The organism is Microbacterium timonense, from assembly GCF_900292075.1.
Classification (GTDB): domain Bacteria; phylum Actinomycetota; class Actinomycetes; order Actinomycetales; family Microbacteriaceae; genus Microbacterium; species Microbacterium timonense.
The window spans coordinates 287,796-344,468 of the sequence record NZ_OLMV01000004.1 but is presented as its reverse complement, the minus strand read 5'-3'; the positions used below and the strand labels follow the sequence as shown (position 1 = coordinate 344,468).

Here is a 56,673-nt window from a genome sequence, read left to right as displayed (position 1 = left end):
CCAGGAGGCAACCCGTCACAGCCTATCAGCGCACGCCCGATCCCCCGCACTCTGGCGAGCGCCGGATGCCGCGCCTAGGGTGGGGGCATGAGCACCGACGAGAAGCCGGCCTCCGCGGCATCCGATGAGATGAAGCGCAAGTTCAAGGAAGCGCTCGACAAGAAGAACGCGAACCACCGCCACGGCGAGTCGCATCTGGACGCCGATTCGGCGATCCACGGCACGCACGGCGCGATGACCAAGCGCGAGTTCCGGCGCAAGAGCGGCTAGGAGGCGACATGACGTTCGAGCCGACGTTCGACGATCTCGAGAAGAAGAGCTCGGAGCTTCCCGACGTCTCCGGAGACGTCGGAGACGTCGCGCCCGACGACATCGACCGCGACCTCGCGGGCGATGCCGACACGGCCGGCGACGAGGAGGCGATCGCCGAGGGCGCGTCGATCGCCGCTTCGTCGGAGGACGTCGACGAAGACGATCTGCCGCCCTACGGCGAGGAGTGACGACGTGGCGGACCTGAGCGATTTCCGAGAGCCGATCCCCGACGACGACCGCGAAGTGCCCCTGGACGACGACGCCGAGCTCGAGCTTCCGCCACCGACGCTCGATCCGCTCGAAGCGATCGAGGATGACGTCGACGAACTGGAGGACGAGGAGCGCGAGGCCGCCATCGAGGCGGGCGAGCTGGACCCGAACGAGTGAGAGCTCACTGCCGTGAGAATCCTCCCGGCGCAGTCGACTAGGACCACTCGGCAGACGCGGGCACGCCCTCGCCGCCGCCGATGAGCACGTAGTCCGCGTGCTTGGCCGCCAGGCCGTCGCCCGCCGTGCGACCGCGCAGGCGTCGCCATAGCCACGGAAGGGCGTCGCGGCGCAGCCAGGTGCCCTGCAGGACGGGATCGTCGTCGGCGTGCAGGGCTGCATCCAGGCCGCCCAGAGCATCCGCGTCCGGGACGCCGAGCACCTGGGCGGCGCGATACGCCAGGAAGCGGTGCCCGCGGGACCGCAGGTGGACCTTGTCGTCTGCCCACAGCTCCAGGTCCCCGATCTCCGGCAGCGCCTCGAGATCCAGCAGGATCGCGCCGGTGTCGTCCGCGATGCGTCGCAGTTCCGAGGCGTACACCGCGAAACGCCGCGCGAACAGCCGGGCGGCGCGACGGCGTGGCAGGAACGGCGTGACCAGCAGCACGTCGATGTCCGCGGCGCGCAGTGTGCGGATCGCGCCGGCGAGCGTCCCGGCCAGCGCGACCGGATCGGCCCGACGCCCGACGAGATCGTTGGCACCCATCAGAATGGACACGATGTCGGGCTTCAGCGCCAGCGCCGCCGGAAGCTGGTCGGTCACCAGGTGGCGGACGCGTCTACTTCGGACCGCGAGGTTCGCGTAGCGGAACGGTGCGGCATCGCCGCCCGCGTGCGCCAGCAGCTGCGCGAGCCGATCGGCCCACCCGCGGTATTCCCCCGACGGCATGCGCGAGGCGTCGCACAGCCCTTCCGTGAGCGAGTCGCCCAGCGCCACATACCGCGCCCACGTCCGCGGCGCCTTCGTCGGTGTGAGGGGACCCGGCCGGATCGCGGCGCGCTGCAGCTGTGCGTTGTCGATCCGGCGCAGGGTGCGCGCCTCCTCGTAATAGTCCACGAGCCGCCGGCAGACGGCGTCCCAGGATCGGTCCTTCACCGACTCGAGCGCTGCCGCGGAGAACGCGCGCCGCTTGCCGTCGTCGCCTACCAGGTCGGCCACGCGGGCGCGCAGATCGCGGAGGTCACCCGGGCGGTACAGCCAGCCGTCGACGCTCGAGCGGACCAGGTCGACCGGACCGCCGACGCCCGTGGCGACGACGGGCACACCGCTGGCGAGCGCTTCCTGGATCGTCTGGCCGAACGTCTCGCTCTCCCCCGGGTGGACGAACACGTCGAAACCGGCGAGCGCCTCGGCCAGGAGCGGACCGGAGAGGTGACCGGTGAACACCGCGCCGGGGAGCACGCGCTCCAGCGCCGGACGCGCGGGACCGTCCCCGACCACCACAAGCCGGGTGCCGGGAAGATCCGCGACGACCGCGAGATCCTCCACCTGCTTCTCGGGGGCCAGCCGTCCGACGTACCCGACGATGGTCTCACCGGGCGCGACCCGCGCTCGCCACGCGTCGCTGCGCCGGTGGGGGGCGAACCTGTCCGTGTCCACTCCCCGCCCCCAGCGGTGGAGGCGGTCCACGCCCAGGCCCTCCAACTGTCGCAGTGACGCCGTCGAGGGCGCCAGAGTGAGCGTGGCGCGTCGGTGCAGGCGCGCGATGTGTCGCCCGACGAGCTCCGCGGCGTGCGGCATCCCGTACTTGCGGGCGTAGGCGGCGACATCGGTCTGGTAGACGGCGACCGACGGGATGCGCAGCGCATCGGCAGCGACGACTCCCTGCCAGCCCAGCACGAACGGCGAGGCGAGGTGCACGACGTCGGGCTGGAACTCCCGCAGGATCGACGCCAGTCGCGCCGCGCGTGCGAACACGACCCGCACCTGCGGGTAGGACGGCAGGGGCACCGAGCGCAGCAGCTCGGCGCGTGCGCCGTGCAGATCGGTGGTGACCTCACCGGCCCTCGGGGCGATGACGAGCGTCTGATGACCCTCCGCGGCCAGGTGTCGGAGCACATGGAGCACCGATCCGGTGACGCCGTTCATGTGGGGCAGGAACGATTCGGCGAGCAGTGCGACTCTCACGTCTCCAGCGTGACCGGCGCGCACACGACGGGATGCCGCGAACCGGCCGGGCGTCGAAGAGTTCACCGGATGCACCGCGCGCGGTCACCGGACGTGCGCCGTTCCGTCGCCGTTCACCGCCGCCGGGTACCAAGGAGGCGTGGTCGAGGAGATTCTCGTCGAGGTCACGCGGAGTCCGTGGGCGTTGACGGTGATGTTCATGCTCGTCCTCGGCGACGCGTTCCTCGTCGTGCTCCCGGGCGAGGCTGCGGTCACCGCCTTCGGTGCACTGTCGGCGTCGGGCGGCGAGCCGCCGCTGGCGGCGATCATCGCGGTCGCCACCGCAGCGGCCGTCACGGGAGATGCCGCCTGCTACGTCGTAGGTCGCACGATCGGCCTCGACCGATGGCGGTGGATGCGCGCGCCTCGCGTGAGGACTGCCCTGATGTGGGCGCGGGCGCGGCTCGAACGCCGGGCGGCGCTCGTGCTGTTCACCGCCCGATTCGTCCCCTTCGCCCGTCTGGCGGTGAACCTGACAGCGGGCGCCACCCGTGTCGGAGCCGTGCGCTTCCTGGCGATCGCCGGGCTCGCCGCACTCGCCTGGGCCGCGTATCAGGCGCTGATCGGGGCGGCGGTGGCGGCCCTGCTGCCCGGCGCCCCGGTGGTCGCGGTGGTCGTGTCGGTCGTCCTCGCGGTCGGCATCGGGCTCGCGGTGGACGCGCTGCTGGCGCGCCGGCTCGGGAAGCCCCGTGCCGAGTGAGCCGCGGGAGACCGGCGGGCGCCGGTCCCCCGCCCGCCGTCACTCCTTTGTCATGGCGTCCTGAATCCCACCGGCCGCTTTCTCCACGAGGTTGGGGACATCGGTGGTGCCGTAGAAGCGGGCGTCCGGGTGGGTGGGAGGCGGCATCGGCACGCCAGGCTGCGGCTCGGGCACGTACGAGAACTCGCCGCGACCGTCGGGCGCCGGGCCGCTCGCCCAGCGGCCTTCCGACGCCGCGGCGCCGTCGGAGAAGTTGATGTACTGGTACGACACGTCGCGATCCTCCTTGGCCAGCGGGAAGTTGCTCGGCACCGGCAGCGCTTCGACGCCCTCTTCCATGAGCTCGGCGCTGGCGGCGAGCCACTGGTTCTGATGCATCGTGTCCCGCGCCAGGAGGAACGCCAGGAGGTCTCGGACGCCGTGGTCCTGGGTCATGTGGTAGAGCCGCGCCACTTGCAGCCGGCCCTGCATCTCGGCGTTCGCATTCGCCTGGAAGTCCGCCAGCAGATTGCCGCTGGAGGTCAGATAGGACCCCATCCACGGATTGCCGTTGCTGTCGACGGCCCTCGCACCGGCTCCCGCGACGATGGCGTGCTGCACGTCGGTCCCACCGACGATGGCGGCGACGGTGGGGTCGTCCTGAACGGCGTCGTCGGTGACGCCGAGCGGAGACTTCTCCAGCAGCTGCGCGATCATCACCGCCAGCATCTCGACGTGCCCCATCTCCTCTGCGCCGATCCCGAAGACGAGATCGCGGTATTTGCCGGGGATATGCATGTTCCATGCCTGGAACTGGTACTGCAGCGCAACGGTGATCTCACCGTACTGACCGCCCAGCACCTCCTGCAGTTTGCGGGCGTACACCGCGTCGGGGGCATCGGGCGTCGACTTGTGCTGCAGCTCTTGACGGTGGAAATACATGGCTTCTCCTCGATCGGTTCTCCCCCGGTGTCCGGCAACCCAAACCCGCGTGCCGCGCGGCAGGCACGGGGGTTGCCAACTCCCGGTGGGGGCGCCACAATGGCCCGCCGGACCAGGGCATGTCCGGCGGATCGCCATCGCGTCGACCCGGAGCGGGAGGATGAGACAGTGACCGACGATGACGCCACCGGGTACGAGTCCGACTTCCTGCCGTCGCGGGTGGAGCTGCCCCGGCCGCTGGGCGACACCGAGATCCACGAGCTGCGCTACCCCCGCTTCACGGTGCTGCTCGATCCGGCTCGGCGCCTGGCCGCTGTCACGGCCGTCAACATCGACGGCGGCGCTCTGCGCGACCTGCCCCGCACCGGGCAATGGCGGCTCGATCCGCGCGTCGCGGAGTCGGCGCAGGCGGGACCCGAACTGTACGCCGCCAACAGCCTGGACCGGGGACACCTGGTGCGGCGCCGCGATCCCGGGTGGGGCACGGTGGAGCAGGCCCGTCGGGCGATGGCCGCCACCTTCTTCTACACCAATGCCGCCCCGCAGGCGGGCGCGTTCAACCAGTCGAAGGACCTCTGGCTCGGGCTGGAGGATCATGTGCTGGCCTACGCCGGAGCCACCGCCCAGCGGATCAGCGTCTTCACCGCTCCGGTGCTGGCGGCCGAGGATCCGCCGTATCGCGGCATCCTCATCCCCCGCCGGTTCTTCAAGGTCGCCGCCTGGACCTCGCCGGACTCGTCGCTGCGCGCGGCGGGATTCGTGCTGGACCAGTCCGAGCTGCTCGAGCTTCGCGACGGCGAACCGGTGGTGCCCTCACTGGGTGCGTTCCGCACGTTCCAGACCCCCATCGCCGACATCGAGCACCTCGCCGGCATCGACCTCGGCGATCTGGTGGCGGCCGACGCGCTCACAGCGGAAGCGGCACGCGGAGAGGACGCGTGGCGTCTTCTCCGCGTGCCGGAGGACGTGTTCCTGGGCTGAGACGTTCGAGAACCCCTCTGCCCCGTCGGGTCACTCGCCTGCGAGCCCCCCGAGCAGGTGGCCGAAGGAACGACCCTCACCGAGGTAGTTCGCCGGGTCGTACGGATCGGCGTCGGTCGCCGGCTCTCGCCGGGCGATGGCGTCCGCGAGCTCACGTGCGCCACGGTCGATGCGCTCGCCCAGCGGCGCGACGTTGTCGGCGGACGCGCCCCAGTCGCTGGAGGCGGCGAACACCCCGGTGGAGACCGGCTCGGCGTGCAGGTACGTGAACAGCGGCCGGATCGCGTAGTCGATCGCGAGCGAGTGCCGCGCCGTACCGGCGTTGGCGCCGATGAGCACCGGCTTCCCGGTGAGGGCATCCGGGTCCAGGACGTCGATGAACGACTTGAACAGTCCCGAGTAGCTCGTCGAGAAGATCGGCGTGACGGCGATGATCGCGTCGGCCGAGACCACGGCGTTGATGGCCGACTCCAGCGCCGGCGGGGCGAACCCGGTGAGGAGGTTGTTCGTGATGTCGTGCGCGTAGTCGCGCAGCTCGAAGACGTCGGCCTCCGCCTCGATGCCTCTCTCAGACAGCTGCGCAACCGTGGCCGCGACGAGCCGGTCGGCGAGCATGCGGGTCGAGGACGGGTTGGACAGTCCTGCCGAGATCACCGCGATGCGGCGAGCGGTGCCGGCCATCTCACGCCTCCTTCCGGCCCAGACCGAACGCCGCGCCCGCGGGGGCGGCGGCGGGCGACTTCGGCGCTGCATCCTGGTACGGGCTCGCGCCGACGAGGTTGTCGCCCCGGTTCGCGCCCGGAACGGCCTGCCGCGGAGCCTCGTCCCCGTACTTCGCCTTCACCAGACCGGCGTGGGTGGGGGCGTCCGGAACCTCGGCGGGCCGGTTCTTCTGCAGCTCCTTGCGCAGCACCGGGACGACTTCGCCGCCGAGGATGTCGAGCTGCTCGAGCACCGTCTTCAGCGGAAGACCCGCGTGATCCATGAGGAACAGCTGACGCTGGTAGTCACCGTAGGTGTCGCGCATCGCCGCGTACCGGTCGATGACCTGCTGCGGCGATCCGACGGTCAACGGCGTCATCTCGCTGAAGTCCTCGAGCGAGGGCCCGTGCCCATAGACCGGCGCGTTGTCGAAGTACGGCCGGAACTGCTTCACCGCATCCTGCGAGTTCTTCGCCATGAACGCCTGTCCGCCCAGACCGACGATCGCCTGCTCGGGGGTGCCGTGACCGTAGTGGGCGAACCGCTGACGGTACAGCGCGATGAGGCGCTGGTAGTGCTCCTTGGGCCAGAAGATGTTGTTGGCGAAGAAGCCGTCACCGTAGTACGCGGCCTGCTCGGCGATCTCCGGGGTGCGGATGGAGCCGTGCCACACGAAGGGCGGCACGCCGTCCAGCGGACGGGGGGTCGACGTGAACCCCTGCAGCGGCGTGCGGAACTTGCCCTCCCAGTCGACCACGTCTTCGCGCCACAGCCGGTGGAGCAGGTTGTAGTTCTCGATCGCGAGCGGCAGTCCCTGGCGGATGTCCTTTCCGAACCAGGGATAGACCGGCCCGGTGTTGCCTCGTCCGATCATGAGGTCGGCGCGCCCGCCCGAGACGTGCTGCAGCATCGCGTAGTCCTCGGCGATCTTCACCGGGTCGTTCGTCGTGATGAGGGTCGTCGCGGTGGAGAGGACGAGGCGCTCGGTCTGCGCGGCGATGTACGCCAGCGTGGTCGTCGGAGACGACGACCAGAACGGCGGGTTGTGGTGCTCACCCAGGGCGAAGACGTCCAGGCCCACTTCCTCCGCGTGCTTGGCGATGCGCAGCGTCGCCTGGATCCTCTCCGCCTCACTGGGCGTGGTCCCATCCGTCGGGTCCTGGGTGATGTCGCTCACCGTGAAGATGCCGAACTGCATTCCCGACCACGTGGTGCTGTCGCTCACGATCGCTTCTCCGCTTCCCCTGAGTCAGGGCTCCGTTCGCCGTGCGGGGTCTCCGTCGCGGACGAATCTATGCAAATGAATGTATCTCGTGCAACGCCGGCACGCCGTGATTATTCCCGACCGGATGCCGCGGCATCCGTCCTTCCATGATCGCCCGTCCGGGCGGCGCGGGCATCCCGCAGCACGACGGCCTCCCACGGTCGCAGCGCCAGCACGCCGCCCGTGATGCTCGGCCGACCGGGGTGGTTCGCGATGACGAGCTCCGCATCGGCATCCACCCCGGCGAGCTCGACGGTCTGCGGCTGAGACGAGAAGTTGCCCGCCACGAACAACGTCGGACCGCCGCCCGAGCGCGTGAACGCGTACACATGGGGGTGATCGGCGGCCACGAGGGTGAAGTCACCGCGCTGCACCACCGGGTCGTCGTGGCGCAGCGCGATCAGGCGGCGATGATGGTGGAAGACGGATGCCTCATCCGCGCGCTCAGCCTCCGCGTTGACTGTCACGTGGTTGGGGTTGACCGCGATCCAGGGCTCGCCGGAGGTGAAGCCCGCCGAGGCCGAGGCATCCCACTGCACGGGTGTCCGCGCGTTGTCGCGACTGCCGCCTGCCAGCGCGTCGACGAGCTGCGCATCGGTCATCGTGCCGTGGGCCCGCGCCTCGGCGGCGAAGCGGAGCGACTCGATGTCCCGGTAGTCGGACAGGCGGCGGAAATGCGCGTTCGTCATGCCCAGCTCCTCCCCCTGATACACATAAGGAGTGCCGCGGTGCAGGTGCAGGACGGTGGCCAGCATCGTCGCGGATTCCCGCCGGTACGCGCCGTCGGCGCCGAAGCGCGAGACGCTGCGCGGCTGATCATGGTTCTCCCAGTAGAGGGAGTTCCATCCCACATCGGCCAGGCCCGTCTGCCAGCGCGCCATGGTGGCCTTGAGCTCGCGCAGGTCGAGGGGGCGCAGGTCGAACCGGCCGCCGGGACCGTGATCGAGGTGCACGTGCTCGAAGGTGAAGATCATGTCGAGCTCACGGCGAGACGGGTCGGTGAACAGGCGTCCGTCCTCGACGGTCGCCCCCGGCGTCTCTCCCACCAGGAGGAGCGTGTCACGCCGCCCCTCGAACACCTCGCGATGCATCTCCTGGAGGAATTCGTGCAGGCGCGGGCCGTTGACCGTGTGTTCGCGGTTGTCTCCGTAGCGCCCGTCGATGACGACGGCGTCGGACAGCCGTCCATCGGGTCCCACGGACTTGGAGATCAGATTGATGACGTCCATGCGGAAGCCGTCGATCCCGCGGTCCAGCCACCAGCGCATCATGTCGTAGACCGCCGCACGCACCTGCGGGTTCTCCCAGTTCAGATCCGGCTGCTTGCGGCTGAACAGGTGCAGGTAGTACTCGCCGGTCGCCTCGTCGAACTCCCACGCCGGTCCCGAGAAGTACGAACCCCAGTTCGTCGGCTCGGCGCCGCGCGTCCCCGGCTCCATCCCCTCGCGTGCGGGGCGCCACCAGTACCAGTCCCGCTTGTCCGAATCCTTCGACGAGCGCGATTCGAGGAACCACGGATGCTCGTCGCTGGTGTGGTTCACCACCAGATCCATCACCACCCGGATGCCCCGGGCGTGAAGCGCCGCGACCACCTCGTCCAGGTCTTCCAGAGTGCCGAACAGCGGATCGATCTCGCGGTAGTCGCTGATGTCGTAGCCGTTGTCATCCTGCGGGCTGCGGTAGATCGGCGAGAACCAGACGACGTCGACGCCGAGCTCGGCCAGATGGTCGATGCGCTGCAGCACTCCGCGCAGGTCCCCGATGCCGTCGCCGTCGGAGTCCTGGAAGGAACGCGGGTAGATCTGGTAGACGACGGCGGAGGTCCACCACGCGGGCGGATCGTCGCGGCTCTGGGCGGAAGGCATCCCGTCACCCTACGCCGCGTCGGCGAACAGCAGCAGCATGTCGCGCACGAGCTGGTGCGGCGTCGTCTCGCACGGCGCGTGCCCCGTGGGATATGTCGCCACCCGCGCCCCGATGCGCGCGGCATAGGCGTCGTGCTGCGCCTGCGGCCACAGGTCCTGCTCGCCGACCGCGATGAGCTTCGGGATGCCGGTGGCGGCGACATCCCGCGAGATATCCGGCATCGCCATCATGAGCCCCACGACGTCGTCGATGCAGGCGCGGCTGGTGACGCCCAGACGCTCGCGCACGAACGCGATGCGGCCGGGCGGCGTGCGGTTGAGGTTGTAGCGGATGCCCCACAGGATGAGCCCTGCGGCGCGGTGCGGCGACATGTCGGAGATGGGTCCGATGTGCTTCACGCCGCGGAACACCTGTCCGGTCGCGGGCGGCGCCGACATCAAGGTGAGGCTGCGGAACAGCTCGGGACGCGACACCAGCGCCAGCTCGGTGACCAGGCCGGCGAAGCTGTACCCCAGCACGTGCGCCGGCCCGCCGTCCTCCAGAACCGCGACGAGGTCGTCGACGAACAGCGGCCAGTCGTACGAAGCGCGCGGCGGTCGCAGGTTGTGCGGCCCGGCCTCGACCGACTCGTAGTGGCCGGCGAGGTCGTAGGACTCCACGCGGTAGCCCGCTGCGGCCAGCAGCGGGAACAGCAGGACGAAGTCCTCCTTCGAGCCCACCACGCCCGGCACGAGCACGACTCGCGGGGCGTCGGGATCGCCCAGACGCACGCGCGCGAGATCGCCGCTGGGAGCACGGAACACATCGCGCTCGGTGCCATCCGGGAAGACGTGCCAGTCGAGATCCGGGATGGCCAGGTCGCGCTCGAGCGCGTCGTCGATCGTCGTCATCGCGTCTGTGAGACTACCGCCCACTTCCCCCGGCGAGCACGCTACGGCTCGGCGCGTAGCGAACCGCCGCCGTCGCAGGCGGGACCCGGCCGCTAGTGTGGACTGCGCCCGGAGGTGACGATGACCGGCAGCACGGTTCCGCCCACGACGACCGCCCCGACCGGGACGATCGCCCGTTCGCGACGGCGTACGCCCTTCTGGGACAACGCCCGGTTCGCCTGCATCGTGCTGGTCGTCCTCGGTCATGCCGTTCAGCGGCTGACCTACGACTCCGACATCGCCCTCAGCCTGTACCTGCTCGTCTACGCGTTCCACATGCCGGCGTTCGCGGTGATCTCGGGCTACTTCTCGAAATCCGACGCGCCGACCAAGACGCAGATGGCGCGCGTGATCACCGACATCCTCGTGCCGTACGTGGTGTTCGAGGGTCTGTGGACGCTGACGAAGTGGCTGGTCGAAGGCCAGGCGAACCCCAATCTGACCCAGCCGTCCTGGACGCTGTGGTTCCTGCTGGCGCTGGGCATCTTCCGCGTCGTCCTGCCCTACCTCGCTCTGCTGCGATGGCCGCTGCTGTGGACGGTGGTGATCTCGATCGGCGCGGGATACCTGCCCAACATCGACTCGACCTTCTCCCTCTCCCGCACGCTCGGCCTGCTGCCCTTCTTCACCCTCGGCTGGTGGCTGCGCGAGCACCGCGTCGTCACGCGACTGCGGCTGCTGGACCGTCGACCGTGGTGGGTCTTCGCCGCCGCGGTCGGACTTCTCGCCGTCGCCGCCTGGACGGCCTGGTTCTTCGTCGACCAGTGGCGCGACATGAACCTGCGGGAGTGGCTGTTCTACGACGAGAACTATGCGGCGATCGGCGGCACGCAGTGGTGGGCGGGCGGCGTGCGGCTGGCGCTCATGGCGGTCGCCGTGGTGCTCTCCGTCGCGTTCTTCGCGCTTGTCCCCCGCGACACCCATTGGTGGACGCATTTCGGGCAGTACACGATGTACGTCTACCTGCTGCACTCCTTCGTGCTGTATCCGTTCCGCGAGAACGGGCTGCTGCGCAACGCGGAGCCGACCTGGCTGTGGCTGCCGCTGGTCATCGTGTTCTCGGTGCTCATCGCACTGGCATTGGCGACCCGCCCGGTGCGGCGTGTCTTCCGTCCGCTCGTCGAGCCGCGCCCGTCGTGGCTGTTCGCCGATCGCACCCTCGCACGCCGTGAGGGCCGGCGCAGTGACCCGACCGGTTCCCGCCGACCGCGCGAACAGCCGCGCACTCCTCGCCCCGATCCGCGCCAGAACGGCTGAAGAGGACGCAGGATCCAGGCCCTGCCCCGCTGCGCCGCGGCTCAGGCGAACAGCGCGGCCCCGACGAAGGATCCCGGCTGGGCACCCGCCGGGACAGCCCAGAGCCCCGACCCGACGTGGCGGATGTACTCGTTCATGGCGTCCGTCGACAGCGCACGCTGCAGGCGCACGAAGCGCTCGGGCGTGCGCTGGTAGGACAGGAAGAACAGGCCAGCGTCCAAGCGCCCCAGCTCGTTGTTGCCGTCGACGAAGTTGTATCCCCGACGGAGGATGCGGACGCCGTCGTTGCGGTCGGGGTGAGCCAGCCGCACGTGACTGTTCTCTGCGATCGCCGGTGCGCCCGCCGCACCGCGGGCCGCGAAATCGGGCTCGGTGAACTCCTCGCCGCCCGACAGCGGAGCGCCAGAGCCCTTGGCCCGGCCGACGATCGTCTCCTGCTCGGAAAGCCGCACCCGATCCCACGTTTCGATGAGCATCGCGATCTTGCGGGCGACGAGGTACGAGCCGCCCGCCATCCACGCCGGCTCGTCGGATGCCGCGACCCACACGTTCTCGGCGAGCGCGTCGTCGTCGGTGGCGAGGATGTTCGCGGTGCCGTCCTTGAAGCCGAAGAGGTTGCGGGGCGTGGCCTGCCCGGCCGTCGTCCGCGAGGTGCGCCCGAAGCCGAGCTGGGACCAGCGCAGGCGCGCACGACCGAACGCGATGCGACTGAGATTGCGGATGGCGTGGACGGCGACCTGCGGATCGTCGGCGCACGCCTGCACGCAGAGGTCGCCGCCCGATCGGGCAGGGTCGAGGTCGTCGCCGAGGAAGGCGGGCAGCTTCTCGAGCTGAGCGGGACGCTGCCCCGCCAGACCGTAGCGGTCGCCGTCGGCGTTCTCGAACAGCGTCGGGCCGAACCCGATCGTGATGGTGAGCCCGCTCGCGGGAAGGCCCAGCGCCTCTCCGGTGTCGTCCGGGGGCGCCTCGGGTGAACCGCCGACGGCGCCGGTCGCGCTGACGTCGAGCCCCTGCGTCATGCGCGCGGCCGCATACGTCCAGTCCTGCAGCAGCGACACCAGATCATCCCGGTCGGTGCGGGCCATCATGTCGAACGCGGCGAAGTGCAGGTGGTCCTGCACCGGGGTCGTGATACCGGCCTGATGGGCGCCGTAGAAGTCGTAGACCGACGCCGCGGCATCCCGCTCGCGCGCACGACCGACCGCGACGCCCGCCGACGCTCCCCCGCCCGCGCCCAGCGCGAGCCCGGCGGCACCGGCCCCGAGCGCGAGCCCCAGCACGCCGCGGCGCGACAGCCCGGTGGGCGCCGGCGATCCCGGCTGCGGCGGGACCGCGGTGCCTCCCCGTTCCTGCGTCGAGGGCTCTGTCACGTCAGTCCAGGACGGTGTCGGTCAGCTGAGCCAGCGGCTCGGCCAGCGCGTTGATGAGATCGGTGAGCTCGCGCTTGTCATCGTCGGTCAGCGTGCCGTAGGCGGCGAAGCCGGCGGTCAGCGAGCCGTACTGGCCGAGTGCGGCTTCGAGGTCGGCGTAGCCGGCGTCGATCCGGTCCGCCAGTGCCGCACCGTCGTCGCCCTGCGAGACCGCGAAGTCCCGCACGAGCGAGAAAGCCATCTTGGACCCCTCGACGTTCGCGGCGAAGTCCGAGAGGTCGGTACCCGACCACCAGTCCTCCTCGCCCTGGATCTTGCCGGTGGCGACCTCGTCGAGCAGGGCGATGGCGCCGTTGGAGATGCCTGCGATCCCCTGCGCGTCCAGCGTCTGCTGGAAATCGTCCGAGTGCACGTAGTCGTAGAGCTCCTGCACGTCGGCGATGAGCTGGTCGCCGAAGGCGGCTCGCTCCTCCGGCGTCGACGGCGCCCAGTCCTGCCACGCGGGCGTCTCGCCGTCGGCGTTGAGAGCCGTCTGGGCGGGGACCCACAGGTCCTTCTCGATGCGGTGGAAGCCGGTCCAGTCCAGACCCTCGGCCACGGCGTCGACCTCGCGGTAGTCGATGCGGGGGTCCAGATCGCCCAGCGCCTCGGCGACGGGCTCGATCCGCTCGTAGTACGCGCGCACCTGCGGGAACTGGGTCCGCGCCGCGTCGTCGTCACCCGACTCGTACGCCGTGACGAACTCCGATACGGCCGGGGCGAGCTGCCCGACCTGGTCCTTCACGAAGGCGGCGTAGAGGTCGACGGCCTGCTGCTTCTGCGCGGCATCCTCCCCCGACACCTCCACCGCGTCGCCGGTGACCGAGAACGCGGCCCGACCGACGCCGTCGCCGATCATGCCGGGCTTGCACACCGTGTAGTAGTCGCCGGGCTGCGCCACGACGGTGAGCCTGCGCGAGGCGCCGGGCGCGATGTTCTCGACCTCGCCGACGATACGCAGGCCGTCTTCGGCGAGCAGGTAGAACTCGGTCACGTCATCGCCGTCGTTGCTGACGTCGAAGGTCAGCGTCCCGCTCGCCGCCGCGTCCGCGGAGACGTCGCAGGCGGACGCCGTCGACGACACCGTCAGGGCGTCGCCTGCCGCGACCTCGCTCTTCGCGACGCAACCGGACAGCGCGACGGCTCCGGCCGCCATGACAGCGACGGTCAGAATGAGACGGCGGGTGGTCATGCTTCTCCTCGGGGGTGTGAGACGGAAGGCCGGGCGCCGGTCACCTCGACCGTCGCGCGCGATGGCAGCGTGGCGGCATCCGCTTCGGTGGTGGTGGACGACGGGAGCGCGGAGACTCCGGATGCCTCGGACCGGGACGAGTCGGACGGCACGGGTCGGCGGGGCGGAAACTGACCACGCGCCCACACGGCTCCGACGATGGCGACGTACAGGACCCAGGCGACCACCTGCAGCCACGACATCTGCGGCATGAAGCCGATGGTCGCCTGCAGCACCGTGGCGGGTACCGAGCCGGGCGCGATCGCCGCGGTGACATCGAACGCCCAGCCGAACGGGAAGGCCGCCCATCCCACCACGACTGCACCCGTGCCGGCGTCGGTCGGCGCGGCGTCGGTGAACGGGCCGGGGAAGACGCCCGCCTCCTGCAGGTCGTGGATGGCATAGGCGAGGACGCCGGCCGCGACGATGATGAGGAACGCGCCCGTCCAGGTGAAGAAACGACGCAGGTCCAGGCGGAGCATGCCCCGCGCGAGCAGCCATCCCAGGACGACGGCGGCCGCCAGTCCCAGGAGCGCGCCGGCAAGGGCAGCCGGCGCATCGCCGAAGGACTGCACCATCGACCACAGCAGGAGCGTCGTCTCGACGCCCTCGCGCGCGACCGACACGAAGCCGATGGCCACCAGTGCCCACAGTCCCCCTGCGGCCAGAGCGCGATCCACCCCGCCCTCGAGCGACCGCTTGAGCGTGCGCGCGGTGCGCTGCATCCAGAAGATCATCCACGTCACCATGGCGACGGTGATCAGCGACAGCGTGCCGCCGAGGATCTCCTGACCTTCGAAGGTCAGGGTGTACGAGCCGAAGGTGAGCACCGCGCCGATTCCCAGGGCCAGCAGCACTGCCAGGCCGATGCCTGCCCACAGTCGCGGTACGACGTCGCGGCGGTCCAGTCGCGTCACATAGGCGATGAGGATGCCGACGACGAGCGCGGCTTCGAGGCCTTCACGCAGGCCGATGAGGAAGGTGGCGAGCAACGGGATTCCCAGCTGAGACGGATGATGCGGCGCCCCGTTGCACCCCGGCACTCCTCGGGTCGATGCGAGAGTGTCAACGTAAGGTGAGCCTTACCTACGACGCTACCGGACACGCTGGCGCGTTGTCCATTTCGATGACGGATTCCCTGTGCTCATCTGGTCGCGCGCAGGTAGCGCTCCGCGACGCGGCGCAGATGCGGCACGAGCTCTGGCGGCGAGTCGACCGTGAAATCCATGCCCAGCATGCCGATGTACGCCGCGATCGTCTCGAGGCTGTCGGCGCCGGTGACGAGCACCGACGTCCCCGGGTCGACGGCCTCCACGACGCCCACGGTCGGGTTGATCCGGGCGATGACCGCGGCAGCGGGCGCCGCGATCCGCAGACGGGCGTGCACGTTCCACCCCGCCGCGGCGATCGAGCGCAGCGCGAACGCGGTGAAGTCGCCACCCGGAACGGGCACCGGATCGAAGCGACGGCGTGTCGGCATGCGCGGCTGGATCCAGTCGAGCCGGAAGGTCTCCCATTCGCCGGTGTCGGGGTCGCGTGCGACGAGATACCACCGACGCTGCCAGCTGAGCAGGCGGTACGGCTCCACCCGGCGCGCGACCCCGCGGTCGGCGAACCGGAGCCATTCCCGGCCGTGCACCGCCTGCGCGACGGCGCTCAGCACAGCGGCGTCCACCTCCGGGTCCGGGGCGTCGGTTCCGACGTCCTCGGGGCCGCGGTCGATCGTCGCCGCGACCGCATCCACCGTCGGTCGCAGTCGCTCCGGCAGCACCTGGAGGAGCTTCGCCAACGCCCGCGCCCCTGCCTCGTCCACCCCTGCCACGCCCCGTGTGACGCGCAGTCCGATGGCGACGGCGACGGCTTCGTCGTCATCCAGCAGCAGCGGCGGCAGCTTGCCACCGGCGGCCAGCCGGTAGAAGCCGGCTCGACCGCGCTCGGCCTGGACGGGGTAGCCGAGTGATCGCAGTCGTTCGATGTCGTTGCGGATCGTTCGGACCGACACCTCCAGGCGTCCGGCCAGCTCGGGCCCCGACCATCGCGGGCGGCTCTGCAGCAGTGCGAGGAGGGCGAGCATGCGCGCGGACGTGTCAGCCATCATCGTCTCGAATCTTGGTGATAACAGGAAGATAACCTGCCTGTTTCGACCGTATCGTCGGAGACATGAACACCGCAACCGCCTCAGCCGAGATCCGTCCCTTCCGCGTCGACGTCGCACAGTCCGCCCTCGACGACCTCGCCGATCGCCTGGCGCGCACCCGCCTTCCGCAGCCGGCGCCGGGTGACCAGTGGGAGTCCGGCACCCCGAACGGCTACCTGACCGAAGCACTTGCACAGTGGCGCGACGGGTTCGACTGGCGCCGCGCGGAGGCCCGGATGAACGAGGTGCCGCACTTCACGACCGAGATCGACGGGCAGACCTTCCACTTCATCCACGTCCGGTCGCCGCACCCGGACGCCACCCCGCTCCTGCTGGCGCACACCTATCCGGGATCGTTCGTCGACTACCTCGACATGATCGGACCGCTCGTCGACCCCGTCGCCCACGGCGGGCGGGCCGAGGACGCCTTCGACGTCATCGTGCCGGATGCCCCCGGTTTCGGGTTCAGCCAGCCGGTCACCGAGGCGGGCTGGACGACGGCCCGGGTGGCCGGGGCGTACGACACGCTCATGCGCCGCCTCGGGTACACGTCGTACGGCATCCACGGCAGCGACAACGGCGCCATGATCGCCCGCGAGCTGGGCCTCCTCGGCCCGGACGGCTTCCTCGGCCTGCACGTGCTGCAGCTGTTCTCCTTCCCCTCCGGCGACCCGGCCGAGTTCGAGAAGCTGGAGCCTCAGGACTACGCGGGCCTGGAGCACATGCAATGGTTCCAATCGGTCGGGGCGTACAACACGATGAACGCCGCGCGGCCGCAGACGATCGCCGCCGCCCTGTCGGACTCGCCGATCGGGCACCTCGCGTATGCGGAGCTGTTCAACTCGTTCGGGAACGGGACGTCGCTCGTACCCCTCGAGACGATCCTCACCGAGGTGAGCGTCGCGTGGTTCGCCAACGCGTCCGCGGGCATGAGCCGGGCGTACCGCGACAACGCGCTGGCGCAGGGCGAACCTCGTGTCAGCGACGCGCGCACCGGCGTGGCCGTGTTCAAGGACGACTTCCAGACGATCAAGGTGTTCGCCGAGCGCGACAACTCGAACATCGTCCACTGGAGCCGCTTCGAGCGCGGCGGTCACTACGCGGCGCTCGAGGTCCCGAAGCTCGTCGTCGGCGACATCCGCGCGTTCTTCGGCCGCCCCTGATCGCGCCCCCTCCCCTCCCCTCCCCGTCACTGTTGACTTGGCCTGTATGTACGCGGCACTCGGCGTGTCGCGTACATTCAGGCCAAGTCACGGGGGTGGGGCTGGCCCACGAGTCGGCAGCGGGGCATCCGGGGGAAGCGAAACCGTAGGCAACAAACGGGACGGATGCCGCGGCCGCCGCCTACTCTCACAGCATGACCGACCTCAATCTGCCGATCCTCGACCTCTCCCGGCTCGACGCCGGCCCGGAGGCGGCCGCTCAGTTCCGCGACGACCTGCGCGCTGCGACGCACGACGTCGGCTTCTTCTACCTCACCGGAACGGGGGTGTCGCCCGAGCTGGAGCAGCGGCTGCACCGCGTCGCCCGCGAGTTCTTCGCGCTGCCCGAGGCGGACAAACTCGCGATCGAGAACGTGAACAGCCCGCATTTCCGCGGCTACACCCGCATCGGCGGCGAGCGCACGCAGGGCAAGGTGGACTGGCGGGAGCAGATCGACATCGGCCCCGAACGCGAAGCGGTCACCGACCCCGACGCTCCCGACTTCGCCCGCCTCATCGGACCGAACCTCTGGCCGCAGGCGCAGCCGGAGCTGCGCGAGGTCGTCACGGAGTGGCACGACCACCTGTCGGGAGTCGCCCGCAAGCTGCTGCGGGCGTGGGCGCTCTCGCTCGGTGCGCCGGAGAACTACTTCGACGAGCACTTCGGTGAGCCCTCGACGCTCATCAAGATCGTCCGGTACCCCGGCAAGGAGGACCCGACACCCCAGCAGGGCGTCGGCGCCCACAAGGACTCCGGCGTGCTGACGCTGCTGTGGGTCGAGCCCGGCAAGGGGGGCCTGCAGGTCGAGCGCGATGGGCACTGGGTCGACGCTCCCCCGGTGCCCGGCGCGTTCGTCGTCAACATCGGCGAGCTGCTCGAGTACGCGACCCAGGGTTACCTGATCGCCACGAAGCACCGCGTCATCTCGCCCCGGTACCCCGAGGACCGCATCTCCGTGCCGTTCTTCTTCAACCCCGCCCTCGACAAGCGCCTGCCGCTCATCGAGCTGCCGGAGGAGCTCGCGGCCCACGCCCGCGGTGTGACGCAGGACCCGACGAACCCGATCCACGCGCTCTACGGTGAGAACGCGCTCAAGTCCCGACTGCGCGCCCACCCCGACGTGGCCGAGATCCACCACGCCGATCTCGTCGCGGCCCGGGCGGCCGCTTCGCGCTAGCCACGGCATCCATCCGAACACTCACGTCCGCGAGACTCCATCGGAGCGCCGAGACTCCCAGCGCGGCGTGCAGTCTCGGCGCCCCACTGCAGTCTCGCGGTGCGGCCGGGCGATCGGATGCCGCCGCCGCAGACGCGCAGCGCGCATGAAGAAGGCCTCCCCACACCGTGGGGAGGCCTTCACAAGAATGTTTTGCGCGATTGAACGCTGGTCGCGATTAGCGGCGCAGTCCGAGACGCTCGATCAGCGACCGGTAACGGTTGATGTCGATGTCCTGGAGGTAGCCGAGCAGACGGCGGCGCTGACCGACGAGCAGGAACAGCCCACGACGCGAGTGGTGGTCGTGCTTGTGCTCCTTGAGGTGCTCGGTGAGGTCCTTGATGCGCTGCGTCAGCATCGCGACCTGCACCTCGGGGGATCCGGTGTCACCGGGGTGCGTCGCGTACTCTTCGATGATCGCCTTCTTGACGTCTGCATCCAGTGCCATAGGTGATCCCCTTCCTCCTTGTTGCGCGGTGCCCGTCACCCGATGTGCGAGCTCTCTTTCTCCGCGGCCGATCCAACGGCAACCTGAAGAGTCTACCAGCAGCGGGATGCCTCGGGCGACCGCGTCCGCCCTTGCGCGCCGGTACGCTCGAACCCGTGCAGCACTCCCCCCGCCTCCGCCCGAGCAGCCGAGTAGGACCGCTGGGGGCGGCATCGGGAGGCGCGATCGTGCACGGCGGAGCCGGCGCGTGAGCGCGCCCGGGGACCATCGCAGCCACTTCATCGATCTGCGCCCCTTCCGCACGAGCCCCGCCTTCGCGCGCATGTGGGTCGGCTCCACGCTGGCCGGGCTCGGCGGACAGCTCACGATCGTCGCGATCATGCTGCAGATGTACGACCTCACCGGCTCCACGTTCGCCGTGTCGATGATCGCCGTGGCGGGTCTGGTTCCCATGGTCATCGCGGGTATCTACGGCGGGATGCTGGCGGATGCCTTCGACCGCCGTGCGGTGGCGCTCATCGCGGCGACCGTGACCTTCGCCTCCACGGCGCTGCTCGCCGCCCTCGCGTGGACGGGCCTGGAGACGGTGTGGTGGCTGTACGGCCTCAGCATCGTGAACTCCGCGGCGAACTCCATCGTGCTCGCGACGCGGCAGGCCATCGTGCCACGCCTGCTCCCTCGCGAGCTGCTGCCGGCGGCATCCGCCCTCGGCGGCATCACCGTCGGGATCATGGTGATGGCGGGGCCGGCGCTGGCCGGCGTACTGGTCGCCCTGACCGGCTACGCGTGGACCTACACGCTCGATGTCCTCCTGATGACCTCGCTGTTCCTGGGCCTGTGGACGCTCCCCTCTCTCCGGCCCGAGGGCGACATCGTACGGCCGGGGCTGGAGTCGCTTCGGGACGGCTGGCGGTTCCTGCGGCGAGCCTCCAACATCCGGCTGCAGTTCATCCTCGACATCATCGCGATGACGTTCGGTCAGCCGCTGTCGCTGTTCCCCGCGATCGGCGCCGTGCTGCTGGGCGGCGGACCCATCACCACGGGACTGCTGACGGCCTCCGTCGCCGCCGGGGCGTTCGCCTCGAGCCTCTTCTCGGGCCGGGTCGGCGCGATCCACCGTCAGGGTCTGGGCATCGAGCGCGCGATCCTCGTCTACGGAGGGTCGATCGCCGCGCTGGGGCTGGTGCTCGGTGCCGCTGCGCTCGGCTGGGCAGCGCCGGCGCGCGTGGACGCGGACACACCGAACGTGATCCTCATCGCCCTGGCCTGCCTCACGCTGGCCGTCTCGGGCGCAGCCGACAACATCAGCTCGATCTTCCGCAACACCATGGTGCAGGCGGCGGTGCCCGACGCCATCCGCGGGCGCCTGCAGGGCATCTTCATCGTCGTGGTCGCCGGCGGCCCACGCCTGGGCGCCCTCTATGCGGGCACGCTGGCCACGCTCGCGGCTCTGTGGTTCCCACCGCTGCTGGGAGGCCTTGTGATCCTCGGACTCGTGGCGACGCTGGTGCGGGCGAGCCCGCGGTTCCGCGCGTACGACGCGGAGCATCCGGTGCCGTAGTCGAAGCGTCGCACATCGGCGGATTTCGGCCGTCGCACTCTCTCGCGGCGACGCATGTCGGCGTGCGGTCGTACCGTGGCTGCATGGTCGCCACCGACGCTGCTCGCGCAGCAGACACTCAGCGCTCTCCGTCGCCGCACTGGGTCGCCGTGCAGTTCGTGCTGGCGGGAATCGTGTGGGGTGCGAGCTTCCTGTTCATGAAGGTGTCGCTCACGGGCATCTCGCCGGCGCAGGTCGCCTGGACGAGGATCGTGCTGGGAGCGCTGACGCTCGGGGCGCTCGTCCTGCTTCGCCGGGAGCACCTGTCGCGCAGCGTGCGGGTGTGGGCGCACCTGACGGTGCTCGGCCTGACCTTCTGCGTCATCCCGTTCCTGCTGTTCTCCTGGGCGCAGCAGCATGTCAGCTCGGGGTTGGCCAGCATCTTCAACGCCACGACGCCCATCATGACCGCTGTCATGGCGTGGCTCGTGTTCCGGGTGGAACGACTGAAGGCGCTGCAGGTGGCGGGTATCGCGGTCGGCATCCTGGGGGTCGTGGTCATCATCGCGCCGTGGCAGGCGGTCTCCCTGGACGGCAGCCTGGTCGCCGAGCTCGCGATCCTCGGCGCGACGGCCAGCTACGGCTTCAGCTTCGCCTACATGCGGCGGTTCGTGTCGAACACCGGCATGTCGGCGCTGGCCTTCACGTTCGGCTACATCGCGATGGCCGGCGTGGTGATGGCGCTTCTCACGCCCTTCCTGGTCCTCACGCCGGTGCGGCTCGACGTGCCGATCGTGGTGAGCCTGCTCCTTCTGGGATGCCTGGGCACCGGCATCGCGTATGTCTGGAACCAGAACACGGTTCGAGCGTGGGGGCCGACCCGGGCGTCCACCGTCACATACATCACCCCCGTGGTCGGCGTCGTGCTCGGCATCCTGATCCTCGGAGAGACGATCTCGTGGAATGAGCCGGTCGGCGCGCTCGTCGTGTTCCTCGGCATCGTGCTCGCCCAGGACCGTCTGCGCCGTCGAACCCGAGCCTGAGCCACCGGAATGCAGAAAGAGCCGGACGGATGCCGCGGCCCGCGGCATCCGTCCGGCTCGTGCGTCAGGGGGTCAGTCCTGCTGCAGCGCGCCCTGCAGGTCGAGCGTGATGGTGACGTCCTTGCCCACCAGCACGCCGCCGGTCTCCAGCGCGGCGTTCCAGGTCAGACCGAAGTCCTCGCGGTTCACGACGGTCTTCGCCGTCGCGCCGGCCTTGTAGTTGCCCCACGGGTCCGTGCCGAAACCGCCGAACTCGAACTCGAACGTGACCGGCTTGGTCACCCCGCGGATGGTCAGGTCGCCGTCGACCAGGAAGTCGCCGTCGACGATGCGGGCACCGGTCGAGCGGAACTCCATCGTCGGGTGGTTCTCGACGTCGAAGAAGTCAGCCGAACGCAGGTGGTTGTCGCGCCCCTCGTCCTTCGTGTCGACGGACGTGACGTCGACGCTCGCCTCGACCTGCGCCTCGAGCGGGTTCTCCGGCGCGATGAGTGTCGCGCTCTTCATTCCGAAGGTGCCGCGCACCTTGGAGATCATCATGTGGCGCACGCTGAAGGTGACCTCGCTGTGCGCGGGGTCGAGCACCCAGGTGCCCGCCTTGTAGCCGGGAACGTCGATCGTGGTGGTGTCGGTCATTGTCGTCCTTCGTGTGAATCGGTCGCCGCGAGCGTGCGACGACGGGCTTGACGGAGGACAACGCGACGGTACGGGGCGTCTATTCCCATGAATACAAAATTCTGGAGCGCGCGGCATGAAGCAGAGAGCGGATGCCGTTGACCACGGCATCCGCTCCCGGACGATGTCGGCTCGGCGTCGCGTCAGCCGACGGCGATGAGGTCGATGACGAAGATGAGGGTCTTGCCACCGAGGAAGTGGCCACCGGCCGGACCATAGGCGAGGTCCGGCGGGATCACGAGCTCCCGGCGACCGCCGACCTTCATGCCCGGGATCCCGTCCTGCCAGCCCTTGATGAGACCGCGCAGCGGGAACTGGATGCTCTCGCCCCGGTTCCACGAGGAGTCGAACTCCTCGCCGGTGTCGTACTCGACGCCCACGTAGTGGACGGTCACGGTGTCGCCGGGCTTGGCCTCGGCGCCCTCGCCCACGACGATGTCGCGGATCACCAGGTCGACCGGCGCGGGGCCGGCGGGCGGGTCGATCTCGGGCTTGGTGCGGTCGTCAGTCATGACAACCATCCAAGCACGCTCTCCCCCATCGGGCACGCCCTCCCGGGCACCATCGCCCGCCGGGGTGTGCCGCGGGAGATCTCGATACGCTCGCTGGCGCTCGCTCCTCGATCTTGAGTCGGGCCGCATCAACGCTCGCTGGCGCTCGCATTGATCCGGCCCGACTCAAGACTCAGCGCCCGGTGCCGCGGCGATGCCTGCGTGTCTACCGAGCGCTGAGTTGGTCTGAGATCAGGATGCCCGCAGCCGCGCTGCGGTGTCAAGGTCTACGGCGCGAACATCGCGGCGCGGGTTGCGGCGGTCTTGGTCAGCAGCTCCCGCTCCTGGCTCGCGGCGTTCGCGTCGCGCCCGGTGATGGCGCGTTGCCGCGTCGCAGCGAGGGCTGTGGCATCCGCGATGAAGGTCTTCATCAGCGCCGTCCGATCGCCGCGCAACGACCGCGCCCAGGCGAGCGCCGCCTTGCGCCCCGCGGAGGTGGCGAGCATGTCGACCTCTTGGGGCGTGAACCATCCGGCGGCCGCGTAGTCCCCCAGCCGGCGTCTGGTCAGGCGCGACTCCTCCCGCCGCAGCGCGACGATCCCGAGGATGAACCCGATGAACAGCGGCACCTGGAGGGTGAGGTAGAGCACGAAGAACTCGCCGAACACCGCGGAGCCGTTCCAGAACGCGTGCAGGGCGATCGCCCCGGCCAGTCCCAGCAGCCACGGTCCCAACGCCTGGCCCGTGGAAAGCCCGCGCCGCGCTGCCAGACCGAGCGCGAAGCCGGTCACGCTCGTGAACATGACGTGCGCGAACGGCGAGAGGATGCCACGCACGAAGAACGTCTCGGACGTCTCGACCGCACCGCCCTCGATGAAGCTCAGCGCGAAGTACTGGATGTTCTCGGTGAAGGCGAAGCCGGCGCCCACGAGCGCGCCGTACACGATGCCGTCGACCGGGCCGTCGAACGCACGACGCGCCGTCGCGAAGATGACGAGCACACCGAGACCCTTCGCGAACTCCTCCACGACGGGCGCCTGGACCACCGCTCGCAGCACCTCGCGCGCTTCTGATGAGCCGTCGCCGAAGACCAGCGACAGCACCCAGTCCACGCCGAGTGCGATGCCGACGGCCGCGATCGCGCCCCATGCGACAGCGAGGACCAGCAGCCCACGCGGCTCGGGCTCCCAGCGGTCGACGATGCGCACGGCGAACAGGACGCCCGCCAGCGGCACGAGAGCCAGCAGCATGCCGACCAGCGACGCCCCGGGACCCATGGCGCTCAGGAAGTAGGCCACGAGCGCGACGAGGAGCAGGACGAGGATGCCGACGATCCAGATCGTCGCGGTGCGGCCGCGACGCGGCGCCAGCCCGGTGGGCAGCTGGACGGGCGCGGGTGAGGTCTGAGGCGGCATGATCGGCGCTGGCGCGCCATGGCGCGGCTGCGCGAGCGCGGAGGCGAACTCCGGTGGGGTGAGGGAGGGTCGCGGGCGTGCGGCTCCGGGGTCGGACGTCATGCGCACAGCCTAGAGCGGCCACCCTTCAGCGGTGCGCGACCGGGCGGATGCCGTACCACCGGGCGGGCCGGCCATGGCCGATGACGGCGCGGCGGAGGCCGCCAGGTAGGTTGGAGGAATGCGCTTCGCCCACGTCGTCTCCCCCGGATCCGACGAGCCGCGGCTCGCCGTGATCGAGGGCGACGAGGCGGTCCTCGTGGACGAGCTGTTCGACGGCGCGCCGCGCGTGCTCGAGCAGCTGATCGCCGGCGGCGATGAGCTCCTCGCACGCGTCCGTGACGCGGCGGGCAGCGGGAGGAGGCATCCCCTCGGGTCCTTCCGCTTCGCCTCGGCCGTGCTCGCTCCCCCGGTGATCCTCGCCATCGGGCTGAACTACGCCGCACACTCCAGCGAGCTGGGCTTGAAGACCGACTCGACCCCGACGGTGTTCGTGCTCTGGCCGAACTCGCTGGCCGCGCACGACAGCACCACCGTATGGCCACGCTCGCTCAGCGAGTCCGTCGACTACGAGGCCGAACTCGGCGTCATCATCGGCAAGCCCGCGAAGGACGTCGCGCCCGAGAACGCGCTCGACCACGTGTGGGGATACACCGTGGTCAACGACATCACGGCACGCGACATCCAGTACTCCGAAGCCCAATGGTCGCGGTGCAAGTCCTTCGACGGCTTCACGCCGACAGGGCCGTTCGTGGTGACCGCCGATGAGGTTCCCGACCCGCAGTCGCTGCACATCTGGACCGTGCTGGACGGCGCCACGCTGCAGGACGCCACCACCGGACAGATGGTCCGCCCGGTGGCGACGCTCATCTCGCACCTGTCGAAGTCCGCGACGCTGCTGCCGGGCACGCTGATCTCGACCGGCAGCCCGGGCGGAGCCGGCTATTCGCGCGACCCGCAGGTCTTCCTGCGCGACAGGTCCACCGTGACCGTGGGCATCGACGGCATCGGCGCGCTCACGACGCACTGCCGCATCCTCGACTGACGGATTCGCAACAACGCCCCCTCGCCCGAACGGGCGAGGGGGCGTCGACGTCTGCGCTCAGCCGATCACAGGCCGGTGACGCTGTCGCTCGTCGTCAGTTCGAGACCGAGGAGCAGTCGACCGGAAGGCCCCGCACCTCGACGGTCCCCGAGAAGTCGACCGCCTGGCAGGCCTGCAGCACCTCACCCGAGAAGGTGAGCAGCGGCAGGACGATCGCGAAGAAAAGGATGATGCCGAGGATCATCAGGACGGCCGAGATGATGATCGCCGCAACAGCCCACCCGTTCTTGTGACCGGCCTTTCGGCTCTGCACGAGCGCCACGATGCCGAGGATGAGCGCGACGAGCTGGATGAAGAACGACAGGATGAACGCGACGATGCCGAGCGTCTTGCCGGGCACGGGAGCGGCTGCCGGCGCACCGTACGGGGCCGGGGGCGCCGCGCCATACGCAGGGGCGGCCGCGGGGGCACCGCTGTAGGCGGCGTCTGCCGGCGGCGGCGGTACGTTGGCAGGCGGCTGCTGGGCGGGGTCGGCGGGGTTCTGAGGGTCGGTCATGGGATTTCCTCTCGCACGGGACTCTGCCTGACCGTAGCGGTCTGCGCGCACCCCGGGCAATCACCCGCGCCGTACGGGTGATGGATTTCCCCGTTCGTCAGGAGCTGGATGCCGGCGCAGAGGTCTCCTCGGCGACGACGTCCTCGGCCGCCTGCACGACCGGAATGGCCGCCGTCACGGTCTCAAGGCCCGACAGCCGCGCCGGCGACAGGTGCTTCGCGACGTCCTCGGCCGACATGAGATCGGCTTCGACGACGAGGTCGGCGACGTTCCGGCCCGTCAGCAGCGCGGTCTTGGCCAGCGCCGCCGCGGCGGCGTAGCCGATGAACGGCGTGAGCGCGGTGATCACGCCGACGGACGAACCGACCATCGCGCCCAGCCGTGCACGGTTGGCGGTGATGCCGTCGATGCAGTTGACGCGGAGCGTGAACATCGCTTGGCGCAGCCAGGTGATCGACTGGAAGATCGAGTGCGCGATCACGGGCTCGAACGCATTGAGCTGCAGCTGGCCGCCCTCCACCGCCATCGTGACGGTCAGGTCGGCGCCCGCCACGGCGAAGGCGACCTGGTTGACCACCTCGGGGATCACCGGGTTCACCTTGCCCGGCATGATGCTCGAGCCGGCTTGGCGAGGGGGCAGGTTGATCTCGCCGAAGCCGGCCTGCGGCCCGGACGACAGCAGGCGCAGGTCGTTGCAGATCTTCGACAGCTTGATGGCATTGCGCTTGAGCGACGCCGAGAACGACATGAACGAGCCGGTGTCACTGGTGGCCTCCACCAGGTCGGTCGCGGTGGCGAGGTCGAGCCCCGTGATCTCGCGCAGGTGGCGCAGCACGGCCGGCGCATACGACGGGTGCGTCGTGATGCCCGTGCCGATCGCCGTCGCCCCCATGTTGATCTCGTACAGCAGGTAGGCGTTCTCGGTCAGACGCTGGTGGTCGTAGCCCAGGGTGGTGGCGAACCCGTGGAACTCCTGCCCCAGCGTCATCGGCACCGCATCCTGCAACTGCGTGCGGCCCACCTTCAGCACGTCGTGGAACTCCTCGGCCTTCGCCAGGAACGCGCGGCGAAGCAGGTCGAGCTCTTCCAGGAGCGTCTGGAGGTCCAGGCCCAGCCCGACCTTGATGGCGGTCGGGTACACGTCGTTCGTGGACTGGCTGCGGTTGGTGTCGTCGATGGGCGAGAGGAACGCGTAGTCGCCCTTCTCGCGACCGGCGAGCTCGAGCGCGATGTTGGTGATGACCTCGTTCGCGTTCATGTTGGTGGAGGTGCCGGCGCCACCCTGGATGACGCCCACGACGAACTGGTCGTGGAACTGGCCGTCGATCACCAGCTGCGCCGCCCGATCGATGAGGTCCGCCTTAGCGGCATCGAGCACGCCGATCTCCTTGTTCGCCCGCGCGGACGCCTGCTTCACCATCGCGAGTGCGCGAACGAGGTCGGGATACACCGAGATGGGTCGCTTCGAGATGGGGAAGTTCTCCAGCGCACGGGCGGTGTGGATGCCCCAATATGCGTCGGCCGGAATCTCGAGGGATCCCAGGGAGTCGGTCTCGGTGCGGGTTCGCGTCATTGCGTCCAGAGCCATGTGTTCAGTCCTCGTGGGTCGTTCACAGCGGTGTGTGCGGGGTGCTTCCGACACTACTCGCGCCGCCTGAGCGTCGACCTGTACACCGCGTACAGCCGAGGGCATCGCGGCATACGGGACGGCGGCTCGTCTCCCCGCGATGCGCCTGCGGATCACGGGGACAAGAGCCTCCGCTGGCGTCAACGACGTTTGCGGGAGAACTCCTCGAGACGCTGCTCCGGCGTGAGCCGCGACATCCGCTCCACCCACTCGGCGGAGAAGAAATCGCCGGTCGGGGCGTCCACCACCGGCACCACCGCGTGGGTGATCGTGTCGTCGTACACGTGCACCAGGTGGAACGACTGACCCGCGTCCATGCCGTTCACGTCGACGGCGGCGCGCGCGAGGTTCATGGTGTAGCAGGTGGCTGCCGCGACGCTCACCGGTACGCCCGCGAAGGTGCCGCTCGTGGAGTAGTGGAGATGACCGGCGAGGATGGCTCGCACGTCGGTGCCCGCGATCACGGCCGCCAGGCGGTGCTGGTCCCGCAGTTCGAGGATGTCGAACAGCGGCACGTGGGAGGGCAGGGGCGGATGGTGCAGCGCGAGGATCGTGCCGAGCGGCGCCGGTGTCGACAGCTCGGAGGCGAGCCATTCCAGCTGTGCGCCGTCGAGGTCGCCGTGGTGCCAGCCGGGCACGCTCGAGTCGAGGGCAATGAGCCTCAGCCCGCCGAGGTCCCACACACCCGTGACGGGATGCTCGGTCGGCTCGAGCCCGAGCAGGTCTCGGCGCAGGGCGGGACGCTCGTCGTGATTGCCGGCGACCCAGACGACCGGTGCGCCCAGACGCTCCGCCACCGGCTCGGCGGCGGCACGCAGTGCGGTGTACGCCTCGGGTTCGCCGAGGTCGGTCAGATCACCGGTGAAGACGATGGCGTCGGGGCGGATGCCGGTGGCCTCGGCAGCCTCCAGCGTGCGCGCGAGGTTCGCCGCCGTGTCGAACCGGCCCGCGAGCGGGGCGTTGTGCGCGAGCAGGTGCGTGTCGCTGATGTGCAGCAGCGTCCGCCGCGCGGGCGGGTACTGACCGAACCGGACGGATGCCGTCGAGCCGGCGTGTTCGGCGCGCACATGATCGTGGCCGACCTGACCTGGGCCCTGAGGCGCAACGCCGCCGGCAGCGGGAGGAGGCGTGGGAACCATGGGCCTCAGCCTAGGCGCTGCCCACGACGCGCATCATGCGCGTCGCAGCGTTCGGGAAGGCCAGGCCGAGGGACTGCGTCCGGCGGCGCGTCAGTGGTTGAAGACGATCAGCAGCAGGCCGCCCAGCACCGCGGCTGCGCACACGGCGAAGCTGGCATACGCACCGAGGAGCGCGAGCCGCTTCTGCCCATCGGTGAGCGGGTTCCGTTTCGCGGCCTTCGCCGCGGCCTTCTCGGCGCGGCGCGCCTCCTTCTCGGAGATCACGGTGATGGCGTCGGTGAACTCGACCGGGGCCACCACGGGTGGCCTGCCGGCGCGGACGAGGAGCCGCAGGCCGAGCGCATAGAAGCCGACCACGAGCACGGCTGAGATGAGGGCGGCGACGAACACCTGGACGAAGGCGAGCCAGTTGATCTCGATCATCGCTCTCCCCCGTTCCGCGTCGAGGACGGCGTGCGCTCATCGCTCTGTGGCGCGGACGGCGTCGGCGGGGCCTGCTCCGGACGGCCGTCCTCGGTGGTGTCCGCGGGGCGCGACGCCGCGGACGTGGTGGACCGTGCGGGCGCCGCGTCGGCGGCAGCGGGTCCTCCGGTCACCCCTGGGGGGTGGTTCGGGCCCGCCGCGGCGTGCGCCGCGGCGACATCGGCCTTGGCCTTCGCCTTCTTCGCTGCGGCATCCGCCTTGGCCTTCGCTTTGGCGGTGCCGCTCTTCTCCGCCTTCGCCGCCTTCTTCGCCGCGGCGTCGTCAGCGGCGCGGCGGCGTGCCTCGTCACGGGCCATCTGACGCTGCCGGCGCGTGGGCGGCGGGTTGCGCTTGACCTTGACCGCGCGACCGGACTCGGCGACCTCGCTCATGGCGTTGGCGGCGTTGACCTCGTTGCGGCGCGAGCGCAGGAACAGCAGCAGGATGATGGCGACGGCGAGGATCGCGTCGATGATGATGCCCCACACCGGCAGCCAGACCACCAGCAGGGCAGCGAAAGCCCCGACCGCGCCGGCGGCGGGAAGCGTGAGCACCCAGCCCACCATGATCCGCCCTGCGGTGCGCCAGCGCACGTGCGAGCCGCGCCGCCCGAGTCCCGAGCCGATGACCGACCCCGAGGCGACCTGCGTGGTCGACAGGGCGAACCCGAGCGCGCTGGAGGCGAGGATCGTCGAGGCCGTCGAGCTCTCGGCGGCGAAGCCCTGGGCGGGCTTGACCTCGGTGAGTCCCTTGCCGAGGGTGCGGATGATCCGCCAGCCGCCCATGTAGGTGCCCAGTGCGATGGTGATCGCACACGCGAAGATCACCCACGTCTGCGGCTCGGGGTCGGCCGACGACTGCACGCCCGCGGTGATCAGCAGCAGCGTGATGATGCCCATCGTCTTCTGGGCGTCGTTGGTGCCGTGCGCCAGCGCGACCAGCGACGACGTGAAGATCTGACCGAACCGGAATCCATCGCGGCCGTCGGGCTTGCCGTCGTACCGCCGGGTGATCGCGTACGCCAGCTTCGTGGCGGTGAACGCGATCACGCCCGCTGTGACCGGAGCGATGAGGGCGGGCAGGATCACCTTCGACATCACGACGCCGAAGTTGATGGCCGCCACGCCGACCCCCACGATGGTCGCGCCGATCAGGCCGCCGAAAAGGGCGTGCGACGAGGAGGACGGCAGTCCGAGCAGCCACGTGAGCATGTTCCACGTGATGGCGCCGATGAGCCCGGCGAAGATGATCTCGGGGAAGATCTCATGGGAGATCTGCTCCTCGTTGATGATCCCGCCCGAGATGGTCTGGGCCACCTCGGTCGACAGGAATGCACCGACGAGGTTCAGGACCGCAGCCAGCAGCACGGCGGTCTTCGGCTTGAGCGCGCCGGTCGCGATCGGCGTCGCCATCGCGTTCGCGGTGTCGTGGAAGCCGTTCGTGAAGTCGAAGAACAGGGCCAGCGCGATCACCAGAACGATGATGAGGGTTGCGGTTTCCACCGTTCGCTTTCGGTGAGGGGTGCGGAGGGGATGTGGTGCCGACGAGATCGGCGCGACGAACGAAGAGTTCACCAGGGATTCAGGAACCGGCAACCGGCCAGAAGAATCCTACATCGGCGACTCTGCCGGTCAACTCGGAGGCGACTAGCGTGGAACGGTGACCCTCAGCGACCCCGCCCCCACCTCGACCACCCCTGTCACCGGCATCCGCCCGCCCGTCGCCGAAGCCCGCCCGACAGTGCGTTCTCACCACGGTGACGACGTCGAAGACCGCTACGAGTGGTTCCGTGAGAAGGAGGATGCCGCGGTCATCGCGCATCTGGAGGCCGAGAACGCCTACACCCGGGAGCGCACCGCGCATCTGGAGCCGCTGCGGGAGCGCATCTTCGAGGAGATCAAGGGCCGCACGCTCGAGACCGACCTGTCGGTGCCCACCCGCCGTGGTGACTGGTGGTACTACGGCCGCACCGTCGAAGGCAAGCAGTACGGCATCCAGTGTCGCGCGCCGCTCGCCTCGCCCGATGACTGGACTCCTCCCGAGCTCTCCCCCGACACCGAGGTCCCCGGCGAGCAGGTGCTCCTCGACAGCAACGTCGAGGCGGAGGGCCACGAGTTCTTCTCGCTGGGCAGCTTCGAGGTCTCGAACGACGGGTCGCTGATGCTCTACGGAGTCGATGTGGCCGGCGACGAGCGGTACACCGTGCGCGTGCGCAACCTTCTCACCGGCGAGCAGCTGCCCGATGAGATCCCCGGCACGTTCGCCGGCGCCACCTTCTCGCCCGACGGCCGCTTCATCGTCTATACGACCGTGGACGACGCGTGGCGGCCCGACACCGTCTGGCTGCACGAGCTCGGCACGCCCGTCGCCGACGACACCAAGCTCTTCCACGAGCCCGACGAGAAGTTCTGGGTCGGAGCAGGATTCACCCGGAGCGACCGGTTCCTCGTCATCGGCCTGGGTTCGTCCATCACGTCGGAGGAATGGCTGGTGGATGCCGACGACCTGCGCGGCGAGCCGCGCGTGGTGTGGCCGCGCACCGAGGGGGTCGAATACGACTCCGAGCATGCCGTCGTCGACGGCGAGGACGTGCTGTTCATCCTCCACAACGACGGAGCTCTGGACTTCGAACTGGTGCGGGTGGCGGCATCCGACCCGTCGGGCGAGCGCTCGGTCGTCATCCCCCACCGGCCCGGCGAGCGGCTGCTGGGCGTCTCGACGTTCCGCGACTGGGGGGTCGTCGGCTACCGTCGCGGCGGTCTGGCGCGCCTGGGCATGCTCGACTACGGCAGCGGTCAGGTGAGCGAGATCGAGTTCGACGAGCCGCTGTACTCGGTCGGCACCGGCGGGAACCCGGAGTGGGCTCCCCCGCTGCTGCGCCTCGGGTACGGCTCGTTCGTCACACCTGGCACCGTTTACGACCTCGACGTCGCCACGCGCGAGCTGCACCTGCGCAAGCGCCAGCCCGTGCTCGGCGGCTACGACCCCGCGCAGTACGCGCAGGAGCGGGTGTGGGCCACCGCCCAAGACGGCACCCAGATCCCGATCTCGCTCGTCTACAAGCGCTCGTTCGGCGACGCCGGCGCGGCGCCGCGGCCGTTGCACCTGTACGGCTACGGCTCGTACGAGCACTCGATCGAGCCGGGCTTCTCGGTCCCGCGCCTGTCGGAGCTCGATCGCGGCGTCGTGTTCGCCGTCGCCCACGTGCGCGGCGGCGGTGAGATGGGCCGCCAGTGGTACGAGGACGGCAAGCTGTTGAACAAGCGGAACACCTTCACCGACTTCGTCGACAGCGCCCTGCACCTGATCGACAACGGATACACGACCCCCGATCGCCTGGTGGCCGAGGGCGGATCCGCCGGCGGCCTGCTCATGGGGGCAGTGGCGAACCTGGCTCCCGAGCTGTTCGCCGGCGTCCTCGCCGACGTGCCGTTCGTGGACGCGCTCACGACGATCCTCGACCCCTCACTGCCGCTGACCGTCATCGAGTGGGACGAGTGGGGCGACCCGCTGCACAATCCCGAGGTCTACGAGTACATGAAGTCGTACTCGCCCTATGAGAACGTGCGGACGGATGCCTCGTACCCGCGCATCCTCGCCGTCACCTCGCTCAACGACACCCGTGTGCTCTACGTCGAGCCGGCCAAGTGGGTCGCGCGTCTGCGGGAGGTCGGGGCCGACGCCCTCCTCAAGTGCGAGATGGTCGCCGGTCACGGCGGGGTGAGCGGTCGGTACAACGCCTGGCGCGAGCGCGCGTTCGAACTGGCCTGGCTGCTCGACGTGCTCGGCGTCGCTGACGCCTGAGCGACGGCAGCTGCCTCGGCCCGAGGTGGGCGTGTCCCAGTTCCCCGGTCGCGTGTCCCACTCCCTCGATCGCGTGTCCCACTTTCGCTGCGACGCGGGGCCCTATGTGAACGAAAGTGGGACGCGCCGCGACTGACCGGCGCGCCAGCCCGCACGAACGAGAGCGTCGCGCACTTTCGAGACGGCCGCACGGCCGCCGCCGCGCATGTGATGGTTGAGGATGCGGACGTGGTCCCAGCCGAATGCTCGGATGAGATCCCAGCGGTCGGCGTCCTTCGCGAACTGCCCGGCGTCCTCGGCGTGGACCCGCCCGTCGTATTCCGGCGCGACGTGCCACCGCGGGTAGGCCAGGTCAAGTTCCGCCACCGGGCGGCCGGAGTCGTTACGCAGCGTCCAGTTGACGTCAGGCTCGGGCAAGCCGGCACGCACGAGAAGCAGACGAAGCCGCGTCTCACGCGCCGAGCGCACGCCCACCCTCACGTGAGCAAGTGCCCTTCGCAGGATGCCGCCGCGTACGTCTCCCATCTCCTCGACCTCAGTCGCCAGCTCTGCAAAGGAAGCGATCGGTGATCTGCCCCGATCGGACACGAGGAACTCCGCCGCGGCGATCAGATCGTCCAGTGCCCACAGCGTGCCTGCCTGCCGCCATGCCCGGACTGGGTGCTCGATCGCGAGGCCGCTCGGATGCCAGAGCGTCGCGGGTTCACGCGACTGCAGCCGATGGCCGATGACTCCCGCTGTTCGCGGTTCACGTGCGGGGCGGTGAGCCGACACGTGGACAGCGGGCCGGTAGGGCCACTCCGGCGTCGGCGCGCCGACCAGGCCGAGCGCGGTCTCGTGGCTGAAGAACTGCCACGCCGCGAGGCGTGGGGCGAAATCGAGGCAGACCCCGAGCAGCGTGTTGTCCGAGGAAGGCCCGATCGCGCGCACGCCATGGAAGGGTCGGCGGATGTCGGCGCGGACCAGCCGCGATGGCGACACACCCAGTGCGACGGCTGCGGACACGGTGAATCTCGCCGGCAGTTCCGACGGCAGAGGCGCGAGACGCGGCATCCGTCCACTCTCAATCCGCGGCCGTCCACGGATGTCTCGTCATCCGGAAATCTGTGAGCACCTAGGCCGGAAGCCGCTCTGTGGAGGAGCGGACGCTCCCGGGCCGGCCCGCGAGAGCATGTCCCGATTTCGGTCGGTCCGCACCGCGCATGTGGACGAAATTGGGACACGAAGGCGAAAGATCGGGACATCGAAGAGGTCGCGAGCACCGGCGCAGGCAGGACGCGAGCACCGGCGCGCGAGGACGCGGTGGAGCGAGGATGCGGTGGAGCGAGCGGATGCCGCAGCCCAGGCGGCCGCTGCCCACGGCGCCAGGCGCGACGTTCGTATCAGCCGAAGAGCGCGGCAGCCTCTTCGTAGCGGTACAGCGGAACGCTGTTGAGCTCGCCCAGTGCGTCGGCGAAGGGCACCCGCACGATGTCGGTGCCCCGCATGGCCACCATCTGGCCCCATGCGCCGTCCACCACGGCGTCGGCGGCGTGAAGTCCCAGACGCGTCGCGAGCACACGGTCGAATCCCGACGGCGAGCCGCCCCGCTGGATGTGGCCGAGCACGGTCGCGCGCGTCTCGATGCCGGTCAGGCGCTCGATCTCGGGGGCGAGCACCTCGCTGATCCCGCCGAGCCGCGGGCGGTTGAACGCGTCGAGGCCCTTGTCGCTGTAAGCCTCGTCCTGTCCCTTCAGCTTGAAGCCCTCCGAGACCACGACCAGCGGTGCCCGACCCCGGTCGTGCGCCTTCGAGACCAGCGCGCAGATCTCGTCGATCGACATCGGCACCTCGGGGATGCAGATCGCGTGCGCTCCGGCGGCCATGCCGGCGTGCAGCGCGATCCAGCCCACGTGGCGGCCCATCACCTCGGCGACCATGCACCGCTGATGGGAATCCCCGGTCGTGCGCAGGCGATCCATCGCGTCGGTCGCGATGTTGACGGCGGTGTCGAAGCCGAAGGAGTAGTCCGTCGCGCGCAGGTCGTTGTCGATCGTCTTCGGCACCCCGAGGACGTTGATCCCGTCGTTGGACAGACGGTTGGCCGCCGCCAGGGTGCCCTCGCCGCCGATGGCGATGATGCCGTCGAGCCGGTGCCCGTACATCGTCTTGGCGATGTTCTCGGCCCCGCCGCGCGGGCCCTCGTACGGGTTCGTGCGGCTGGTGCCGAGGATCGTCCCGCCGACCTTCGACAGGCCCTTCACCTCGTGACGGGTGAGCGGGAAGAAGTCGCCGTCGACGACCCCGCGCCAGCCGTCGCGGATGCCGACGAACTCCAGGTCGTAGGTCGTGGTGCCCTTGAGAACGACGCCGCGGATGACCGCGTTGAGTCCGGGGCAGTCGCCGCCGCTCGTCAGGATGCCGATCTTCATAGCTCAAGTTCCTCGCTGTCGGGTGAAGAGGGTCGGCCACGCTGCCTCCCCCGACATTAGTGCGGGATGCCGTCACCTGCCACACCGCCCGTCCGCTGCGCGCCCGGCCGCAGCCCGCCGGCGGCCGGCTCAGGTCGGTGGCCCTCCGCGACTCCACCCGTCGGCCTCGCGGGACCACTGCTGGGCGTCGACGGGCCGCGGAGACACGCCCCGGAACCAGTACGTCACATCGGGGCCCCACCCGGCGAGCACCGATGCTCGGCCATCGCCCAGGTCGATCAGCCGGGTGGCCGCCGCGAGGTAGCCGCGCACCGTCAGGTGCACGCCGTCCGCCTCGAGGGCGACCGTCGTCCAGTCGGGAATGACCCAGGTGCCGTCCCTGTCCGTGACGCGGTACCAGTCGTGTCGTCGCGATGCCGTGACCTCCAACGGATGCCGCCGACACAGCTGCGCCCAGTCCTCGGCTCCGTCGATCTCGATGACGCGCGCCGGGGAGGTGTCGACGGGTGTTGCGACCGCCGCCTCCCAGCCCAGGGAGTCCTCGACGAACCACAGGCCGGCGGGACCGTCCGCCCCGAGCGCACGGGTCGTGTGCACGAGGCCGTTCGGTGGCATCGACCACCACGCGCCGCTCCAGGCGGCCCTGGGGTCTTCGGGACGCTCGGCCGCCGCACGGCTGTCGTCGGCGAGCGTGCGCTCGCGCCAGAGTCGCAGGTCGGCATGCACATCGTCCGGCATCCGGCCGTCGCCGTCCCAGGGAACAGACCACTGGTCGTCTGTCGCGACGGGCTCGGCCCACCACTGTGCGTCAGGCGCGGCGGCGATGACCGCCGCGACGCGTCGCAAGGCCGCGGTCATCTGGCCGGCCGCGCACAGCCGGTCGGCACCGTCGGGCGGTTGCCAGTACATCGCCGTGTCCACCGACATCGCCAGCGCGTCGCGCAATTCCGCCGCCGTGGGAACGGCCACCGGAATAGTGTCGAGCGCCGCCGACGCGTCGGCTGCCGTGCGCCCAGCGGGCTGGGAGAGATCCTGATCGCCGTCGGGACCTGACCGGATGAACACCACCGTGCCGCCGGCCTCCCCGTCGTACTCGCGGGCGGCCCAGAAGACGGTGGTCGCCGCATCCGTCCCGGCCTGCGTGCCGGAACGGTGGGCACAGGCAAGGGCGTATTCGAGGCAGAGCCTTCGGCCGCGCGGGCCCTGCACGAGCAGGTCGGGGTCGAGGGTCACCTCGCCACCCTAGCGAGCCTCGGGCCCCCTGCCCGAGACGGCGAACGGGGCGGTCCGGATCCGGACCGCCCCGTTCGCATCGTCTTACGCGTCGCCCAGCGCCTGACGCAGCAGGTGCATGAGCGCCGACAGCTGCACGGAGTCGCTGGACTGCGGGTCGACGGCCTCGCCGTCGAGCGCGCGGGCCGCGAGCCCCTGCTTGGAGTCGATGAGCTCGGCGATCTTCGTGTCGATCGTGTGCGCGGCGATGATGCGCCATGCCGTCACGGGCTCGTCCTGGCCGATGCGGTGGACGCGGTCGATGGCCTGCGTCTGCTCAGCGGCGGTCCACGACAGCTCGGCGAGCACCACGTTCGACGACGCCTGCATGTTCACGCCGACGCCGGCGGCGGTCAGCGAACAGACCGCGATGCCGACGTCGGGGTCGTTGTTGAAGGCATCGATCGCCTGCTGTCTCGCCGAAGTCGCCTGGTCGCCGCGCAGCGAGACGGTCTTGAGCCCGGCGGCGGCGAAATGCGCCTCGGCGGTGTCCATGACGTCGATGTGCTTGGCGAAGAAGACGACCTTGCCGACCGATCGCTGCAGCTGCACCGCATAGTCGGCGGCGAGCACCGCCTTGGCCTGGCCGATCTTCCGGACCATCGTGAAGACGTTCTCGGAGCCCGTGCCGGCGGCCTTGGACTCCTCGAGCTCGTTGTGGGCGACCAGCCGCACGATGTCGGAGTCGACCTCGCCGGGCGCGAGCCCGCGGTCGCCGCGCGCCTCGATGATGCGCCGGTACTTGGCCGCCAGCCGCTCGCCGAGCTCGCGCTCGGCCTGGCGGATCGAACGGCCGAACTCGTCGTCCAGCTCCACCGGCAGATCGGCGATGAGCTTGTCGGGCAGGTCGGCCGCGACATCCTTCTTCTTGCGTCGCACGATGCCCATCGAGATGACCGCGTCGCGCGCCTCGGGGTAGAAGGCCTTGTCGGCGGGTGTGAGGCCGGTGTCATCCAGCTTCTCCATGAGCACCGGCCCGGGCTTCTCGCCGTTGGTCCAGCCGAGGAACCGCCAGATCGCGTCGAAGTCCTCGACATCGTTGATGAGCGGCGTGCCGGTGAGGGCGAGCAGCAGTGGGTTGCGCACCTGCTCGCGGATGCGGGTGGCCAGTGCCAGAACGTTCTGCGAGCGCTGCGACGAGAGGTTCTTGATGAAATGAGCCTCGTCGACCACCAGCCCCTTGAGACCGATCGAGCTGAGCCACGAGAGGTGACGATCGAGGATCTCGTAGTTGACGATGAAGACGTCGGCGAAGGCGTCGATGTCTTCACCGTCGCCCTGGATGACCGTGGCGCGCCGCTGCGGCGTCCACCGTTCGACCTCGCGAGCCCAGTTCATCTTGACGACGTTGGGAACCACCGCCAGGAGCGGATACGCGTTCGCGACGGATGCCGCCAAGACGGACTCCGCCGTCTTGCCGAGGCCCGGCTCGTCGGCGAGCAGGAAGGTGCGATGACCCGCGCGCACCGCCTCGAGGAACCGGGACTGGTGCGGCATGATCTCGAGCCCCTTGGGTGAGAGCCGGTCGAACTCGGGCACCGGCGGAAGCTCCATGGTGGCGCTGCCGCCGCCCGCGCCGGTCTCGAACGCCTTGTACAGCGGGCCCATGAGCTCCCAGCTGTCTAGCCGGCGGCGCGGCGTCTCTCTGGGCGCGCGGACCGAGAGGTCGGGGGCGAGGAACGGGTTGGCCTCGCGCCGCGCCTCGACCTGGGGCGGCACCACCTGGCGCTCGGCGAGCGCGGCGGGAACGACCGGGGCGGCCACGGGCGCGACATCGGTGATGATGAGCTCGTCCGGCGGCAGCTCGGCGCCTGACTCCAGCAGCCAGTCGCGGCGCATCCGGCGGGCCACCGGCGAGGTCGCCTGGTCCACCTCGAGCAGCTGGATCAGCGACGTGTCGCGGGCAGCGGTCTTGGCGAGGATGGTGGCGACGCCGTCGAGCCGCTTCAGCAGCTCGGCGCGGGCGGCATCCGTGAGTTCGCCGTCGTTCTTCACGCGGGCGCGCTCCTCGCGCACGAGGAACGCGATCACCTGGAACTTGACGCGGTTGGTCGGGCCCAGCTTGCCTCGCTGGGCCTTGGCCTCGACCTCGCGCACCTTCCGGGCGAGGATCGGGATGATGGGGGCCTCGTCGTCGCGGCGCGCGGACGAGGACTTGCGGCGACGCTGCGCCGCCTGGGCGGGTGCCGTGGTCGGCATGCTCCTCCTGAGCGTGAGTGCCGGATCGGGACCGGCGAGGATCGGATGACACCGATGGTTGTGCGTGCTCCCGGGGACGGCGCGGGCGCCGTCACGAACGTGAGACCGAGGGTGGCGCCGGCGGTCGCGGGCACTCGCTTCTGCGAGCTGCGACGTCGTCAGCGGATTCCCCGCCCCTCATTCTACGGGACGCCACCGCCTTCACGGAAAGGGATGACGATGACGCGTGTCCTGAGGCACGACGGCATCAACCCCGGCCGGACGCGACTGCCGTCAGCCCCACACGGTGGAGACGACGTCTTCGGTGTAGCCCTCGGGCGCGAAGTTGATCCACGCCGTCGTGACCAGCCCACCGTCCCCGATGTAATGCGTCTCGCCGCGCGTGTATTCCTCGTCGTCGAGCGTCACGCCCTTCTGCTCGATGCGGCAGACCGTGCCGTCGCCCATCGCCTCGCAGCCAAAGCCCGCAGCCGGCAGCGCGGCGAGGACCGCCGCGGCCTGGTCGGCGTCGATGGCGGTGACGTTCGTCGCGAGCCCGTACTCGCTGGGCTTGCCCCACGAGCAGCGCAGCGTCGGGGCGCCGCTGTGGATGATCTCGAGGAGGTCGGCGTTCTCGGTCGACAGCATCGTGACGCCGGGGTCGTTCAGCGGCGGATTGCCCGACTGGAGTTGAGCCAGCATCGCGGCCGAATAGATGTCTTCACAGGCGGCAGGGACGTCGAAGTCCGCCTGTGGCTTCTCAGTCTCGACCGGCGAGACCGAGGGCCCAGGGGTGGGGCCCTTGTCGGTCACGGACGGAGTGGTCGAGGGCGTGGCGGCGGGCTCGGGACGACAGCCGGTCGCGAGCAGCGCCACCGCCGCCAATGCCACGCACCCGATCACGACCTGCCTCATCGGGTTCCGCCCACGCATTCGCACGACACACCTCTCGCTCGGCATCGCCGCCGTCGAGGCGATGCGCTTCCGACCCTAACCACCATGGGGTGCGGATGCCGGGGGCCACGCCGCGCCGGCGCCACCTCTCACCGGTCGCCGTCGGCGCTCTGCCATTCCGACAGCGTGTGCGGGTCGTCGGTGACGATGCCGTCGACGCCGAGAGCCGTGACGGCGTCCCACTGAGCGTCGTCATTGAGGGTATAGACGACCAGGCGCGCACCTGCGGCGTGCAGCTCGTCGACGATCCCGGGGCGCGCGAGCACCGCCTTGCGACTCACCACGACGCCGCGTGCGCCCGCCTCACGCACGGCGCTCACGACGTCGGCCGGAAGCTGCTTGAGGATGAGCAGCCGGGAGACGACACGGGACTGCGCCGCCGCGAGCGCGAGCGTGCGCCCGTCGAAGCTCGCGAGCACGATGCGCCTGTCGAGCCCGCGGTCATGCACCGCGGTCACCGCCGCGCTCACGGCTGCGGCATCCCACATGCCCTTCAGCTCGACGATCGCCCGGCCGCGCGATCCCGCCAGCGTGTCGAGGAACTCCTCGAAGGTCGGGACCGCGGTGCCGGCGTAGGCGGGGTCGAACCAGGCGCCCGCGTCGAGCGCGCGCACCTGGGCAAGCGTCAGAGAGGCCAGACGCCCGTGCCCGTCCGTGGTGCGGTCGACCGTCTTGTCGTGCATGAGCACCGCATGACCGTCGGCAGTAAGGGCCACGTCGACCTCGACGTAATCGAACCCGGCGGCCAGCGCGGCCGTCACCGCGGGAAGGGTGTTCTCGGGCGCGGTAGCGGCCCCTCCCCGATGGCTGGCGACGAAGGCGGGCTCGCCGGGGGCGCGGGTATCACCCATGAGTTCTCGGGAGCTGACGCGAGCGGGAGACGCGCCGAGCACGGCGATCAGTAGGCTGGCCGCGGCGAGGACGCACATGACGGCAAGGGCGTGGATCCGGTCGCGGGCGCGATCGGATGCCGCGGAACGGGGCATCGGGCATGTCCTCCGGGTCGTGCAGCCGCGTCCTCGTCGACGCGGTGCGCACCACTCTACATGCGACCGTTATGGTTTCGTTACTTATTCTGCCGGACCGTGAGAACCGCGTCCCAGAGCGCTTCGGCCACGTCGCGCTTGGTTCCGCGCCGCTCGATGACGACCGTCCCCACAGCATCGACGACCGTGACCGCGTTGTCGGATGCCTCGAACCCCTTCGCCCACCCGACCTCGTTGAGTGCCAGCAGGTCGGCACCTTTGCGCGCGGCTTTACGCCGCCCGCGGTCGAGCAGTGTCTCACCGTCTCCCGGCGTCTCGGCCGCGAAGCCGACGACCGTCTGCCCCCCGCGTTTCCCCTTCACCAGACTTGCGAGGATGTCTTCGTTCTCGACGAGGTCGAGCGTGATCGCGCCGTCGGATGCGCCCTCCTTGGAGCGCTTGAGCTCAGACACCTCGGCCACGCGGTAATCGGCCACGGCCGCCGCCATCACGATCACGTCCGCGTCGGTGTGCGCTCGGACGGCGGCGCCCAGTTCAGCGGCCGTGCCGGCACGCACCACCCGCACACCGGGGTGTGCCGACGCCTCGGCCAGCACGCCGTCGTCGACATGCGCGGCGACCAGCACGACCTCCGCTCCCCGGTGCGCGGCGGCGAGGGCGACGGCCACGCCCTGCCGCCCGCTGGAGCGATTCCCGATGTAGCGGACCGGGTCGATCGGCTCTCTCGTTCCACCGGCGCTGACGACGACGCGCAGGCCGCTGAGGTCGCCGCGCGGACCGCCGGCGGCGGCGAGCGCGACGTCGAGGATCGTCTCGGGCTCGGACATCCGACCTGGCCCGCTGTCGCCGCCGGTGAGCTCCCCCTCCTCGGGACCGACCACGATGACACCGCGTTCGCGCAGCGTCGCCATATTGTGCGCGGTCGCCGGATGCCGCCACATCTCGGTGTGCATCGCGGGGGCCACGACGACCGGTGCCGTGGTGGCGAGTAGGGTCGTTCCGAGGAGGTCGTCCGCCAGTCCTGCGGTCATCTTCGCCAGGGTGTTCGCCGTCGCGGGTGCGACGATCATGAGGTCGGCGGCCTGGCCGAGCGCGACGTGTCGCACTCGTGCGACGTCGTCGTGTACGGAGGTGGTGACCGGATGGCGGCTGATCGCCTCCCAGGTCGGCGTCCCCACGAACCGCAGCGCGTCGTCCGTCGGGACGACGTGCACTTCGTGCCCCGTCTTGACGAGCAGGCGCACGAGCTGCACCGTCTTGTAGGCGGCGATGCCACCGGTGACCCCGACCACGACGAACACCCTCCGATCTTGGCACGACAGCCCGACACCCCGGCCACTCGTCCGACCCGCCCTTCGAGGAGACCCGCATGTGCACCGTCGTGATCCGCGTCCCCGACTCGGCCGACCAGCCCACGCGCGTGCTCGCGATCCGCGACGAAGACCCGCAGCGGCCATGGAACCCCCTCGGGCGCTGGTGGCCTGAACCGCACGAGGGCGTCGTCGGTGTGCGCGACGTGCGCGCGGGCGGCGCGTGGCTCGCCGCCGAGCCGTCGACCGGCAGGCTCGCGGTGCTGCTGAACCGGGCCGACGAGTCGGCGCGTCCCGAGTCCGAGCTCGTCTCCCGCGGGGGCATCGTTCTCGACTCCGTCGCCGGCCGCTCCCCCACCGGCGACCCGCGTACGCACGGCTTCAACCTCGTGGAGGTCGACGGTGCGCACGCGCGCGTCCTGACGTGGGACGGCGCCGCCCTGCGCGCTGTCGAACTCGAGCCCGGCACCCACATGATCGCGCACGACGACGTCGACGACAGCGGCACCCCGCGCATCGCACGGTGGCTGCCCGAGTTCCAGGTGGCCGGGCCGGCGACCGATGGACCATGGTGGACCCCGTGGCTCGGGGTGCTCGAGCGCTCCGCTGCGCTGCCGCCCACGGACGACAGCGCCATCATCCGCGACAACCGCCCGTACGGGTACCCGACGCTGTCACTGCTGGCGTGCGTCGCCTCGGTCACTGCCCACGACGTCGATGTGCACTACGGCGAGTTGACGCGTCCCGGCGAATGGGGCGGGCTCGAGCTCGCCTGAAGAGCGCACGGCGTGCGCCGGGTGCAAGGCGTCTCGTCCCGCCCCGGAGCCCCTGAACTCCGGCCCCGGTCGTTGAGCGAGCGAAGCGAGACGAAACGCCCGGAGCGCCCGGTGCAGCGCGTTTCGTCTCGGTCGTTGAGCGAGCGAAGCGAGACGAAACGCCCGGAGCGCCCGGTGCAGGACGTTTCGTCTCGGTCGCTGGCGCTCCCTCGCTCAACGACCGGAAGCCCGATGCCTCGAACCCGGTCGTTGAGCGAGCGAAGCGAGACGAAACGCCCCAAGCGTCGGGTGCAGCGCGTTCGTCCCGACCGGAGCCCCTGAACTCCGGCCCCGGTGCAGCGCGTTTCGTCTCGGTCGCTGGCGCTCCCTCGCTCAACGACCGGAATCCTGACCCGATCGAGCGCGAGGCGTTTCGTCTCGGTCGCTGACGCTCCCTCGCTCAACGACCGGAACCCGGACCCGGTCGTTGAGCGAGCGAAGCGAGACGAAACGCCCCGAGCGCCGGATGCGGGTCAGACCAGGCTCTTGGTGTGCCAGACGGTCTTGGTCTCGGTGAACGCGGTGATGCGGGCGAGGCTCGGGGCCGCGGCATCCGGTCCGTTCTCGGGCGGCAAGACGCGGGTGAGCGTGTCGGCAGCGGCGATCTGCAGGTCGACCCAATCGAGGTCGCCCGCCCCGACGAGGTCCAGCGCGTGCACGTCCGGATGCGACGCGAGCCACGGCGCGATCTCGGCGGGCGAGCCCGTCAGCACGTTGACCACTCCTCCGGGCAGGTCGCTGGTGGCCAGCACCTCGGCGAGCGAGATCGCAGAAAGCGGGAAGCGCTGCGACGCGACCACGACGACCGAATTGCCGGTCACCAGTGCCGGGGCGATCGCCGAGACCAGGCCCACGAGCGCCGTGTCCTGCGGGGCGATGACACCGACCACGCCGGTCGGCTCGGGCACCGAGATGTTGAAGTACGGGCCCGCGACGGGGTTGCCGTTGCCTGCCACCTGGCCGAACTTGTCGCACCAGCCGGCGTACCAGACCCAGCGGTCGATGGCTTCGTCGACCTCGGCTCCTGCGGCCGCCGCCGACACGCCGGTCTGCTGCGTGATCTCGTCGACGAACTGCGCCCGGCGGCCCTCGAGGATCTCGGCCACCCGATAGAGCACCTGTCCGCGGTTGTACGCGGTGGCCCCGGACCAGCCCTTCACCGCGCCGCGCGCTGCGACGACGGCATCCCGCGCGTCCTTGCGCGACGCGAGCGCGGCGTTGGCGAGGAATGCGCCCTTCGGGGTGGTCACCTCGTAGGTGCGACCCGACTCGCTGCGCGGGAACGCGCCGCCGATGTAGAGCTTGTAGGTCTTGGGCACGGCCAGACGAGCGCTCACGCCGACACCTCCTTCTTCGAGCGGCCGGCGTCGCGTTTCGTCTCGCTCGTTCCTCGCTCGATGAACGACCGGGAAGCGGCGGAGCCATCCTTGAGGTACGCCGCCAGCCCGTGCCGGCCGCCCTCGCGACCGTAGCCGGACTCCTTGTACCCTCCGAACGGCGACGACGGGTCGAATCGGTTGAACGTGTTCGCCCACACGACACCGGCGCGCAGCTTGTCGGCTACCGCGAGGATCCGAGAGCCCTTGTCGGACCAGATGCCCGCCGACAGGCCGTACGGCGTGTTGTTGGCCTTCTCGATGGCCTCGGCCGGCGTGCGGAAGGTCAGCACCGACAGGACAGGCCCGAAGATCTCGTCGCGCGCGATCCGGTGACTGGCCTGCACGTTCGTGAAGATCGTCGGGGCGAACCAGAAGCCGTTGTCGGGGATGACGCAGTCGGCGCTCCAGCGGTCCGCGCCTTCCTCCTCGCCGATGCGGCTGAGCTCGCGGATGCGGTCCAGCTGTTCGCGCGAGTTGATGGCACCGATGTCGGTGTTCTTGTCGAGCGGGTCCCCGAGCCGCAAGGTCGAGAGGCGGTCCTTGAGCCGGTCGACGACCTCGTCATGGATGGACTCCTGCACGAGCAGCCGGCTTCCGGCGCAGCAGACGTGGCCCTGGTTGAAGAAGATGCCGTTGACGATGCCCTCGATGGCCTGGTCGATCGGAGCGTCCTCGAACACGATGTTCGCGGCCTTGCCGCCGAGTTCGAGAGTGAGCTTCTTGTCGGTCCCGGCCACCGCCTTCGCGATCTCACGTCCCACAGCCGTCGAGCCGGTGAACGCGACCTTGTTCACGTCGGGATGCCGCACCACGGCCGCCCCGGTCACGCCGGCCCCGGTGACGATGTTGACGACGCCCGGCGGAAGGTCGGCCTGCTGCAGGATCTCCGCGAAGATGAGCGCGGAGAGCGGCGTGGTCTCGGCAGGCTTGAGCACCACCGTGTTCCCCGCCGCGAGGGCCGGAGCGATCTTCCACGCGAGCATGAGGAGCGGGAAGTTCCACGGGATCACCTGACCGGCCACGCCGAGCGAGCGGGGGGCGGCACCGAGTCCGGCGTACTCGAGCTTGTCGGCCCAGCCGGCGTAATAGAAGAACCAGGCGGCCACCAGGGGCACGTCGACGTCGCGGCTCTCCTTGATCGGCTTGCCGTTGTCGAGACTCTCGGCCACGGCGAGCTCTCGCGCCCGCTCCTGAACCAGACGCGCGATGCGGAAGAGGTACTTGCCGCGGTCGCGGCCGCTCATCTTCGACCACACCCTGTCGTAGGCACGGCGGGCCGCGGCGACTGCGGCGTCGACGTCTGCCTCGGTCGCGGACGCGATGGTCGCGATGTGCTTCTCGTCGGCGGGAGAGATCGTCGCGAACGACTCGCCCGAGCCGTCGCGGAACTCGCCGTCGATGAACAGCCCGTACTCGGACTTGAGGTTGAGGATCGCGCGCGACTCGGGGGCCGGCGCGTATTCGAGGAAGCTCATGTTCTGTTTCCCAGCTCAGTCGATCGTCACGTAGTCGGCGCCGGAATAGTGTCCGGACTTCAGTTTCTGGCGCTGCAGCAGCACGTCGTTGAGAAGGCTGGACGCCCCGTACCGGAACAGGTGGGGCTGCAGCCACTCCTCGCCGACGGTCTCGGCGACCGTCACGAGGTACTTGATCGCGTCCTTCGAGGTGCGGATGCCGCCGGCGGGTTTCACGCCGACCTTCTCTCCGGTCGCCCGGTGCCAGTCGCGCACGACTTCGAGCATGAGGAGCGTGACCGGCAGCGTCGCAGCCGGCTGCACCTTGCCCGTCGAGGTCTTGATGAAGTCCCCGCCGGCGAGGATCGCCAGCCACGAGGCGCGCTTGACGTTGTCGTAGGTGTTGAGCTCGCCGGTCTCGAGGATCACCTTGAGCGACGCGTACGTGCCGTCAGCGCGCCGGCACGCCTGCTTGACCCGGGCGATCTGGTCGAACACCTGCCCGTAACGACCCGCGAGGAACGCGCCGCGATCGATCACCATGTCGATCTCGTCGGCGCCGTGCGCGACCGCTTCGGCGGTGTCGGCGAGCTTGACGTCGAGCGACGCGCGCCCGCTGGGGAACGCGGTGGCGACGGCCGCGACGCTCACCCCGCCTTCGTCGGGGTCGCCGTGCGCCGACCCCAGCGCCTCCACCGCATACGGCACCATGTCGCCGTACACGCACACCGCGGCGACCCGCGGCGTGGTGGGATCGCCCGCATCCGGGTTCAGCGCCTTCGCCACGAGCGAGCGCACCTTTCCGGGCGTGTCGGCGCCCTCGAGCGTGGTGAGGTCGATGAGCCCGATGATCTTGTCGAGGGCCCACGCCTTCGACGTCGTCTTGATCGAACGGGTGCCCAGCGCCGCAGCGCGCTGCTCCAGTCCGACGGCGTCCACGCCGGGGAGCCCGTGGAGGTAGCGCCGCAACGTCGTGTCGTCGGGCTGCCCGCCCAGCAGCTCGACCGCCCGCTCGGGCAGCGTCACGATGGAAGTGCCTGACATGTCCTGACCTGGCTTTCGTTGGATGTGTGAGGATGCCTCGACGATGGCCGTTCAGTCGTCGAGCAGGTGTCGCGCCGTCGACTCGTCTGTCACGAGCACGGAGCACAGCCCGGATGCCACCACCGCGGCGGCGATCGGGCGCTTCGGTTCTCCCGCGATGGCGGCGATGGCGACGTCGGCACGACGGAGCTCGTCAAGCGACAGTCCGACGGTCCGCGCGTCGAGGACCTCGTCGACGACGCGCCCCCGGCTGTCGATGTAGCGCCCGACGACGTCGCCCACCGCGCCCGCGCGGACCAGCCGGTCGATGTCGGCGGGCGTGAGGTAGCCGCTGTCGACGTGGACCGAACCATGATCGGCGGCGCCGGCGCTGAACAGGTACGCGTCCGCCGAGCGGGCGAGGTCGAGCACACGGGCCACAACCCGGTCGGCCTCGATGGCCTCCTTGGTGGCGCGGTGCTCGAGGATCGCCGGGCTGGACAGCAGCGCCGCGCTCCCCCCGCCCTTCTGCGCGATGCTGACCGCCGTCGCCGCGGCCGTCCCCGGCCGCGGGCTCATGCTGACGCCGCCGTTGATCTGGACGACGTCCGTTCCCGACGACCAGCCCTCGCGCAGGTGGTGTGCGACCTCGGCCAGGGTGCGCCCCCAGCTGACGCCGAGCACGCGGGGGCTCGGACGCAGAGTCGTGAGGTAGTCGGCGGCGGCCTGCGCCACACGACGCAGCAGCTCGTCGTCGCTGCGCACCCCGGCGCGCGAGACGACGACGGCGTCGGTCAGACCGCGCTCTTCGCGCAGACGACGCTCGAGCTGAGGTCGTCGCGCCCGTGAGTGCACGATCTCGATGCGGACGAAGCCCTCTTCCTTCGCCTGGGTGAGAAGGCGCCCGACCTTCCAGCGCGTGATCTGAAGGCTGCGGCCGATCTCCTCCTGCGTGAGGTTCTCTTCGTAGTACAGCTCGGCGGCCCGAATCGAAAGAAGCTCGTCGACGGCGTCCACGATCCTCCCTCCGTCGTCACGTCCAGCCTGACACGCCCGCGAAGGACCGGCAACATCTGCACAGAGTTTGCTCATATGAGCATCGCGCCCAGACGCGTCAAGCCCGCGTGGGGCCGGATCGCGGTGAAGACCCCGTCGTGTCCGTCAGGCGAGGGACGCCCGGACCCGCTGGATGTCGTCGGTCATCTGGACGATGAGCGCGTCGACGTCGTCGAACGCGACCATGCCCCGGATACGCGAGACGAACTCGATCTCGACGACGTGGCCGTACAGATCGAGGTCGGTCTCGTCCAGGACGTAGGCCTCGACCTGCCGCACGTCGACGTCGTCGAACGTGGGGTTGGTGCCCACGCTGATCGCAGCGGGGTAACGCACGCTGCTGCGCGGCTCGGAGGCCGCCTCCTGCCCGCCCTCGTCGATGAGCCATCCGGCGTAGACGCCTTCCGCGGGAACGAAGCCCTCCAGGCTCGCGGAGAGGTTCGCTGTCGGGAATCCCAGCTGGCGTCCGCGCTTGAGCCCGTGGACGACCTCGCCGCGTACTGCGTGCGGACGACCCAGCAGTCGCGCGGCACCGGCGACGTCTCCGGCGTCCAGCAGCTCGCGCACCCACGTGGACGAGACCCGCCGCCCCTCGTCGATCGCTCGCACGTCGTCGATGACGTCGACGTCGAATCCGAACTCGGCGCCCAGCTCGCGCAGCAGCTCGGGGCTGCCCGCACCGCCCTTGCCGAACCGGAAGTCCGCGCCGACGAGGACGATGCGCACACCCAGCGCACCCACCAGCACGTGCTCGACGAACGCCCGCGCCTCGAGGTCGGCCAGGGCCCGATCGAACGTGAGCATGAGCGTGGCGTCCACGCCGGCGTCTGCGAGCAGGCGCAGCTTCTGGTCCACTCCCACGAGGCTGTCGGGGCAGATCTCGGGCCGCAGCAGTGCGAGCGGATTGCGGTCGAACGTGACGGCGACCACGCGTGCGCCCGCCGCCGCGGCATCCACCCGCGCTCGGTCGATGACCGCGCGGTGACCCGAGTGGACGCCGTCGAACTTGCCGATCGCGACCACGGACGGGCCGAAGCCGGCCGGCACGTCGCGCGGATCGCGGAAGACGATCACGACGCCACCGCCGCAGGCCGTTCGGCGTGCACCCGCGCCCCGGGACGGTGCGTCGCCAGCCACCACAGGCCGAGGAAGGGCAGTACCAGCGGAACGAAGACGTAGCCCATGCCGTACCAGGACCACACCGTCGGGTGGGCGAACAGGTCGGGCATCACGAGGCTGAGGGTGCCGATGAGCAGCACCCCGACGAGTTCGAAGCCGATGGCCACCCAGGCCACGACATACCAGCCGCGGCGACCCGCGAACACCAGCGCGAGCGTGGCGACGATGTACACCACGGCGGACAGCGCCGACAGCGTATAGGCCAAGGGTGCCTCGTCGAAGCGCTCGACGATCTGCACGAAGGAGCGACCGGTGGCGCCGAGCGCCATGATCGCGTAGACGATCACAAGCACACGGCCGATGCCGGTCATGCGGGGACGGGCGGGCGACGACATAACTCCACGAGTCTATTTCGTGCCAGCGCCCCGGTATCGCCGCAGATCGGGATGCCTCTCCTTCCGGCATCCGCGAGCCGACGCAGGCTCACGCCACCTGGATCGTCCAGATCACCTGCATGCGCCAGATCATGACTGCGATCGACAGCGCGGCGACGCCCATGATCACGGTGCTCCATCGACTGCGCTCGAGCAGGGCCCAGGCGACAGCCGCGAACGGCAGCAGTACGGCCGAGACCAGATAGACCCAGAACTCCAGAAGGCTTCCAGAGGGCGGGTTGCCGACGAACGGCGCGACGATCGCGATGACGACCTGCGCCAGCAGCAGCAGCTCCACGAGCGCGAGCGATCCGACCGTCCAGTCGCTCGGACGACGACCCGCCAACCCCGCGATGAGGCAGAACAGGCCGGCCGCGACCGCGACGACGACCTGGGCGATCGTGAACCACAGGATCATCGGGGCTCCTCGGGCATGTTCATGACGCTCTTCACGTCGGCTCCGCGCCGCTCCACGACGCCCACCAGCACACCGGCCGGGTCGATCGCCGCGGTCGGATTCGTTCCGAGGCGGGATGCGGCGCCGAGGAGACGCTTGCCGTGACGAAGGTCCCGCGCTTCGTCGGCGGTGACGTCCAAGCGGCCGAGGACGGCTGCCGCCGAGGCCGCGGGGTCGAGCAGTCGGGCGCCGTCGAGCGCGCCGACCTCCACCCCGTCGGCGACGTCGAACGGGCCGATCCGGGTGCGGCGCAGCGCGGTCAGGTGGCCGCCGACTCCGAGCGCGGAACCGAGATCGCGGGCCAGCGAGCGGATGTAGGTGCCGCTGGAGCACTCGACGACCACATCGAGGTCGACGACGCCTGCTTCCGCGGAGATCGGACTCCGACGCTCCGTGAGGACCTCGAATCGCGACACGGTGACGTCGCGGGCTCGCAGCTCGACGTCCTCGCCGGCTCGCGCCAGGTCGTATGCGCGCCGTCCGCCCACCTTGATCGCCGAGAAGGTGCTCGGCACCTGCGAGATCCTGCCGGTCAGAGCCGCGACGGCGGTCTCGATCGCAGCGGAGTCGAGCAGCGAGGCATCCGTCGACGAGACCACGGCGCCCTCGGCGTCGTCTGTGGCGGTCGCCATGCCCAGGCGGATGGTGGCGGTGTACGTCTTGTCAAGACCGACGATGAACGTCAGCAGGCGCGTGGCCCCTTCGACGCCCAGCACGAGCAGCCCGGTGGCCATCGGGTCGAGGGTTCCGGCGTGGCCGATCTTGCGTGTGCCGAGAGCTCGACGGGCGCGCGCGACGACGTCGTGCGAGGTGATGCCGCCCGGCTTGTCGACGAGCAGGAGTCCCGGGGCCGCCATCAGTTGCGCCCGATGATGCGCGGGTGGGCGAGGTCCGAGTTGTCCACGACGACGGATGCCGCGTCCCGGGGGTGGGCTTCGCGCAGGTACAGCTCCTGCCCCTGCCGGTAGCGCGCGTTCGAGGGCGCCTCCGGGTCGGGGTCGGAGCCGTCGCGCAGCGCCAGTCGCCGCGCCGCGATCTCCACCGGCACGTCCAGCCATACCGACCAATCCCACAGCTCCCGCAGCTCCCGGCGGTGCAGGAAGATGCCGTCGACCACCAGCACCGCATCCCGCGGGGCAGTCACCCACTGGGAGTCGATGGGCGCGTCGCGCGCCACATCGAAGACGGCGAGCTGGAAGCCGGTCGTCCCCGCGGTCTGCGCGCCGTCGCGGAACGGGTCGATGAGCACACGCCGGAAGGTCGCGTAGTCGTAGGAGTCCCGGTAGAAGCCCTCGGGATCACGCCGGCCGCGAACGTACCGCTCGGCGCGCGGCCGATGGAAGCCGTCGATCCCCGCCCGGAACACCGCGTCGCCGGCCTCGGCGAACACGTCGGCCAAGCCGTCGGCGAACACGGTCTTGCCTGCGCCGTCCAGCCCGTCCACCGCCACGATGACACGCCCGGCACGGTACCGCCGGCGCACCTCGTCACGCAGCTCGCGCCACAGCGTCGTGGTCGGCGTGACGGGAAGGCGCATGCCTCCAGCCTACGGCGCGCCACCGCGCCGGAATGTCCCGCTCAGCCGCACAGCTCGTACGGCGGCAGGTCCGCGGTGGTCACGGTCACGGAGCGGATCACGGGCTCCTCGCGGTAGGTGAAGAACATTTGCCCGACTCGGAGGTGGACCATGCTCGAATCGACGCTGTCGGAGATCTCGCTCACTTCGGGATACGCTGCGCGGACCTCGTCCACCGTCGACCCGATGCCAATGCCCTCGGCCGTCCGCGGCCCGGGCGCTGACGTCGGATCGGCCCACTCCTCGGCCGCCACCAACGTGACCGGTCCGGCATCCGGTGCTTCTGCTGACCCGGCCGCATAGACGTTGTACTGCTCGCCGGGCGAGTTCCACCATGCCAGCCATCCGCACCTCTCCGGGTCGTTCGTCGTCCCGTGCGGCATGGTGGCTCGTGCTTCGGAGAACGGCATGCCGAGAGTGACCGGACCCATGCCTTCGTTCGTGATGGTCCAGGTCGAAGGGTCGTCCGGGTCTGCGGAACGCGTCGGGCTCGGCGTGGACGACTCCGTGGGCGTCGGCTCCGCTGATATGGAAGGAGCCGAGGTTGACGGGCTGGTGCTCGCCGTCGCGCCCGCACAACCACTGAGCACCAAGGCGGAAAGTGCCAACACGGTGACGGACGTCCACAGTCGCATATCGATTCCTCTCGGCTGTCTCCCCATACGCTATGGGGCGGAGGCATCACGTCCAGAGTTGGCGCGGCGATCGTGATGACGTCGTGATGCCGGGGCTCGCCCGCCGGCGGCTTAGGCTGGAGCGCGTGCCCGATCTGGCGACTCCGCTCGTTACGTGGTACCGCTCCAACGCCCGGGATCTGCCGTGGCGGCGGCCGGGATTCGGCGCGTGGGGCACGCTCGTGAGCGAGTTCATGCTGCAGCAGACGCCCGTGAACCGCGTCATCCCGCACCTGGACGCGTGGCTGGAGCGATGGCCCACACCCAACGACCTCGCAGCGGCGACGCCGGCGGATGCCGTCCGCCAGTGGGCGAACCTCGGCTATCCGCGTCGCGCGCTGTGGCTGCACCGGGCCGCGGTCGAGATCCGCGACCTGCACGACGGGGTCGTGCCGCGTGACGTCGACGCCCTCCTCGCGCTCACCGGCATCGGCGATTACACCGCACGTGCTGTGGCGGTCTTCGCATACGGCGACCGGCATTCGGTCGTCGACACGAACACCCGTCGCGTGCTGGCACGCGCGGTGGACGGCAGGTCGCAGCCCGGGCCACCGTCGCGGCGCGACCTCGAGGCCATGGCGGCGATCCTTCCGGACGAGCGCGCCACGGCGGCCGTGGTCAACGCCGCCGCGATGGAACTCGGAGCCACCGTCTGCGTCGCCCGCAACCCCCGCTGCGGAGTATGTCCGCTGAGCGATCGATGCGCCTGGCGCGCGGCGGGGTACCCCGACACCGGTGACGAGCGGCGCAGGCAGGCCCGGTACGAGGGCAGCGACCGGCAGGCGCGTGGTGCGGTGTTGAAGACACTGCGGGATGCCGGGACCCACGCGGTCGCGCTGGCGCACGTCGTGCCGGACTGGCCGGACGCGCGACAGCGCGATCGCGCCATCGACTCGCTGATCGCGGACGGTCTCGCCGAGGCCGTCGAAGGCATGCTGCGGCTGCCGTCCTGAGCGCCGACGGCGGACGCCGCGCTCGTGGCGTTCTGCAGAGGACGCGTCAGTCCTCTTCGTCGGACTCCCGCGGCTTGAGGTAGGGGTCCGCCTCACCGGCGTACGTGGCGGTGGAGGCGATCCCGGCGACGGCCGCATCGCGCTCGCGCGCCTCGCGCAGCAGGTCCTCGATGTGACCGGCGTTCTCCGGGATCGCGTCGAGGATGAACTCCAGCGTCGGGGTGAGCCGCACGCCGAGCTTGCGTCCCACCTCACTGCGCAGCATCCCGGTCGCCGCCTTCAGGGCCGCCGCAGACCCCTCGCGCTCCTCCTCGGAGCCGAGGACCGTGTAGAACACGGACGCGTGCTGCAGGTCTCCGGTCACCCGCACATCGGTGATGGTGACGAAGCCCAGGCGCGGGTCGCGAAGACCCTTCTCGAGGCGTTCCGCGATGAGCACGCGGATGCGGTCGGCCAGGCGCGCTTGACGTTCCGAGGGCATGGTTACTCCTTTCGAAGCGTGAGGGACGCCCGCATGGGGCGTCCCTCACGTCCGCGACTTATGCGCGGGGCTTCTCGACCATCTCGGTGGTCTCGATCTCGTCGCCCACCTGGATGTCGTTGTACTTGCCGAGGCCGATACCCGCCTCGAAGTCCGTGCGGACCTCGGTGACGTCGTCCTTGAAGCGGCGCAGCGACTCGATCGCCAGACCGTCGGCGATCACGACGCCGTCGCGGATGACGCGCGCCTTGGCGTTGCGCGTGATCGTGCCCGAGCGGACGATGACACCGGCGATGTTGCCGAACTTCGAGGAGCGGAACACCTCGCGGATCTCGGCCACGCCCGACTGGACCTCTTCGTACTCCGGCTTGAGCAGGCCCTTGAGCGACTGCTCGACGTCGTCGATCGCGTTGTAGATGACCGAGTAGAAGCGGACATCCACACCCTCGCGGGCGGCACGCTCGCGCGCCTTCGTGTCGGGACGGACGTTGAAGCCGATGACGATGGCGTTGTCGATCGTCGCCAGGTTGATGTCGGACTCGGTGATCGCACCCACACCGCGGTGGATGATCCGCAGCTGGACCGACTCGTCGACCTCGATCTTGAGCAGCGACTCCTCGAGCGCCTCGACGGCACCCGACACGTCGCCCTTGATGATGAGGTTGAGCGACTCGACCTTGCCCTCTTCCAGAGCGCGGGTGAAGTCCTCGAGCGAGATGCGCTTGCGGGCCTTGGCCAGCTGCGCGTTGCGCTCAGCGGCCTCTCGCTTCTCGGCGATCTGGCGAGCGGTGCGGTCCTCCTCCGTGACGATGAACGTGTCACCGGCGCGGGGCACCGAGTTCAGACCCTGCACCTGCACGGGCCGGGACGGCGCGGCCTCCTCGACCGGGTCGCCGTTCTCGTCGATCATGGCGCGCACGCGGCCGTAGGCCGTGCCGGCCACGATCGCATCGCCGACGCGCAGCGTTCCCGACTGGATGAGCACGGTGGCCACCGAGCCGCGGCCCTTGTCGAGCTTCGCCTCGATCGCGACGCCGCGGGCGTCCTTGTTCGGGTTGGCCGTGAGGTCCAGGCCCGCGTCGGCGGTGAGCAGCACCGCGTCGAGGAGCTCCTGGATGCCGGTGTTCTGGCGAGCCGAGACATCCACGAACATCACGTCGCCGCCGTACTCCTCGGCGACCAGACCGTACTCGGTGAGCTGCTGGCGCACCTTGGCCGGGTTGGCCTCGGGCTTGTCGACCTTGTTCACCGCGACCACGATCGGCACGTTCGCCGCCTGGGCGTGGTTCAGCGCCTCCACCGTCTGCGGCATGATGCCGTCGTCGGCGGCGACCACGAGGATCGCGATGTCGGTCACCTGCGCACCGCGGGCACGCATGGCGGTGAACGCCTCGTGACCCGGAGTGTCGATGAAGGTGATCGCACGCTCGATGCCGTCGTGCTCGGTCCAGACCTGGTAGGCACCGATGTGCTGCGTGATGCCGCCGGCCTCGCCCGCGACCACGTTGGTCTGGCGGATGGCGTCGAGCAGTCGCGTCTTACCGTGGTCGACGTGACCCATGACGGTCACGACCGGGGGCCGGATCTCGAGGTCTTCCTCGTTCTCCGCCTCCAGCTCGGCCTCGAGGTCGAGACCGAAGCCCTCCAGGAGCTCCTTGTCCTCGTCCTCGGGTGAGACCATCTGGATCTTGTAGCCGAGCTCGGCGCCGAGCACCTCGAACGTCGCCTCATCGAGCGACTCGGTGGCCGTGGCCATCTCGCCGAGGTTGAAGAGGATCGTGACGAGCGTGCCGGGCTGCACGGTGTAGCCGCGCAGCGCCTCGAGCTTGTCGGCGAAGTCCGCGATCGACGCGCCGCGGCGCAGGCGGATGATCTCGCCGTTGCCCTTCTGGACGTTGACGCCGCCGACGACCGGCGCCGACCGCATCTCGAACTCCTGCCGCTTCGCGCGACGCGACTTGCGCTGCTTCGACTTGCCGCCGCCCTTGCCGAAGGCACCCGCGGTACCACCGCCGGGGCCACGGCCACGACCGCCGCCACCGCCGGGTCGACCGGCGAAGCCCCCACCGGGCGCTCCCCCGCCACCGGGACGCTGGAAGCCGCCGCCGGCGCCACCCGGACGGCCGGGGCCGCCGGGACGCTGCTGGAACGGTGCCCCAGGACGACCGCCGCCACCGGGGCGACCCGCGCCGCCCGGACGCGGAGCGCCAGGACGCGGGGCGCCGGGGCGCGGCGCCTGCGGACGCGGGATGTTGCCGGGCGTCGGACGCTGGCCCATGCCCTGCGCCGAAGCGAACGGGTTGTTGCCGGGGCGAGGCCCGGCGGGGCGCTGGCCCATGCCCTGCTGCGACGCGAAGGGGTTGTTGCCGGGGCGAGGCGTGCCACCGGGTCGCGGCGGCTGCGGCGCTCCCGTGGCGGGACCGGGCTTGGGGGCGCCGGGCGTCGCAGGAGCAGCCGGCGCCTTGGCGGCCGGGGCAGCAGCTTCGGGGGCCGCGGGCGCCTGGGCCGCGGGGGCGGCCGGTGCCGGAGCCGACCGCGCGGCCGGACGAGCCGGACCGGGCTTGGCGGCCGGGCCGGGACGTGCCGCGGGCGATGCCGGTTTTGCTGCCGAGGTGGCAGCGGCCGGCTTTGCGGGTGCGTCAGCCGGCTTCGCCGCGCCATCTGCCTCGAGGGCGGCGCGGAGTTTGCGAGCCACGGGGGGCTCGATGGTCGACGAGGGGCTCTTGACGTATTCGCCGAGGGCCTTCAGCTTCTCGAGCGCGACCTTGCTGTCGACGCCGAGCTCGGAAGCGATCTCGTGCACGCGTGGTTTGGCAGCCACAAATTCTCCTGTCTGGGTCCACCCAGACAGGGCAGACCGTTATTCGCGGACGGAACTCATTTCGAGCCGTTCACTTTGTTTCCATAGCCGTTCAGCCTTTTCGCTGGATGTGCTCTTCGATGGTCTGCGTGTCAAGCGGGCCTGACACACGCAATGCCCGCACGAACGCGCGGCGCCGGATGGCGGCATCCACGCATTCCTGCGTCTCGTGCACCCACGCGCCTCGTCCGGGCATCGACGCGCGCTCGTCGGGGACGAGGACGGAATCGATGGAGACCACCCTGAGGAGGGTGGACCGGGGAGCACGCGTGCGGCATCCGACGCACGTTCGTACGGCTTCCATGGTACACCTCAGGGCCGGGAGCCAGCGCCGCCGGGGAGCGAGCCTCAGCCCTCTTCGAGGATCGAGTCGGGCTGGATGTCGATCTTGGCGCCGGTGAGCTTGGCCGCCAGGCGGGCGTTCTGCCCCTCCTT

54 protein-coding genes (1 of these 54 cut by a window edge) are annotated in these 56,673 nt (G+C 70.2%); 14 read left to right on the top strand and 40 right to left on the bottom strand.

The features are described from left to right. Positions 1 to 87: 87 nt before the first annotated feature. Genes C9992_RS13865 through C9992_RS13855 form a run of 3 tightly spaced genes read left to right on the top strand, consistent with a single transcriptional unit; the run spans position 88 to position 699 of the window. On the top strand, positions 88 to 270 hold the full coding sequence (locus C9992_RS13865) for a DUF5302 domain-containing protein (protein WP_106816213.1): 183 nt from the start codon (positions 88 to 90) through the stop codon (positions 268 to 270). 8 nt (positions 271 to 278) lie between these two features. After that, on the top strand, positions 279 to 500 hold the full coding sequence (locus C9992_RS13860) for a hypothetical protein (protein ID WP_106816212.1): 222 nt from the start codon (positions 279 to 281) through the stop codon (positions 498 to 500). 4 nt (positions 501 to 504) lie between these two features. After that, entirely contained in the window at positions 505 to 699 is a 195-nt protein-coding gene (locus tag C9992_RS13855) for a hypothetical protein (protein WP_235008236.1), read from the top strand. Between the two features lie 37 nt (positions 700 to 736). Here C9992_RS13855 and C9992_RS13850 read toward each other — a convergent pair whose 3' ends face one another. After that, on the bottom strand, positions 737 to 2,707 hold the full coding sequence (locus C9992_RS13850) for a GDSL-type esterase/lipase family protein (RefSeq protein ID WP_106816211.1): 1,971 nt from the start codon (positions 2,705 to 2,707) through the stop codon (positions 737 to 739). A gap of 139 nt (positions 2,708 to 2,846) precedes the next feature. Here C9992_RS13850 and C9992_RS13845 point away from each other — a divergent pair, with 139 nt between their 5' ends. Further along, a complete protein-coding gene (locus C9992_RS13845; protein WP_106816210.1) occupies positions 2,847 to 3,446 on the top strand; it encodes a DedA family protein in 600 nt (199 codons plus the stop codon). 39 nt (positions 3,447 to 3,485) lie between these two features. On the opposite strand, the gene C9992_RS13840 is transcribed toward C9992_RS13845, so the two are convergent. After that, positions 3,486 to 4,367: a manganese catalase family protein gene (locus tag C9992_RS13840; protein WP_106816209.1), complete on the bottom strand. Its 882-nt coding sequence runs from the start codon at positions 4,365 to 4,367 to the stop codon at positions 3,486 to 3,488. Positions 4,368 to 4,535: 168 nt separating this feature from the next. Here C9992_RS13840 and C9992_RS13835 point away from each other — a divergent pair, with 168 nt between their 5' ends. Further along, positions 4,536 to 5,348, top strand: a complete 813-nt coding sequence (locus C9992_RS13835) for a DNA/RNA non-specific endonuclease (RefSeq protein ID WP_235008235.1) — start codon at positions 4,536 to 4,538, stop codon at positions 5,346 to 5,348. A gap of 30 nt (positions 5,349 to 5,378) precedes the next feature. Here the strand turns inward: C9992_RS13835 and C9992_RS13830 are convergent, their stop codons facing one another. The 4 genes from C9992_RS13830 to C9992_RS13815 form a co-directional block, all read right to left on the bottom strand. Next, positions 5,379 to 6,029 (bottom strand): FMN reductase, encoded by a 651-nt coding sequence (locus C9992_RS13830; protein ID WP_106816207.1) that lies wholly within the window; start codon positions 6,027 to 6,029, stop codon positions 5,379 to 5,381. 1 nt (position 6,030) lies between these two features. Continuing rightward, on the bottom strand, positions 6,031 to 7,248 hold the full coding sequence (locus C9992_RS13825; protein WP_106816206.1) for an LLM class flavin-dependent oxidoreductase: 1,218 nt from the start codon (positions 7,246 to 7,248) through the stop codon (positions 6,031 to 6,033). Positions 7,249 to 7,385: 137 nt separating this feature from the next. Beyond that, positions 7,386 to 9,179: a glycoside hydrolase family 13 protein gene (locus tag C9992_RS13820; RefSeq protein ID WP_106816205.1), complete on the bottom strand. Its 1,794-nt coding sequence runs from the start codon at positions 9,177 to 9,179 to the stop codon at positions 7,386 to 7,388. 9 nt (positions 9,180 to 9,188) lie between these two features. Continuing rightward, complete coding sequence (locus tag C9992_RS13815) at positions 9,189 to 10,070, bottom strand: alpha/beta fold hydrolase (RefSeq protein ID WP_106816204.1); 882 nt, start codon at positions 10,068 to 10,070, stop codon at positions 9,189 to 9,191. A 120-nt stretch (positions 10,071 to 10,190) separates the two neighbouring features. Here C9992_RS13815 and C9992_RS13810 point away from each other — a divergent pair, with 120 nt between their 5' ends. Further along, complete coding sequence (locus C9992_RS13810) at positions 10,191 to 11,366, top strand: acyltransferase family protein (RefSeq protein ID WP_106816203.1); 1,176 nt, start codon at positions 10,191 to 10,193, stop codon at positions 11,364 to 11,366. A gap of 41 nt (positions 11,367 to 11,407) precedes the next feature. On the opposite strand, the gene efeB is transcribed toward C9992_RS13810, so the two are convergent. From efeB to C9992_RS13790, 4 genes are all read right to left on the bottom strand, one after another. After that, positions 11,408 to 12,736: an iron uptake transporter deferrochelatase/peroxidase subunit gene (gene efeB, locus C9992_RS13805; protein ID WP_106816202.1), complete on the bottom strand. Its 1,329-nt coding sequence runs from the start codon at positions 12,734 to 12,736 to the stop codon at positions 11,408 to 11,410. Position 12,737: 1 nt separating this feature from the next. Then, positions 12,738 to 13,967, bottom strand: coding sequence for an iron uptake system protein EfeO (gene efeO / locus C9992_RS13800; protein WP_106816201.1), 1,230 nt, complete (start codon positions 13,965 to 13,967; stop codon positions 12,738 to 12,740). Continuing rightward, positions 13,964 to 14,998 carry an iron uptake transporter permease EfeU gene (efeU, locus tag C9992_RS13795; RefSeq protein ID WP_106816200.1) on the bottom strand — a complete coding sequence of 345 codons (1,035 nt, stop codon included), beginning with the start codon at positions 14,996 to 14,998 and terminating at the stop codon, positions 13,964 to 13,966. The genes efeO and efeU overlap by 4 nt, the downstream gene beginning before the upstream one ends. Before the next feature lie 152 nt (positions 14,999 to 15,150). Beyond that, positions 15,151 to 16,101, bottom strand: coding sequence for a helix-turn-helix transcriptional regulator (locus tag C9992_RS13790; RefSeq protein WP_106816199.1), 951 nt, complete (start codon positions 16,099 to 16,101; stop codon positions 15,151 to 15,153). Positions 16,102 to 16,166: 65 nt separating this feature from the next. Between C9992_RS13790 and C9992_RS13785 the strand changes: the two genes are divergently transcribed. Next, the gene (locus C9992_RS13785; protein ID WP_106816198.1) at positions 16,167 to 17,306 is read left to right on the top strand and encodes an epoxide hydrolase family protein; all 1,140 of its coding nucleotides are present in this window, start codon (positions 16,167 to 16,169) and stop codon (positions 17,304 to 17,306) included. 194 nt (positions 17,307 to 17,500) lie between these two features. Further along, complete coding sequence (locus tag C9992_RS13780; RefSeq protein ID WP_106816197.1) at positions 17,501 to 18,523, top strand: isopenicillin N synthase family dioxygenase; 1,023 nt, start codon at positions 17,501 to 17,503, stop codon at positions 18,521 to 18,523. Between the two features lie 217 nt (positions 18,524 to 18,740). Here C9992_RS13780 and rpsO read toward each other — a convergent pair whose 3' ends face one another. Then, on the bottom strand, positions 18,741 to 19,010 hold the full coding sequence (gene rpsO / locus C9992_RS13775) for a 30S ribosomal protein S15 (protein ID WP_039401864.1): 270 nt from the start codon (positions 19,008 to 19,010) through the stop codon (positions 18,741 to 18,743). A gap of 247 nt (positions 19,011 to 19,257) precedes the next feature. Here rpsO and C9992_RS13770 point away from each other — a divergent pair, with 247 nt between their 5' ends. Further along, on the top strand, positions 19,258 to 20,571 hold the full coding sequence (locus C9992_RS13770) for an MFS transporter (RefSeq protein WP_106816196.1): 1,314 nt from the start codon (positions 19,258 to 19,260) through the stop codon (positions 20,569 to 20,571). Positions 20,572 to 20,654: 83 nt separating this feature from the next. Beyond that, on the top strand, positions 20,655 to 21,593 hold the full coding sequence (locus tag C9992_RS13765) for a DMT family transporter (protein ID WP_106816195.1): 939 nt from the start codon (positions 20,655 to 20,657) through the stop codon (positions 21,591 to 21,593). A 72-nt stretch (positions 21,594 to 21,665) separates the two neighbouring features. Here the strand turns inward: C9992_RS13765 and C9992_RS13760 are convergent, their stop codons facing one another. The 3 genes from C9992_RS13760 to C9992_RS13750 all read right to left on the bottom strand — a co-directional run bounded on the left by C9992_RS13760 (position 21,666) and on the right by C9992_RS13750 (position 24,276). Beyond that, positions 21,666 to 22,229 carry a YceI family protein gene (locus C9992_RS13760; RefSeq protein WP_106816194.1) on the bottom strand — a complete coding sequence of 188 codons (564 nt, stop codon included), beginning with the start codon at positions 22,227 to 22,229 and terminating at the stop codon, positions 21,666 to 21,668. A 182-nt stretch (positions 22,230 to 22,411) separates the two neighbouring features. After that, entirely contained in the window at positions 22,412 to 22,780 is a 369-nt protein-coding gene (locus C9992_RS13755; protein ID WP_106816193.1) for an FKBP-type peptidyl-prolyl cis-trans isomerase, read from the bottom strand. A gap of 266 nt (positions 22,781 to 23,046) precedes the next feature. Further along, the gene (locus C9992_RS13750; RefSeq protein WP_106816192.1) at positions 23,047 to 24,276 is read right to left on the bottom strand and encodes a PrsW family intramembrane metalloprotease; all 1,230 of its coding nucleotides are present in this window, start codon (positions 24,274 to 24,276) and stop codon (positions 23,047 to 23,049) included. A 118-nt stretch (positions 24,277 to 24,394) separates the two neighbouring features. On the opposite strand from C9992_RS13750, the gene C9992_RS13745 reads away from it, so the two are divergent. Next, positions 24,395 to 25,258, top strand: a complete 864-nt coding sequence (locus tag C9992_RS13745; protein WP_106816191.1) for a fumarylacetoacetate hydrolase family protein — start codon at positions 24,395 to 24,397, stop codon at positions 25,256 to 25,258. A gap of 94 nt (positions 25,259 to 25,352) precedes the next feature. On the opposite strand, the gene C9992_RS13740 is transcribed toward C9992_RS13745, so the two are convergent. The 5 genes from C9992_RS13740 to C9992_RS18545 all read right to left on the bottom strand — a co-directional run bounded on the left by C9992_RS13740 (position 25,353) and on the right by C9992_RS18545 (position 30,544). Further along, the gene (locus tag C9992_RS13740) at positions 25,353 to 25,814 is read right to left on the bottom strand and encodes a DUF4190 domain-containing protein (protein WP_106816190.1); all 462 of its coding nucleotides are present in this window, start codon (positions 25,812 to 25,814) and stop codon (positions 25,353 to 25,355) included. 97 nt (positions 25,815 to 25,911) lie between these two features. Further along, complete coding sequence (locus tag C9992_RS13735) at positions 25,912 to 27,402, bottom strand: aspartate ammonia-lyase (protein ID WP_106816189.1); 1,491 nt, start codon at positions 27,400 to 27,402, stop codon at positions 25,912 to 25,914. A 179-nt stretch (positions 27,403 to 27,581) separates the two neighbouring features. Beyond that, the gene (locus C9992_RS13730) at positions 27,582 to 28,580 is read right to left on the bottom strand and encodes a phosphodiesterase (RefSeq protein WP_106816188.1); all 999 of its coding nucleotides are present in this window, start codon (positions 28,578 to 28,580) and stop codon (positions 27,582 to 27,584) included. Positions 28,581 to 28,670: 90 nt separating this feature from the next. Next, positions 28,671 to 29,003, bottom strand: a complete 333-nt coding sequence (locus C9992_RS13725) for a peptidase (RefSeq protein WP_106816187.1) — start codon at positions 29,001 to 29,003, stop codon at positions 28,671 to 28,673. Next, positions 29,000 to 30,544: an inorganic phosphate transporter gene (locus C9992_RS18545; RefSeq protein ID WP_327317682.1), complete on the bottom strand. Its 1,545-nt coding sequence runs from the start codon at positions 30,542 to 30,544 to the stop codon at positions 29,000 to 29,002. The genes C9992_RS13725 and C9992_RS18545 overlap by 4 nt, the downstream gene beginning before the upstream one ends. Positions 30,545 to 30,701: 157 nt before the next feature. Here C9992_RS18545 and C9992_RS13715 point away from each other — a divergent pair, with 157 nt between their 5' ends. Then, positions 30,702 to 32,846 carry a S9 family peptidase gene (locus C9992_RS13715; RefSeq protein WP_235008234.1) on the top strand — a complete coding sequence of 715 codons (2,145 nt, stop codon included), beginning with the start codon at positions 30,702 to 30,704 and terminating at the stop codon, positions 32,844 to 32,846. 102 nt (positions 32,847 to 32,948) lie between these two features. Here the strand turns inward: C9992_RS13715 and C9992_RS13710 are convergent, their stop codons facing one another. From C9992_RS13710 to coaBC, 7 genes are all read right to left on the bottom strand, one after another. Next, positions 32,949 to 33,899: a hypothetical protein gene (locus C9992_RS13710; protein WP_106816186.1), complete on the bottom strand. Its 951-nt coding sequence runs from the start codon at positions 33,897 to 33,899 to the stop codon at positions 32,949 to 32,951. 329 nt (positions 33,900 to 34,228) lie between these two features. After that, the gene (locus C9992_RS13705; RefSeq protein ID WP_106816185.1) at positions 34,229 to 35,257 is read right to left on the bottom strand and encodes an ATP-dependent 6-phosphofructokinase; all 1,029 of its coding nucleotides are present in this window, start codon (positions 35,255 to 35,257) and stop codon (positions 34,229 to 34,231) included. Between the two features lie 129 nt (positions 35,258 to 35,386). Beyond that, positions 35,387 to 36,490, bottom strand: coding sequence for a hypothetical protein (locus tag C9992_RS13700; RefSeq protein ID WP_106816184.1), 1,104 nt, complete (start codon positions 36,488 to 36,490; stop codon positions 35,387 to 35,389). 84 nt (positions 36,491 to 36,574) lie between these two features. After that, positions 36,575 to 38,728 (bottom strand): DEAD/DEAH box helicase, encoded by a 2,154-nt coding sequence (locus tag C9992_RS13695; protein WP_106816183.1) that lies wholly within the window; start codon positions 38,726 to 38,728, stop codon positions 36,575 to 36,577. Positions 38,729 to 39,001: 273 nt separating this feature from the next. Then, positions 39,002 to 39,622 (bottom strand): hypothetical protein, encoded by a 621-nt coding sequence (locus C9992_RS13690; RefSeq protein WP_235008233.1) that lies wholly within the window; start codon positions 39,620 to 39,622, stop codon positions 39,002 to 39,004. A 128-nt stretch (positions 39,623 to 39,750) separates the two neighbouring features. Further along, positions 39,751 to 40,647: a glycerophosphodiester phosphodiesterase gene (locus tag C9992_RS13685; RefSeq protein ID WP_106816181.1), complete on the bottom strand. Its 897-nt coding sequence runs from the start codon at positions 40,645 to 40,647 to the stop codon at positions 39,751 to 39,753. An 80-nt stretch (positions 40,648 to 40,727) separates the two neighbouring features. After that, positions 40,728 to 41,948: a bifunctional phosphopantothenoylcysteine decarboxylase/phosphopantothenate--cysteine ligase CoaBC gene (gene coaBC / locus C9992_RS13680; protein WP_106816180.1), complete on the bottom strand. Its 1,221-nt coding sequence runs from the start codon at positions 41,946 to 41,948 to the stop codon at positions 40,728 to 40,730. Positions 41,949 to 42,016: 68 nt separating this feature from the next. On the opposite strand from coaBC, the gene C9992_RS13675 reads away from it, so the two are divergent. Further along, entirely contained in the window at positions 42,017 to 42,733 is a 717-nt protein-coding gene (locus C9992_RS13675; RefSeq protein ID WP_106816179.1) for an NRDE family protein, read from the top strand. A gap of 512 nt (positions 42,734 to 43,245) precedes the next feature. Here C9992_RS13675 and C9992_RS13670 read toward each other — a convergent pair. The 10 genes from C9992_RS13670 to C9992_RS13625 form a co-directional block, all read right to left on the bottom strand. Then, complete coding sequence (locus C9992_RS13670) at positions 43,246 to 44,109, bottom strand: aldehyde dehydrogenase family protein (RefSeq protein WP_106816177.1); 864 nt, start codon at positions 44,107 to 44,109, stop codon at positions 43,246 to 43,248. Next, entirely contained in the window at positions 44,106 to 45,626 is a 1,521-nt protein-coding gene (locus tag C9992_RS13665) for an aldehyde dehydrogenase family protein (RefSeq protein WP_235008232.1), read from the bottom strand. The genes C9992_RS13670 and C9992_RS13665 overlap by 4 nt, the downstream gene beginning before the upstream one ends. Before the next feature lie 15 nt (positions 45,627 to 45,641). Then, a complete protein-coding gene (gene deoC / locus C9992_RS13660) occupies positions 45,642 to 46,649 on the bottom strand; it encodes a deoxyribose-phosphate aldolase (protein ID WP_106816176.1) in 1,008 nt (335 codons plus the stop codon). Between the two features lie 51 nt (positions 46,650 to 46,700). Next, positions 46,701 to 47,645 (bottom strand): sugar-binding transcriptional regulator, encoded by a 945-nt coding sequence (locus C9992_RS13655; protein WP_106816174.1) that lies wholly within the window; start codon positions 47,643 to 47,645, stop codon positions 46,701 to 46,703. Between the two features lie 144 nt (positions 47,646 to 47,789). After that, the gene (locus C9992_RS13650) at positions 47,790 to 48,758 is read right to left on the bottom strand and encodes a bifunctional riboflavin kinase/FAD synthetase (RefSeq protein ID WP_106816172.1); all 969 of its coding nucleotides are present in this window, start codon (positions 48,756 to 48,758) and stop codon (positions 47,790 to 47,792) included. Beyond that, entirely contained in the window at positions 48,755 to 49,198 is a 444-nt protein-coding gene (locus C9992_RS13645) for a hypothetical protein (protein WP_106816171.1), read from the bottom strand. The genes C9992_RS13650 and C9992_RS13645 overlap by 4 nt, the downstream gene beginning before the upstream one ends. A gap of 88 nt (positions 49,199 to 49,286) precedes the next feature. Next, a complete protein-coding gene (locus C9992_RS13640; protein ID WP_106816169.1) occupies positions 49,287 to 49,655 on the bottom strand; it encodes a hypothetical protein in 369 nt (122 codons plus the stop codon). After that, positions 49,652 to 50,551, bottom strand: a complete 900-nt coding sequence (truB, locus tag C9992_RS13635) for a tRNA pseudouridine(55) synthase TruB (RefSeq protein ID WP_106816168.1) — start codon at positions 50,549 to 50,551, stop codon at positions 49,652 to 49,654. The genes C9992_RS13640 and truB overlap by 4 nt, the downstream gene beginning before the upstream one ends. Next, positions 50,551 to 51,231, bottom strand: a complete 681-nt coding sequence (locus tag C9992_RS13630) for a nucleoside/nucleotide kinase family protein (protein WP_106816167.1) — start codon at positions 51,229 to 51,231, stop codon at positions 50,551 to 50,553. Before C9992_RS13630 ends, truB begins: the two co-directional genes overlap by 1 nt. A gap of 41 nt (positions 51,232 to 51,272) precedes the next feature. Then, on the bottom strand, positions 51,273 to 51,701 hold the full coding sequence (locus tag C9992_RS13625) for a hypothetical protein (protein WP_160150892.1): 429 nt from the start codon (positions 51,699 to 51,701) through the stop codon (positions 51,273 to 51,275). Positions 51,702 to 52,030: 329 nt separating this feature from the next. Between C9992_RS13625 and C9992_RS13620 the strand changes: the two genes are divergently transcribed. Continuing rightward, positions 52,031 to 52,897: an HhH-GPD family protein gene (locus C9992_RS13620; protein WP_106816164.1), complete on the top strand. Its 867-nt coding sequence runs from the start codon at positions 52,031 to 52,033 to the stop codon at positions 52,895 to 52,897. Positions 52,898 to 52,943: 46 nt separating this feature from the next. Here C9992_RS13620 and rbfA read toward each other — a convergent pair whose 3' ends face one another. From rbfA to nusA, 4 genes are all read right to left on the bottom strand, one after another. Beyond that, entirely contained in the window at positions 52,944 to 53,378 is a 435-nt protein-coding gene (gene rbfA / locus C9992_RS13615) for a 30S ribosome-binding factor RbfA (RefSeq protein WP_106816162.1), read from the bottom strand. A 58-nt stretch (positions 53,379 to 53,436) separates the two neighbouring features. Next, a complete protein-coding gene (infB, locus tag C9992_RS13610) occupies positions 53,437 to 56,199 on the bottom strand; it encodes a translation initiation factor IF-2 (RefSeq protein WP_235008231.1) in 2,763 nt (920 codons plus the stop codon). A 91-nt stretch (positions 56,200 to 56,290) separates the two neighbouring features. Continuing rightward, positions 56,291 to 56,479, bottom strand: coding sequence for a YlxR family protein (locus C9992_RS13605; protein ID WP_235008230.1), 189 nt, complete (start codon positions 56,477 to 56,479; stop codon positions 56,291 to 56,293). A gap of 107 nt (positions 56,480 to 56,586) precedes the next feature. Beyond that, a protein-coding gene (gene nusA, locus C9992_RS13600; RefSeq protein WP_106816157.1) for a transcription termination factor NusA crosses the window boundary here: on the bottom strand, positions 56,587 to 56,673 show its final stretch. The gene runs 903 nt beyond the window's last position; 87 of the gene's 990 nt are visible here — the last part of the coding sequence; the start codon falls outside the window, past its right edge; the stop codon is at positions 56,587 to 56,589.

What these genes read in the sequence shown, in the direction of transcription:
- C9992_RS13865 (WP_106816213.1), top strand. Translation starts at nt 88, where the DNA reads ATGAGCACCGACGAGAAGCCGGCCTCCGCGGCATCCGATGAGATGAAG.
- C9992_RS13630 (WP_106816167.1), bottom strand. Translation starts at nt 51,231, where the DNA reads ATGCGCCTTCCCGTCACGCCGACCACGACGCTGTGGCGCGAGCTGCGT.
- C9992_RS13755 (WP_106816193.1), bottom strand. Translation starts at nt 22,780, where the DNA reads ATGACTGACGACCGCACCAAGCCCGAGATCGACCCGCCCGCCGGCCCC.
- C9992_RS13820 (WP_106816205.1), bottom strand. Translation starts at nt 9,179, where the DNA reads ATGCCTTCCGCCCAGAGCCGCGACGATCCGCCCGCGTGGTGGACCTCC.
- C9992_RS13765 (WP_106816195.1), top strand. Translation starts at nt 20,655, where the DNA reads ATGGTCGCCACCGACGCTGCTCGCGCAGCAGACACTCAGCGCTCTCCG.
- C9992_RS13780 (WP_106816197.1), top strand. Translation starts at nt 17,501, where the DNA reads ATGACCGACCTCAATCTGCCGATCCTCGACCTCTCCCGGCTCGACGCC.
- C9992_RS13760 (WP_106816194.1), bottom strand. Translation starts at nt 22,229, where the DNA reads ATGACCGACACCACCACGATCGACGTTCCCGGCTACAAGGCGGGCACC.
- C9992_RS13745 (WP_106816191.1), top strand. Translation starts at nt 24,395, where the DNA reads ATGCGCTTCGCCCACGTCGTCTCCCCCGGATCCGACGAGCCGCGGCTC.
- C9992_RS13690 (WP_235008233.1), bottom strand. Translation starts at nt 39,622, where the DNA reads ATGAGGCAGGTCGTGATCGGGTGCGTGGCATTGGCGGCGGTGGCGCTG.
- rbfA (WP_106816162.1), bottom strand. Translation starts at nt 53,378, where the DNA reads ATGCCCTCGGAACGTCAAGCGCGCCTGGCCGACCGCATCCGCGTGCTC.
- C9992_RS13695 (WP_106816183.1), bottom strand. Translation starts at nt 38,728, where the DNA reads ATGCCGACCACGGCACCCGCCCAGGCGGCGCAGCGTCGCCGCAAGTCC.
- C9992_RS13790 (WP_106816199.1), bottom strand. Translation starts at nt 16,101, where the DNA reads ATGGCTGACACGTCCGCGCGCATGCTCGCCCTCCTCGCACTGCTGCAG.
- truB (WP_106816168.1), bottom strand. Translation starts at nt 50,551, where the DNA reads ATGGCGGCCCCGGGACTCCTGCTCGTCGACAAGCCGGGCGGCATCACC.
- C9992_RS13625 (WP_160150892.1), bottom strand. Translation starts at nt 51,701, where the DNA reads ATGGGTCCGGTCACTCTCGGCATGCCGTTCTCCGAAGCACGAGCCACC.
- C9992_RS13825 (WP_106816206.1), bottom strand. Translation starts at nt 7,248, where the DNA reads ATGCAGTTCGGCATCTTCACGGTGAGCGACATCACCCAGGACCCGACG.
- C9992_RS13785 (WP_106816198.1), top strand. Translation starts at nt 16,167, where the DNA reads ATGAACACCGCAACCGCCTCAGCCGAGATCCGTCCCTTCCGCGTCGAC.
- C9992_RS13710 (WP_106816186.1), bottom strand. Translation starts at nt 33,899, where the DNA reads ATGCCGCGTCTCGCGCCTCTGCCGTCGGAACTGCCGGCGAGATTCACC.
- C9992_RS13685 (WP_106816181.1), bottom strand. Translation starts at nt 40,647, where the DNA reads ATGCCCCGTTCCGCGGCATCCGATCGCGCCCGCGACCGGATCCACGCC.
- C9992_RS13640 (WP_106816169.1), bottom strand. Translation starts at nt 49,655, where the DNA reads ATGATCCTGTGGTTCACGATCGCCCAGGTCGTCGTCGCGGTCGCGGCC.
- efeO (WP_106816201.1), bottom strand. Translation starts at nt 13,967, where the DNA reads ATGACCACCCGCCGTCTCATTCTGACCGTCGCTGTCATGGCGGCCGGA.
- C9992_RS13840 (WP_106816209.1), bottom strand. Translation starts at nt 4,367, where the DNA reads ATGTATTTCCACCGTCAAGAGCTGCAGCACAAGTCGACGCCCGATGCC.
- C9992_RS13815 (WP_106816204.1), bottom strand. Translation starts at nt 10,070, where the DNA reads ATGACGACGATCGACGACGCGCTCGAGCGCGACCTGGCCATCCCGGAT.
- C9992_RS13810 (WP_106816203.1), top strand. Translation starts at nt 10,191, where the DNA reads ATGACCGGCAGCACGGTTCCGCCCACGACGACCGCCCCGACCGGGACG.
- C9992_RS13750 (WP_106816192.1), bottom strand. Translation starts at nt 24,276, where the DNA reads ATGACGTCCGACCCCGGAGCCGCACGCCCGCGACCCTCCCTCACCCCA.
- C9992_RS13830 (WP_106816207.1), bottom strand. Translation starts at nt 6,029, where the DNA reads ATGGCCGGCACCGCTCGCCGCATCGCGGTGATCTCGGCAGGACTGTCC.
- C9992_RS13705 (WP_106816185.1), bottom strand. Translation starts at nt 35,257, where the DNA reads ATGAAGATCGGCATCCTGACGAGCGGCGGCGACTGCCCCGGACTCAAC.
- rpsO (WP_039401864.1), bottom strand. Translation starts at nt 19,010, where the DNA reads ATGGCACTGGATGCAGACGTCAAGAAGGCGATCATCGAAGAGTACGCG.
- C9992_RS13725 (WP_106816187.1), bottom strand. Translation starts at nt 29,003, where the DNA reads ATGATCGAGATCAACTGGCTCGCCTTCGTCCAGGTGTTCGTCGCCGCC.
- C9992_RS13735 (WP_106816189.1), bottom strand. Translation starts at nt 27,402, where the DNA reads ATGGCTCTGGACGCAATGACGCGAACCCGCACCGAGACCGACTCCCTG.
- C9992_RS13645 (WP_106816171.1), bottom strand. Translation starts at nt 49,198, where the DNA reads ATGTCGTCGCCCGCCCGTCCCCGCATGACCGGCATCGGCCGTGTGCTT.
- C9992_RS13665 (WP_235008232.1), bottom strand. Translation starts at nt 45,626, where the DNA reads ATGAGCTTCCTCGAATACGCGCCGGCCCCCGAGTCGCGCGCGATCCTC.
- C9992_RS13740 (WP_106816190.1), bottom strand. Translation starts at nt 25,814, where the DNA reads ATGACCGACCCTCAGAACCCCGCCGACCCCGCCCAGCAGCCGCCTGCC.
- deoC (WP_106816176.1), bottom strand. Translation starts at nt 46,649, where the DNA reads ATGTCAGGCACTTCCATCGTGACGCTGCCCGAGCGGGCGGTCGAGCTG.
- C9992_RS13860 (WP_106816212.1), top strand. Translation starts at nt 279, where the DNA reads ATGACGTTCGAGCCGACGTTCGACGATCTCGAGAAGAAGAGCTCGGAG.
- C9992_RS13730 (WP_106816188.1), bottom strand. Translation starts at nt 28,580, where the DNA reads ATGGTTCCCACGCCTCCTCCCGCTGCCGGCGGCGTTGCGCCTCAGGGC.
- C9992_RS13675 (WP_106816179.1), top strand. Translation starts at nt 42,017, where the DNA reads ATGTGCACCGTCGTGATCCGCGTCCCCGACTCGGCCGACCAGCCCACG.